This window comes from Streptomyces sp. NPDC034084, assembly GCF_055575535.1.
Map to the genome: position 1 here is coordinate 617,229 of NZ_JBVISK010000005.1, position 48,725 is coordinate 665,953.

45 protein-coding genes and 1 pseudogene (1 of these 46 only partly in view) are annotated in these 48,725 nt (G+C 72.9%); 28 read left to right on the forward strand and 18 right to left on the reverse strand.

The genetic code is table 11. The features are described 5' to 3' along the window. Positions 1-532, reverse strand: the beginning of a protein-coding gene (locus ACZ51I_RS21400) for an NADH-quinone oxidoreductase subunit D (protein WP_189803293.1). 611 nt of this gene lie to the left of the window's left edge; only the first 532 of its 1,143 coding nucleotides appear in the window; its start codon is at positions 530-532; the stop codon falls past the left edge of the window. A gap of 63 nt (positions 533-595) precedes the next feature. Then, positions 596-1,591: an SAM-dependent methyltransferase gene (locus tag ACZ51I_RS21405; RefSeq protein WP_468878076.1), complete on the reverse strand. Its 996-nt coding sequence runs from the start codon at positions 1,589-1,591 to the stop codon at positions 596-598. Between the two features lie 97 nt (positions 1,592-1,688). Between ACZ51I_RS21405 and ACZ51I_RS21410 the strand changes: the two genes are divergently transcribed. Together ACZ51I_RS21410 and ACZ51I_RS21415 are read left to right on the forward strand one after the other, a co-directional pair. Beyond that, entirely contained in the window at positions 1,689-2,891 is a 1,203-nt protein-coding gene (locus tag ACZ51I_RS21410; RefSeq protein ID WP_468878078.1) for a sensor histidine kinase, read from the forward strand. A gap of 32 nt (positions 2,892-2,923) precedes the next feature. Next, positions 2,924-3,598 (forward strand): response regulator, encoded by a 675-nt coding sequence (locus ACZ51I_RS21415; protein WP_468878080.1) that lies wholly within the window; start codon positions 2,924-2,926, stop codon positions 3,596-3,598. Positions 3,599-3,737: 139 nt separating this feature from the next. Here the strand turns inward: ACZ51I_RS21415 and ACZ51I_RS21420 are convergent, their stop codons facing one another. Continuing rightward, a complete protein-coding gene (locus ACZ51I_RS21420; protein ID WP_468878083.1) occupies positions 3,738-4,826 on the reverse strand; it encodes a DUF5937 family protein in 1,089 nt (362 codons plus the stop codon). 132 nt (positions 4,827-4,958) lie between these two features. On the opposite strand from ACZ51I_RS21420, the gene ACZ51I_RS21425 reads away from it, so the two are divergent. Continuing rightward, the gene (locus tag ACZ51I_RS21425) at positions 4,959-5,177 is read left to right on the forward strand and encodes a hypothetical protein (protein ID WP_468878085.1); all 219 of its coding nucleotides are present in this window, start codon (positions 4,959-4,961) and stop codon (positions 5,175-5,177) included. A 142-nt stretch (positions 5,178-5,319) separates the two neighbouring features. On the opposite strand, the gene ACZ51I_RS21430 is transcribed toward ACZ51I_RS21425, so the two are convergent. After that, entirely contained in the window at positions 5,320-6,480 is a 1,161-nt protein-coding gene (locus tag ACZ51I_RS21430; protein ID WP_468878088.1) for a threonine aldolase family protein, read from the reverse strand. Between the two features lie 126 nt (positions 6,481-6,606). Between ACZ51I_RS21430 and ACZ51I_RS21435 the strand changes: the two genes are divergently transcribed. The 10 genes from ACZ51I_RS21435 to ACZ51I_RS21480 all read left to right on the forward strand — a co-directional run bounded on the left by ACZ51I_RS21435 (position 6,607) and on the right by ACZ51I_RS21480 (position 14,622). Further along, on the forward strand, positions 6,607-7,539 hold the full coding sequence (locus tag ACZ51I_RS21435) for a Rossmann-like and DUF2520 domain-containing protein (RefSeq protein ID WP_468878090.1): 933 nt from the start codon (positions 6,607-6,609) through the stop codon (positions 7,537-7,539). After that, complete coding sequence (gene panC / locus ACZ51I_RS21440; RefSeq protein WP_468878093.1) at positions 7,536-8,588, forward strand: pantoate--beta-alanine ligase; 1,053 nt, start codon at positions 7,536-7,538, stop codon at positions 8,586-8,588. The genes ACZ51I_RS21435 and panC overlap by 4 nt, the downstream gene beginning before the upstream one ends. Continuing rightward, positions 8,585-10,315 (forward strand): L-aspartate oxidase, encoded by a 1,731-nt coding sequence (locus ACZ51I_RS21445; protein ID WP_468878096.1) that lies wholly within the window; start codon positions 8,585-8,587, stop codon positions 10,313-10,315. The genes panC and ACZ51I_RS21445 overlap by 4 nt, the downstream gene beginning before the upstream one ends. Further along, a complete protein-coding gene (gene nadC, locus ACZ51I_RS21450; protein ID WP_468878099.1) occupies positions 10,316-11,335 on the forward strand; it encodes a carboxylating nicotinate-nucleotide diphosphorylase in 1,020 nt (339 codons plus the stop codon). Then, the gene (locus ACZ51I_RS21455; RefSeq protein WP_468878102.1) at positions 11,335-12,141 is read left to right on the forward strand and encodes a type III pantothenate kinase; all 807 of its coding nucleotides are present in this window, start codon (positions 11,335-11,337) and stop codon (positions 12,139-12,141) included. The genes nadC and ACZ51I_RS21455 overlap by 1 nt, the downstream gene beginning before the upstream one ends. A 132-nt stretch (positions 12,142-12,273) precedes the next feature. Beyond that, a complete protein-coding gene (locus tag ACZ51I_RS21460; RefSeq protein ID WP_468878234.1) occupies positions 12,274-12,846 on the forward strand; it encodes a hypothetical protein in 573 nt (190 codons plus the stop codon). A gap of 14 nt (positions 12,847-12,860) precedes the next feature. Continuing rightward, entirely contained in the window at positions 12,861-13,031 is a 171-nt protein-coding gene (locus ACZ51I_RS21465) for a hypothetical protein (RefSeq protein WP_352018457.1), read from the forward strand. Positions 13,032-13,179: 148 nt separating this feature from the next. Further along, positions 13,180-13,599: a BlaI/MecI/CopY family transcriptional regulator gene (locus tag ACZ51I_RS21470; protein WP_468878104.1), complete on the forward strand. Its 420-nt coding sequence runs from the start codon at positions 13,180-13,182 to the stop codon at positions 13,597-13,599. A gap of 15 nt (positions 13,600-13,614) precedes the next feature. Continuing rightward, positions 13,615-14,133 carry an amino-acid N-acetyltransferase gene (locus ACZ51I_RS21475; RefSeq protein ID WP_468878106.1) on the forward strand — a complete coding sequence of 173 codons (519 nt, stop codon included), beginning with the start codon at positions 13,615-13,617 and terminating at the stop codon, positions 14,131-14,133. 153 nt (positions 14,134-14,286) lie between these two features. Next, positions 14,287-14,622, forward strand: coding sequence for a histone-like nucleoid-structuring protein Lsr2 (locus ACZ51I_RS21480; protein ID WP_468878108.1), 336 nt, complete (start codon positions 14,287-14,289; stop codon positions 14,620-14,622). On the opposite strand, the gene ACZ51I_RS21485 is transcribed toward ACZ51I_RS21480, so the two are convergent. Continuing rightward, the gene (locus ACZ51I_RS21485; RefSeq protein ID WP_468878110.1) at positions 14,601-15,188 is read right to left on the reverse strand and encodes an SCO3374 family protein; all 588 of its coding nucleotides are present in this window, start codon (positions 15,186-15,188) and stop codon (positions 14,601-14,603) included. The genes ACZ51I_RS21480 and ACZ51I_RS21485 overlap by 22 nt on opposite strands. A gap of 461 nt (positions 15,189-15,649) precedes the next feature. Between ACZ51I_RS21485 and ACZ51I_RS21490 the strand changes: the two genes are divergently transcribed. Then, positions 15,650-18,172, forward strand: coding sequence for an ATP-dependent Clp protease ATP-binding subunit (locus ACZ51I_RS21490; protein ID WP_468878112.1), 2,523 nt, complete (start codon positions 15,650-15,652; stop codon positions 18,170-18,172). 68 nt (positions 18,173-18,240) lie between these two features. Here the strand turns inward: ACZ51I_RS21490 and ACZ51I_RS21495 are convergent, their stop codons facing one another. Then, on the reverse strand, positions 18,241-21,003 hold the full coding sequence (locus tag ACZ51I_RS21495; RefSeq protein WP_468878114.1) for an NACHT domain-containing protein: 2,763 nt from the start codon (positions 21,001-21,003) through the stop codon (positions 18,241-18,243). 474 nt (positions 21,004-21,477) lie between these two features. Here ACZ51I_RS21495 and ACZ51I_RS21500 point away from each other — a divergent pair, with 474 nt between their 5' ends. Continuing rightward, positions 21,478-22,176: a M23 family metallopeptidase gene (locus tag ACZ51I_RS21500; protein ID WP_468878116.1), complete on the forward strand. Its 699-nt coding sequence runs from the start codon at positions 21,478-21,480 to the stop codon at positions 22,174-22,176. Positions 22,177-22,182: 6 nt separating this feature from the next. Here ACZ51I_RS21500 and ACZ51I_RS21505 read toward each other — a convergent pair whose 3' ends face one another. Beyond that, positions 22,183-22,746, reverse strand: a complete 564-nt coding sequence (locus ACZ51I_RS21505; protein WP_468878118.1) for a TetR/AcrR family transcriptional regulator — start codon at positions 22,744-22,746, stop codon at positions 22,183-22,185. Between the two features lie 108 nt (positions 22,747-22,854). Between ACZ51I_RS21505 and ACZ51I_RS21510 the strand changes: the two genes are divergently transcribed. After that, entirely contained in the window at positions 22,855-24,438 is a 1,584-nt protein-coding gene (locus tag ACZ51I_RS21510; protein WP_468878120.1) for an MDR family MFS transporter, read from the forward strand. 56 nt (positions 24,439-24,494) lie between these two features. Here ACZ51I_RS21510 and cseC read toward each other — a convergent pair whose 3' ends face one another. The 6 genes from cseC to ACZ51I_RS21540 form a co-directional block, all read right to left on the reverse strand. Next, complete coding sequence (cseC, locus tag ACZ51I_RS21515) at positions 24,495-25,811, reverse strand: two-component system sensor histidine kinase CseC (RefSeq protein WP_468878123.1); 1,317 nt, start codon at positions 25,809-25,811, stop codon at positions 24,495-24,497. Positions 25,812-25,849: 38 nt separating this feature from the next. Next, positions 25,850-26,551: a two-component system response regulator CseB gene (gene cseB, locus ACZ51I_RS21520; protein WP_468878126.1), complete on the reverse strand. Its 702-nt coding sequence runs from the start codon at positions 26,549-26,551 to the stop codon at positions 25,850-25,852. 43 nt (positions 26,552-26,594) lie between these two features. Continuing rightward, positions 26,595-27,281: a hypothetical protein gene (locus ACZ51I_RS21525; RefSeq protein WP_468878129.1), complete on the reverse strand. Its 687-nt coding sequence runs from the start codon at positions 27,279-27,281 to the stop codon at positions 26,595-26,597. Between the two features lie 41 nt (positions 27,282-27,322). Continuing rightward, positions 27,323-27,895, reverse strand: coding sequence for a SigE family RNA polymerase sigma factor (locus ACZ51I_RS21530; RefSeq protein WP_366036813.1), 573 nt, complete (start codon positions 27,893-27,895; stop codon positions 27,323-27,325). A gap of 248 nt (positions 27,896-28,143) precedes the next feature. Continuing rightward, positions 28,144-29,070 carry an HhH-GPD family protein gene (locus ACZ51I_RS21535; RefSeq protein ID WP_468878132.1) on the reverse strand — a complete coding sequence of 309 codons (927 nt, stop codon included), beginning with the start codon at positions 29,068-29,070 and terminating at the stop codon, positions 28,144-28,146. 33 nt (positions 29,071-29,103) lie between these two features. Then, entirely contained in the window at positions 29,104-29,787 is a 684-nt protein-coding gene (locus tag ACZ51I_RS21540) for a phosphatase PAP2 family protein (protein ID WP_468878134.1), read from the reverse strand. A 223-nt stretch (positions 29,788-30,010) separates the two neighbouring features. Here ACZ51I_RS21540 and ACZ51I_RS21545 point away from each other — a divergent pair, with 223 nt between their 5' ends. Continuing rightward, the gene (locus tag ACZ51I_RS21545; RefSeq protein WP_468878137.1) at positions 30,011-30,874 is read left to right on the forward strand and encodes a hypothetical protein; all 864 of its coding nucleotides are present in this window, start codon (positions 30,011-30,013) and stop codon (positions 30,872-30,874) included. Positions 30,875-30,922: 48 nt separating this feature from the next. Here ACZ51I_RS21545 and disA read toward each other — a convergent pair whose 3' ends face one another. Beyond that, positions 30,923-32,047: a DNA integrity scanning diadenylate cyclase DisA gene (disA, locus tag ACZ51I_RS21550; RefSeq protein WP_468878140.1), complete on the reverse strand. Its 1,125-nt coding sequence runs from the start codon at positions 32,045-32,047 to the stop codon at positions 30,923-30,925. Between the two features lie 107 nt (positions 32,048-32,154). Beyond that, positions 32,155-33,561, reverse strand: coding sequence for a DNA repair protein RadA (gene radA / locus ACZ51I_RS21555; protein ID WP_468878143.1), 1,407 nt, complete (start codon positions 33,559-33,561; stop codon positions 32,155-32,157). 196 nt (positions 33,562-33,757) lie between these two features. On the opposite strand from radA, the gene ACZ51I_RS21560 reads away from it, so the two are divergent. Further along, positions 33,758-35,533 (forward strand): BACON domain-containing protein, encoded by a 1,776-nt coding sequence (locus tag ACZ51I_RS21560; RefSeq protein ID WP_468878145.1) that lies wholly within the window; start codon positions 33,758-33,760, stop codon positions 35,531-35,533. On the opposite strand, the gene ACZ51I_RS21565 is transcribed toward ACZ51I_RS21560, so the two are convergent. Further along, positions 35,530-36,417 carry a DUF3109 family protein gene (locus ACZ51I_RS21565; RefSeq protein ID WP_468878148.1) on the reverse strand — a complete coding sequence of 296 codons (888 nt, stop codon included), beginning with the start codon at positions 36,415-36,417 and terminating at the stop codon, positions 35,530-35,532. The genes ACZ51I_RS21560 and ACZ51I_RS21565 overlap by 4 nt on opposite strands. A gap of 41 nt (positions 36,418-36,458) precedes the next feature. Between ACZ51I_RS21565 and ACZ51I_RS21570 the strand changes: the two genes are divergently transcribed. The 4 genes from ACZ51I_RS21570 (at position 36,459) to ilvD (ending at position 40,936) form a co-directional block, all read left to right on the forward strand. Next, positions 36,459-37,391: a Ppx/GppA family phosphatase gene (locus tag ACZ51I_RS21570; protein WP_468878151.1), complete on the forward strand. Its 933-nt coding sequence runs from the start codon at positions 36,459-36,461 to the stop codon at positions 37,389-37,391. Positions 37,392-37,497: 106 nt separating this feature from the next. Further along, positions 37,498-38,337: a sugar phosphate isomerase/epimerase family protein gene (locus ACZ51I_RS21575; RefSeq protein ID WP_468878154.1), complete on the forward strand. Its 840-nt coding sequence runs from the start codon at positions 37,498-37,500 to the stop codon at positions 38,335-38,337. After that, positions 38,334-38,945: a TetR/AcrR family transcriptional regulator gene (locus ACZ51I_RS21580; protein ID WP_468878157.1), complete on the forward strand. Its 612-nt coding sequence runs from the start codon at positions 38,334-38,336 to the stop codon at positions 38,943-38,945. Before ACZ51I_RS21575 ends, ACZ51I_RS21580 begins: the two co-directional genes overlap by 4 nt. A gap of 137 nt (positions 38,946-39,082) precedes the next feature. Then, positions 39,083-40,936, forward strand: coding sequence for a dihydroxy-acid dehydratase (gene ilvD, locus ACZ51I_RS21585; protein WP_468878159.1), 1,854 nt, complete (start codon positions 39,083-39,085; stop codon positions 40,934-40,936). A gap of 62 nt (positions 40,937-40,998) precedes the next feature. Here the strand turns inward: ilvD and ACZ51I_RS21590 are convergent, their stop codons facing one another. Then, complete coding sequence (locus ACZ51I_RS21590; protein ID WP_468878161.1) at positions 40,999-43,167, reverse strand: protein kinase domain-containing protein; 2,169 nt, start codon at positions 43,165-43,167, stop codon at positions 40,999-41,001. A 163-nt stretch (positions 43,168-43,330) separates the two neighbouring features. On the opposite strand from ACZ51I_RS21590, the pseudogene ACZ51I_RS21595 reads away from it, so the two are divergent. The 5 genes and pseudogenes from ACZ51I_RS21595 to proC all read left to right on the forward strand — a co-directional run. Further along, positions 43,331-43,576, forward strand: a pseudogene (locus ACZ51I_RS21595) (SH3 domain-containing protein); the annotation flags it as partial. A 35-nt stretch (positions 43,577-43,611) separates the two neighbouring features. Continuing rightward, positions 43,612-44,094, forward strand: a complete 483-nt coding sequence (locus ACZ51I_RS21600; protein ID WP_468878164.1) for a hypothetical protein — start codon at positions 43,612-43,614, stop codon at positions 44,092-44,094. 81 nt (positions 44,095-44,175) lie between these two features. After that, positions 44,176-45,033, forward strand: a complete 858-nt coding sequence (locus tag ACZ51I_RS21605) for an ABC transporter ATP-binding protein (protein ID WP_468878237.1) — start codon at positions 44,176-44,178, stop codon at positions 45,031-45,033. After that, positions 45,030-45,767 carry an ABC transporter permease gene (locus tag ACZ51I_RS21610; protein ID WP_468878167.1) on the forward strand — a complete coding sequence of 246 codons (738 nt, stop codon included), beginning with the start codon at positions 45,030-45,032 and terminating at the stop codon, positions 45,765-45,767. The genes ACZ51I_RS21605 and ACZ51I_RS21610 overlap by 4 nt, the downstream gene beginning before the upstream one ends. Before the next feature lie 84 nt (positions 45,768-45,851). Continuing rightward, complete coding sequence (proC, locus tag ACZ51I_RS21615) at positions 45,852-46,661, forward strand: pyrroline-5-carboxylate reductase (RefSeq protein WP_468878169.1); 810 nt, start codon at positions 45,852-45,854, stop codon at positions 46,659-46,661. A 4-nt stretch (positions 46,662-46,665) separates the two neighbouring features. Here proC and ACZ51I_RS21620 read toward each other — a convergent pair whose 3' ends face one another. Further along, complete coding sequence (locus ACZ51I_RS21620; RefSeq protein ID WP_468878172.1) at positions 46,666-47,253, reverse strand: cysteine hydrolase family protein; 588 nt, start codon at positions 47,251-47,253, stop codon at positions 46,666-46,668. 45 nt (positions 47,254-47,298) lie between these two features. On the opposite strand from ACZ51I_RS21620, the gene ACZ51I_RS21625 reads away from it, so the two are divergent. After that, positions 47,299-48,345 (forward strand): GlxA family transcriptional regulator, encoded by a 1,047-nt coding sequence (locus ACZ51I_RS21625; RefSeq protein WP_468878174.1) that lies wholly within the window; start codon positions 47,299-47,301, stop codon positions 48,343-48,345. The last annotated feature ends 380 nt before the right edge of the window (positions 48,346-48,725 follow it).

Here is a 48,725-nt window from a genome sequence, read left to right on the forward strand (position 1 = left end):
GCCAGCCGGCGGGCAGGTCCTCCTTGAGGCCGCCGACCCGGTTGAACATGTAGTGCATCCGGCCGCCGGAGACCTCCTCCATCACCGCCTGGAGCTCCTCGCGCTCCCGGAAGGCGTGGAAGACGGGGGTGATCCCGCCCAGTTCGAGCGGGTACGAGCCGAGGAACATCAGGTGGTTGAGGACCCGGTTCAGCTCGGCGAGGAGCGTCCGCGTCCACACGGCCCGCTCGGGGACCTCCATGCCGAGCATCCGCTCGACGGCCATGACCACGCCGAGCTCGTTGGAGAAGGCGGACAGCCAGTCGTGACGGTTGGCCAGCATGATGATCTGCCGGTAGTCCCGCGCCTCGAAGAGTTTCTCGGCGCCCCGGTGCATGTAGCCGATCACCGGCTCGGCGTGCCGGACGACCTCGCCGTCGAGCACGAGCCGGAGCCGGAGCACGCCGTGGGTCGAGGGATGCTGCGGCCCGATGTTCAGCACCATGTCGGTGCTCTCCGCCGCGCCGCCGATTCCGACCGTCGTCTCCGTCATGCCGCCAGTATCCCCTGCCGCTCCTGGGCCCCGGGCCCCCGCCCGAGGAGCGGACCCGGCGGGTCAGCGGGCCGCGCCCGGGACCCGCTGGGTCAGCCAGAGGAAGTCGCCGAGACCGCCGCGCGCGGTGAGCTCGGCCGCCTCGCCGGCCGAGGCGAGCGCGCGGAGGTATCCGGGGGGGTCGGTCGAGGCGAGGGCGAGCGGCGGACGCTCCCCGGACACCCCGAGCCGCCCCAGCGCCTCCCGCTGCGTGACCAGCTCGGCGGCGGGAAGGCCTCGCGGCAGGCGCGCCGGAAGGTCCGCGCACGCGTCCAAGGCCACGTGCGACGTCACGTCGCAACTGCCGTCCGGGACCGGGGGGACCTCGCGGCCCGCGCGGAAGCCGGTCAGGGAGCCGAAGGGCGGCCGGGAGGCCCGTACGTGCGCGTAGTCCACGGCCACCGCGCGGCCCGCCGCCAGGGAGCCGACCGCCGCCGCCCAGGCCTCGTCGCGGGGCCGCCCGATCTCGGCCCGCGCGCCGGGTTCCCGCAACGGCCACCAGCGGGCCAGCCACTCGGCGTCCGGGCCGGCGACGGGGGCGCCGAGGCGTTCGGTGCCGTCCGGCGCGACCTCCACGTACCGGGGGACGCCCGCCGCGTCCGCCTCGGCGACGTCCACCGGCACGTTGTCGAGCCACTCGTTCGCGAAGAGCAGCCCCCGCACTCCGCGCGGCACCCGGTCCGTCCACTCCACCCGCGGGTCGAGCCCGGCCGGGCGGGCGGCGCGCTCGACCGCGTACGCCCGTACCGAGAGCGAGGACCCGACGGCCGCGAGGACCGACGTCAGCAGCTCACCGCGCCCCGCGCCCACGTCCACCAGGCCGACCTCCGCCGTCCCCAGCTCCTCCGCGACCTCGCCGAGCAGCCGGGCCACGGCCGCCGCGAAGAGCGGCGAGGCGTGCACCGAGGTGCGGAAGTGCCCCGCCGGGCCCTCGGGGCGCAGATAGAAGCCCCCGGGGCCGTACAGCGCCCGCTCCGTGGCCTCCCGCCACCCCTGCCACTGACACGTCTCATCCGTCACGTGCCCCAGTCTCCACCTCGGGGAGTACGGGTCCCGCTCCGAGGATCGACCCCACGGTTGATCCGCGCACCTCCCACTCTTCCCTACTCTGGGTGACGTGCAGCGCCTCTACGACTTCATCCGCAGACACCCGACGGGCGTCGACACCTTCTGGGCGCTCGTGCTCTTCGGGGTCTCCCTGCTGTGGGTGGTGAGCGCCTTTCCGGCGATGGCCGACCCCGCGGGGTACGGAGTCGTCGCCGCGCTGCTCTCCCTGGTCGTGGCCCTGCGGCGGCGCGCCCCGGAGAAGATGCTGGTGCTCGCGCTCGTCCTCGGGCTCGCCCAGGTCGGCTTCGGCCTGGAGCCGTTCGTGGCCGACTTCGCCATGCTCGTGATCATCTTCACCGTCGCGGCGCACGACGGCCCCCGCTGGGGCTCCCGCCTCGCCCTCGTGGGCGGACTCTGCGCCTCTCCGCTCGCCGCCCTGAGATGGCCGGTCGAGGACCCCTCCTCGGCGCCCGCCAAGGCCTTCTTCGTCGTCATCATGATCGTGCCGTTCGTGCTCGCCTGGGTGCTCGGAGACTCGCTCCGCACCCGCCGCGCGTACTTCGCGCAGCTGGAGGAGCGGGCCACCCGGCTCGAGCAGGAGCGCGAGGCCCAGGCCAAGGTCGCGGTCGCCGCCGAGCGGGCCCGGATCGCCCGCGAGCTGCACGACGTCGTCGCGCACAACGTGTCGGTGATGGTGGTCCAGGCCGACGGCGCCGCCTACGTCATGGACTCCTCCCCGGAGACCGCCAAGCAGGCCCTGGAGACGATCTCCACCACCGGGCGGCAGGCGCTCGCCGAGATGCGCAGGCTCCTCGGGATCCTGCGCACCGGCGAGCACCAGGAGGCCGGGGAGTACGTGCCCCAGCCCGACGTGCGCCAGATCGAGGACCTCGTGGAGCAGGTCCGGGGCGCCGGTCTCACCGTCGACTTCGCGGTCGAGGGGAGTCCGCGCCCGCTCCCCAGCGGCGTCGAGCTCACCGCGTACCGGATCGTGCAGGAAGCCCTCACCAACACGCGCAAGCACGGCGGCCCGGACGTCGGCGCCAGCGTCCGGCTCGTCTACTTCGACGACGGTCTCGGCCTGCTCGTCGAGGACGACGGCCGGGGCGCTCCGCAGGAGATGTACGAGGACGGGGGCGCCGACGGGCGGGGCCACGGTCTGATCGGCATGCGGGAGCGGGTCGGCATGGTCGGCGGCACCCTGGACGCGGGCCCGCGTCCGGGCGGCGGTTTCCGGATCAGCGCCCTGCTCCCCCTCAAGCCCGCCCACTGACGACCAGTGACGACCCCTAAGGAACTGACCTGATGTCCATCCGCGTGATGCTCGTCGACGACCAGGTGCTGCTGCGGACCGGTTTCCGCATGGTGCTCGCCGCCCAGCCGGACATGGAGGTCGTGGCGGAGGCGGGCGACGGGGTGGAGGCGCTCGAGGTGCTGCGGTCGACGGAGGTCGACGTCGTCCTGATGGACGTGCGCATGCCGAAGCTGGACGGCGTGGAGACGACCCGGCGGATCTGCTCGGAGCCGGACGCGCCGAAGGTGCTGATCCTGACCACGTTCGACCTCGACGAGTACGCGTTCTCGGGTCTGAAGGCGGGTGCGAGCGGCTTCATGCTCAAGGACGTGCCGCCGGCCGAGCTGCTCGGCGCGATCCGCTCGGTGCACAGCGGCGACGCGGTGGTGGCGCCCTCGACCACGCGCCGGCTCCTCGACCGCTTCTCGCCGATGCTGCCGTCTTCGGGGAAGGAGCCCCGGCACAAGGAGCTGGAGCGGCTGACGGAGCGGGAGCGCGAGGTGATGATGCTGGTCGCGCAGGGACTGTCGAACGGCGAGATCGCGGCCCGGCTCGTCCTCTCCGAGGCGACGGTGAAGACGCACGTGGGCCGCATCCTGACCAAGCTGGGCCTGCGCGACCGGGTCCAGGTCGTGGTCCTCGCGTACGAGACGGGCCTGGTCCGCGCGGGTGGCGGCGCCGTCTAGGGCGAAAGTAGCGTCGTCCGCCCGGAGGGCGTGCGTGCCAGGCGCCGCCGCGCAGACGGGACTTTCGAAACAGGCCCTAGGGTGCGTGCCGGGCGCCGCCGGGCGGGCGGGACTTCAGATGCCCGCCGTAGCACGGTCCTTACCGGAGCACGCTCTCCAGGAAGTCGCTGCCCAGCCGGGCGACGACGGAGACGTCGAGCTGGTGGAGCACGTACCGGCCGCGGCGCTGGGTGGTGATCAGTCCGGCCTTCTTCATGACCGCGAGGTGGCGGGAGACCTCGGGGGCGGTGATGTTGTACGCGTCGGCCAGCTCGCTCGTCGTGCTGGTGCCGCGCGCCAGACTGCGGCAGAGCCGCATCCGCATCGGATGCGCGACGGCCTCCAGGCGCAGCTTGACCGCTTCGACGGAGGCCGCGCCGCCGAGGTCGCGGGCGGGGATCGGGTACTGGACGACGGGCTGCCAGCCGGGGGTGTGCAGCGCGAAGAGGTGCGGCCAGCCGAAGGCCGTCGGCAGGAACGTCACGGCGGAGCCCTCGGCGGTCGTCCGGCCCTGGACCAGTTTGTCGACGACGATCCGGGAGCCGGCCGCGTCCTCCTCCAGTCTCATCGCCGGGGAGGCGTCGGCGACGGCCTCGGCGAGGCCCTTGCGGCGCAGCAGCTCCGTCTTGTGGCGGGCGTCGGCGGCGAGCTGGATCCGGACGCGGCGCCAGGTGTCCGCGAAGAACGCCTCGTCGCAGTCCTCCAGGAGCCGCCTGATCCACGCGCGCGTGCCGGGCGGATCGGCCAGCATCCGCTCCACGAACGCGGCCTGGCGCGGGCCGCGCGCGGTGGCCAGGTCGAGGGCGCGGCGGCGCATCCGCTCGTCGACGAGCGGGGAGGGCGCGCCGAGCGCGTACTTGTTGTTGCAGGAGATCTCCAGGGCGGCGCCCACGAACCTCTCGTCGTCCAGGCGGTCGAGGTCGTCCAGCTCCTCCGCGAGGGTCTCCCGGGGCTGCGACGGCAGCAGGATGTCCGAGCGGGTGGAGTTCCACATGAAGTCGGCCTCGTGGAGCCGGTCCGCGAGCTCCGGCTTCAGGGCCGCCGTCGTGGTGGTCGTCCAGGCGTGCAGCCTGGGGTGGTGCGCGGGCTCGGCGAGGGCGTGCAGGGCGGCGCCCAGCTCGGCCAGCGGCGAGGGGCAGAAGACGATCCGCTCGTGCGGCAGTCCGGTGATGTCGATGGTCACGCTCACCCGCCCATGGTGGGGGGTGGGACGGGGGTGCTGTCGTCCCGTTTGACGGCCCCCGTCAATCGACGGGCCGCGGATTGACGGGGGCCGTCAATCCGGGGACCGGACCGTGGCGGCGCGGCGCACGGTGACGACATGAACGCGATGCACCAGTACCTCTTCGACACGTACCGCGCCGCCCGTCTCGGGGAGCCGATGCCGCCGGAGCCCGGCACCCAGGACGTCGCCGTGCTGCGGGCCGCCCGCGACCACCGCCGCTCCGAACGGCTGGTGGCGGGCCGCCGGGCGGGCGGAGGGCTGCGCCTCCGGCTCCGCACGGCTCTGCGAGGGAGGCGCCGGCCAGCGTCGGGCTGATGCGGCGGGCGGGTCACCCGGCGTCGGGCTGATGGGGCGGGCGGGTCACCCGGCGTCGGGCTGATGCGGCGGGCGGGTCACCCGGCGTCGGGCTGAGCGCGCGGGCGGGACCTCCCGGCGTCCGGCCGACGGCCCGGCCGCCTCACCCCTCGACGCCCGTCAGGAAGTCCCGTACCGCCTGCTTCACGTCCTCCGCCGTCCACTCCAGGCCGGGCCCGGACACCGTCAGCTCCGTGACCGCCACCCCCGGCGGGCCGCCCGCGACCGGAGAGAACCAGCGGCGGAAGAAGGCGGTGCCGGTCTCCTCGGTCTGGGCGAGGGCCGCCGCCGTCAGGACCTCGGGGTCATACGGCAGCCAGACCTGGAACTGGTGGGTGTGCGGGGTCTCCGGGTGCACCCGGGACCAGCCGGTGCCCGCCTCCGCGAGCGCCTCGCGGACCGCGTCGGCCACCACGCGCGCGTGCGCCACGTACGAGGGCAGCCGGGGCAGCTCGACGTCCAGGCCGCGGAGCGCGGAGAGCGCCGCCGGGTAGTTCTGGAAGACCAGGCCGCCGTACCGGTGCCGCCAGACCCTGGCCTCCTCCATGACGTCCTCGGGGCCGGCGAGCGCGGCCCCGGACATGCCGCCGAGGGACTTGTAGAACGAGACGTACACACTGTCGGCGAGCCCCGCGATCTCCGCGAGCCCGCGGCCGAGACGCGTCGTGCACTCCCACAGCCTGGCCCCGTCGAAGTGGACCACGGCGTCCCGCTCCCGGGCCGCCTCCACCACCTCGGTCAGCTCCTCCCAGGACGGCAGCACGAAGCCGGCGTCCCGCAGCGGCAGCTCCAGCATCAGGGTCCCGAAGGGCTCCGGATGGTCCCGTACCTCCTCGGCGGTGGGCAGCCGGGGCGCGTCGGTCGGGTGGACGGTGCGGAGCCCGGAGACCACCCCGAGCGCCCCGCCCTCGTGGACCTCGGGGTGGGCGAGCGGGTGGAGGGCGACGACGGGGCTGCCCGTGCGGCCGGCCCAGCAGCGCAGCGCCACCTGCTGGGCCATGGTGCCGGTCGGGAAGAAGACGGCGGCGGGGAGGCCGAGCTCCGCGGCGACGCGCCGCTCCAGCTCCTCCACGAGCCCGTTGCCGTACGTGTCGAGTGCCGCCCCGTCGTGACCCGCGGCCTCCGCCCAGGCGGCCAGTTCGCGCAGCCGCCCGCCGACGGTGCCGTCCACCGAGGTGTCCCACAGCGTGCGGGCGGCGCCGCTCCAGACCTTCGCCCGGTGGAGCCGGGCCGCTTCCTCGTCCACAGGAGTCGCAGGGTTCATGGGCCGATCATCACACCACCGCCCACACCCTGTGGACAGCCACGGAGGCAGAACGAACCGCTGGCGTAGCATGACCAGAAATCGTCCGGTACCCGCCGAGGACTGGAACGGAAGGCCGTCCCCACCGTGAACGCACCAGCAGCGCCAGAGCCCAGGCCGTCGGAGCCCCGGGCCGAGGACCGACCCGCCCGGCTCACCGTCGGAGTCGTCGGCGCCGGCCGCGTGGGCCCCGCCCTCGCCGCCTCGCTGCGGCTCGCCGGGCACCGCCCCGTCGCCGTCTCGGCGGTCTCCGAGACCTCCCGGCGGCGCGCCGCCGAACTCCTGCCCGACGTCCCGGTCGTCGAGCCGGCCCGGGTCCTCGCCCTCGCCGACCTGGTCCTGCTGACCGTCCCGGACGACGCGCTGCCGGGCCTGGTCGAGGGCCTCGCCGACACCGGAGCCGTACGGCCCGGGCAGCTGCTCGTGCACACCTCGGGGCGATACGGGGCGCGGGTCCTGGACCCCGCCCGCCGGGCCGGCGCCCTGCCGCTCGCCCTGCACCCCGCCATGACCTTCACCGGCACCGCCGTCGACGTCCAGCGGCTCGCCGGCTGTTGCTTCGGGGTGACCGCGCCCGAGGAGCTGCGGCTCGCCGCCGAGGCACTGGTGATCGAGATGGGCGGCGAGCCCGAGTGGATCGCGGAGGAGGCCCGCCCGCTCTACCACGCGGCCCTGGCCCTCGGCGCGAACCACCTGGTCACGCTGGTGGCCCAGTCGATGGAGCTGCTCCACAAGGCCGGGGTCGCCGCCCCCGACCGGATGCTGGGCCCGCTCCTGGGCGCCGCCCTGGACAACGCCCTGCGGTCCGGGGACGCGGCCCTCACCGGGCCCGTCGCGCGCGGTGACGCCGGCACGGTCGCCGCCCACGTCGCCGAGCTGCGCAAGCACGCGCCCGGCACCGTCGCCGGGTATCTGGCGATGGCCCGCACGACCGCCGACCGGGCGCTCGCGCACGGCCTGCTCAAGCCCGAGCTGGCCGAGGACCTGCTGGGCGTACTCGCCGAGGGGGAGCCCCGATGAACGCCACACCCGCGAGCCCCACACCCGCACCCGCCACCCCCTTCGCGCCCGTCCGGACCGCGCGCGAGCTGCGCGGCCTGGCCGGCGGGGGCGACGGCCGGCGGGCCGTGGTCATGACGATGGGCGCCCTCCACGAGGGCCACGCCACCCTGATCCGTACCGCCCGCGCCGAGGTCGGCCCGGCCGGCACCGTGATCGTCACCGTCTTCGTCAACCCGCTGCAGTTCGGCGCCGGCGAGGACCTCGACCGCTACCCCCGCACCCTCGACGCCGACCTGGCGCTGGCCTTCGAGGCGGGCGCGAGCGCCGTCTTCGCGCCCTCCGTCGACGAGGTCTACCCCGGCGGGGAGCCCCAGGTCCGGATCACCGCGGGCCCCATGGGCGAGCGGCTCGAAGGCGCCTCCCGCCCCGGCCACTTCGACGGCATGCTGACCGTCGTCGCCAAGCTTCTCCACCTCACCGCGCCCGACCTGGCCTTCTTCGGCCAGAAGGACGCCCAGCAGCTGGCCCTGATCCGCCGCATGGCCCGCGATCTGAACTTTCCCGTCGAGATCGTCGGCGTGGAGACCGTCCGCGAGACCGACGGCCTCGCCCTCTCCAGCCGCAACCGCTACCTCTCGGCCGGGGAGCGCCGGACGGCCCTGGCGCTGTCCCGCGCGCTGTTCGCGGCCCGCGAGCGGCTGGCCGCCCAGGAGGCGCTGCGCGCGCGTGCGGCCTCGCTGCCCGGTGCCCAGGGCCGGGCGGAGAACCGCGCCGAGGCGCTGTCGCGGCTCGGCGAGGCACGGGCCGCCGCCGACGCCCACGCGGTCGCGCAGGCCGCCGAGAGCGGCTGCGCCGAGGCCGTACGGGCCGCGGCCCGTGCCGTCCTCGACGAGGCGGCCAAAGCGGAGCCGCCGCTCGCCCTGGACTATCTGGCCCTCGTGGACCCGGCCGACTTCACCGAGGTCACCGACGGCCACGGCGGGGAGGCGATCCTCGCCGTCGCCGCGCGCGTGGGGACCACGCGGCTCATCGACAACATCCCCCTGACCCTCGGAGCCACCAAGTGACCGGAATACGGCTGCACGCGCCCGCGCCGGGCTGGGCCATCGACGCCGACGTCGTCGTGGTCGGCTCCGGGGTCGCCGGCCTCACCGCCGCCCTGCGGTGCACCGCCGCCGGACTCCGTACGGTCGTCGTCACCAAGGCCCGGCTGGACGACGGCTCCACCCGCTGGGCCCAGGGCGGCATCGCGGCCGCGCTCGGCGAGGGCGACACCCCCGAGCAGCACCTCGACGACACCCTCGTCGCCGGGGCCGGGCTCTGCGACGAGCGGGCCGTGCGGGCCCTGGTCACGGAGGGCCCGGACGCCGTCCGCCGCCTGATCGCGACCGGCGCCGACTTCGACAAGACCTCCGACGGCGAGATCGCGCTGACCCGGGAGGGCGGCCACCACCGCCGCCGGATCGCCCACGCGGGCGGGGACGCGACCGGCGCCGAGATCTCCCGCGCCCTGGTCGAGGCGATACGGGACCGGGGCGTGCGCACCATCGAGCACGCCCTCGTCCTGGACCTCCTGACGGACGCCGGGGGCCGCACGGCGGGCGTGACCCTGCACGTCATGGGCGAGGGGCAGCACGACGGCGTCGGCGCCGTCCACGCGCCCGCGGTGGTCCTCGCCACCGGCGGCATGGGCCAGGTCTTCTCGGCCACCACCAACCCGGGCGTCTCCACCGGCGACGGCGTGGCGCTCGCCCTGCGCGCCGGGGCCGAGGTCTCCGACCTGGAGTTCGTCCAGTTCCACCCCACGGTGCTCTTCCTCGGGGCCGGCTCCGAGGGCCAGCAGCCGCTGGTCTCCGAGGCGGTACGGGGCGAGGGCGCCCACCTGGTCGACGCCGACGGGGTCCGCTTCATGCTCGGGCAGCACGAGCTGGCCGAGCTCGCGCCCCGGGACATCGTCGCCAAGGCGATCACGCGCCGGATGCAGGAGCAGGGCGCCGAGCACATGTACCTCGACGCCCGCCACTTCGGCGCCGAGATGTGGGCGGAGCGCTTCCCGACGATCCTCGCGGCGTGCCGCGCCCACGGCATCGACCCGGTGACGGAGCCGATCCCGGTCGCGCCCGCCGCGCACTACGCCTCCGGCGGCGTCCGGACGGACCTGCGCGGCCGGACCACCGTGCCGGGTCTGTACGCGTGCGGGGAGGTCGCCTGCACGGGCGTCCACGGCGCCAACCGGCTGGCCTCGAACTCGCTCCTGGAGGGCCTGGTCTTCGCCGAGCGGATCGTCGAGGACGTCGTGGCCCGCGCCGCAGGCCGCGGCCCGGCGGTCCCGGTGGAGCACCCGGCCCCGGTGGTCCTGCCGCTGCTCGAACCGGCCGCCCGGCGCCGCATCCAGCGCACCATGACCCTGGGCGCGGGAGTGCTCCGGTCCGCCGAGAGCCTGCGCACGGCCTCCCGGGAACTGGAGGCCCTCCACCTCCCGCCGGTCCCCGGCGAGGCGGCCGGGAGGACCCCGGACCGGTCCGCCGAGGCCGGCGACCGGAAGTCCGCCGAGCCGGGCGTCGAGTCCTGGGAGACCACCAACCTGCTCGCCGTCGCCCGCCTGCTGGTCGCGGCGGCGTCCCGCCGCGAGGAGACCCGTGGCTGCCACTGGCGCGAGGACCACCCGGACCGGGACGACACGGACTGGCGCAGGCACCTCGTCGTCCACCTCACCCCGGAGCGGACCCTCGACGTCCGCACCACCGACACCCCCGACTTCCCCCCCACCCTCGACGCCCCCAGGGAGCCGTAAGTGAGCACGCCCGAGGAAGCCCGTCCCGAGCCCGTGGACGTCCCTCTCATCCAGATCAACACGGTCTCCTCCGACGAGACCGGTGGCTGCGGCGACGGCTGTGGCTGCGGCGGCGGCGAGGAGTTCGAGTGCGGGCTCGACCCCGCCCTCGCGCAGCTGCTCGCCGACGCCGGTCTCGACCCCGTCCAGGTCGAGGACATCGCCCACCTGGCGATCGCCGAGGACCTCGACGGCGGGGTCGACGTCACGACCGTGGCGACCGTCCCCGAGGACGCCGTCGCCACCGCCGACTTCACCGCCCGCGAGGCCGGTGTCGTGGCCGGTCTGCGGGTCGCCGAGGCCGTCCTGTCGATCGTCTGCACGGACGAGTTCGAGGTCGAGCGGCACGTCGAGGACGGCGAGCGCGTCGAGGCCGGGCAGGTGCTGCTCAGCGCCACCGCCCGCACCCGCGACCTGCTGACCGGCGAGCGCAGCGCGCTCAACATCCTGTGCCGCCTCTCCGGCATCGCCACCGCCACGCGCGCGTGGGCGGACGCCCTGGAGGGCACGAACGCGAAGGTCCGCGACACCCGCAAGACGACGCCGGGCCTGCGCGCCCTGGAGAAGTACGCGGTCCGCTGCGGCGGCGGCGTCAACCACCGCATGTCGCTCTCCGACGCCGCCCTGGTGAAGGACAACCACGTGGTGGCGGCCGGCGGCGTCGCCCAGGCCTTCAAGGCCGTCCGCGAGCTGTTCCCGGAGGTGCCGATCGAGGTCGAGGTCGACACGCTGCACCAGGTCCGCGAGGTCCTGGACGCGGGCGCCGACCTCATCCTGCTCGACAACTTCACCCCGGGCGAGACCGAGGAGGCCGTCGCCCTGGTCGCGGGCCGCGCCGTCCTGGAGTCCTCGGGCCGGCTGACCCTGGAGAACGCGGCGGCGTACGCGGCGACGGGCGTCGACTACCTGGCGGTCGGCGGCCTCACCCACTCCTCCCCGATCCTCGACATCGGCCTCGACCTGCGCGAGGTGCGGGCCTGATGCTGCTCACCATCGACGTCGGCAACACGCACACGGTGCTCGGTCTCTTCGACGGCGAGGAGATCGTCGAGCACTGGCGGATCTCCACGGACCCGCGCAGGACCGCCGACGAGATGGCGGTCCTGCTCCAGGGCCTCATGGGCATGCATCCGCTGCTCGGCGTCGAGCTGAGCGACGGCATCGAGGGGATCGCCATCTGCGCGACGGTCCCCTCGGTGCTGCACGAGCTGCGCGAGGTGACCCGCCGGTACTACGGGGACGTGCCGGCGGTCCTGGTGGAGCCCGGCGTCAAGACGGGGGTGCCGATCCTCACGGACAACCCCAAGGAGGTCGGCGCCGACCGCATCGTCAACGCCGTCGCGGCCGTCGAGCTGTACGGCGGCCCGGCGATCGTCGTGGACTTCGGCACGGCGACGACGTACGACGCGGTCAGCACGCGCGGCGAGTACGCGGGCGGCGCGATCGCGCCGGGCATCGAGATCTCGGTCGAGGCGCTCGGTGTGAAGGGCGCCATGCTCCGCAAGATCGAGCTGGCCCGGCCGCGGAGCGTGATCGGCAAGAACACGGTCGAGGCCATGCAGTCGGGCATCGTCTTCGGGTACGTGGGCCAGGTCGACGGCGTGGTGGCCCGCATGAAGCGGGAACTGGTCGGACCGAAGGGCGACCCCTCCGACGTCACCGTGATCGCGACCGGCGGCCTGGCGCCGATGGTCCTCGCCGACTCGAAGGAGATCGACGAGCACGAGCCCTGGCTGACCCTGATCGGCCTGCGTCTCGTGTACGAGCGGAACGTCTCCCGCATGTAGACGCCCGCGCGCGGAGACGCGTCCCCGACGCGGACGCGGAGGCCCGGCGCGCCGGAATGATCGCTAAGAGAAAATTGTCCGATTAGCGCGTATCGTCGGCCCATGCCCACGCCATACGGATCCCGCGGCGGCATGGCGTTCAGCGCGGACGAGCTGCGTGTGCTCCGCCGCGCCCTTGCCATCGCCCTCCACCCTGCCCCCCTCCAGGACGAGGACGTCCAGGACTGTCTGCGCCTGGCCGAGTCCGTGGACGAGGCGGTACGCGAGGCCGGCCGGCTGCGCGCCTTCCTCCTCGACGACCTGGCCCGCTACCGCGAGGCGCTGCCCGGATCCCTCAGCGGCTACCTGGAGCTCCTCGGGGACGCCCTGGCCGCTGGCCACGACCCCGCGGTCGACGACCTCGCCGCCCTGCGCGCGCTGCGCCGCAACCCGGCCGCCGCCGCGCTGCTCGCCCGCTGCCAGGTCCTCGCCGAGCGCTCCGTACGCGCGCGCCTGGCCCGTGTCTCCCAGGCCACCGCCTCGACCGCGCCCGGCGCCTCCCGGGCCCGGCTGACGGCCCTGCCCGGCGGGCGCAAGACGGGTGACGAGCCCAAGCCGAACCCGCCCGCCCCGGGCGAGCGCCCGGTGCCCAAGCCCTCCGAGGTCTTCCCGCCGCGCCGCCGCCCGGTTCCGCCGCCCCCGCCCGAGGAGCGGGTCGCCGGATAGCTACTCTGGTCGCCATGGACTACGTATCCGCGCTTTTGCCCCCCATCGTGATGGCCGCGTTCTTCATCGCCCTCGTCACCGTGATCGTCAAGAGCCAGGGCGGCCCGAACAAGGCCAAGGAGGACGCGGTCGTGGACGCCGCCCTCGCCCGCGCCGAGGCCGCCCGCCAGGCGGACGGCTCCTAGCGAGCGGCTCCCCGCGGGCCTCTCTCCGTACTCCCGGCTCCGCCCGTACGCGCCAAGGGTGTGCGACCGCTTCCGGTCGTGCACCCTTTTCGTCGTTCTTGAGCGGGAAATAGCCGCTTGTCACGGTTTCTCGCACTATGGTGGCGGTGTGCCCCGCCCCTTGGGAGAACTCGAAGACGCCGTCATGACGCGCGTCTGGCAATGGAACCGCCCGGTCACCGTCCGGGAAGTCCTGGAGGACCTCCAGCAGGAACGGTCCATCGCCTACACCACCGTCATGACCGTCATGGACAATCTCCACCAGAAGGGCTGGGTGCGCAGGGAGGTCGAAGGCCGCGCCTATCGATATACGGCGGTCTCCACCCGCGCCGCGTACTCGGCCGCGCTCATGAACGAGGCCTGGTCGCAGAGCGACAACCCCGCCGCCGCGCTCGTCGCCTTCTTCGGCATGATGTCGCCGGAACAGCGGGAGTCGCTGACCGACGCCATCCGGATCGTCCAGCGCGACAACCCGGTCCCCGCCGCCCCGCGAGAGGCCGAGGGCGGCGAAGGGGCACCCCGCCCGTAGCGATAGCGTCCCCCCATGTCGACCTCCGCCAAAGCCGTCACCGTACGCCGGGCCCGCACCAGCGATGTGGCCGCGGTCCGCCGTCTCGTCGATCCTTTCGTGCGGCGCGGCATCCTCCTCGACAAGGCGACCGTGACCCTTTACGAGTCCATCCAGGAGTTCTGGGTAGCGGAACGCGACGAGGACGCCACCGTCGTCGGCTGCGGCGCACTCCACGTCATGTGGGAAGACCTCGCCGAAGTCCGCACTCTCGCCGTCGACCCCGAGTTCAAGGGCGCCGGCGTCGGACATCAGGTGCTGGGCAAGTTGTTGCAGACCGCCCGATGGCTCGGGGTGCGGCGGGTATTCTGCCTGACCTTCGAAGTCGACTTCTTCGCGAAGCACGGCTTCGTCGAGATCGGGGAGACCCCGGTCGACGGAGATGTCTACAGCGAGCTCCTGCGTTCCTATGACGAGGGTGTCGCCGAGTTCCTCGGTCTCGAACGAGTGAAGCCGAACACCTTGGGCAACAGCCGGATGCTTCTGCACCTGTGACGCGGAAGCCGGGGATCCTGTCACGGAGCCCTATGTCCGAATCGCGCACGTTTCCCGCGCTGCCGGGGTTCTGAACCTCTCCCAGGGGTTTGTGTTTTTCCGGGAAAAGCGGTTTCCTTTCCGCGTACTGCATTTTCGATGAAAGGAAATCCGGTGGCACAGAAGGTTCAGGTCCTTCTTGTCGACGACCTCGACGGCGTCGAGGCGGACGAGACCGTGACGTTCGCGCTGGACGGCAAGACCTACGAGATCGACCTCACCACCGCCAACGCGGAAAAGCTCCGTGGCCTGCTCGAGCCGTACACCACGAGCGGCCGCCGCACCGGTGGCCGCACCACCGGCGGACGCGGCAAGGGCCGTGCCGCGGCGACGGGCAGCCAGGACACCGCGAAGATCCGCGCGTGGGCCAAGGAGAACGGCATGAACGTCAACGACCGCGGTCGCGTTCCCGCCGACATCAAGGCCGCCTACGAGGACGCGAACCGCTGAGGCGACAGCTGCTGAGCCGCCCCACGGGTGCGGGCACTCAGCAGCCGCCCCCGGTGGCACTCCGCCGCGGCGGCGGCCACGAGACGCACCAGACAGGGGGCGCCCGCAACGCCCCAGGGTGCGGACCGCAGCGCCGGCAGCGAGGACTCGACCTCGCGGCCCGGCGCGGGGGCCCGCAGCCACACCGCGGCGCCCGGCGCGCCGGAGCCGCCCCGCCCCGGGGGAAGGGGCGCGGTCATCCGGCCGTCGGCACCGAGGATCGCGAGATCGAGCGAGATCCCGCCCCACTCCAGCCAGTCGAGCAGCCCCGGTAGCTCCTCCGCGCTCCCCGGGGCCACGAGCAGCCCCATCCGGCGCCCCATCAGGGCCACCGGCCCCGTCGCCGCACCCACCCGGTGCAGCACGGAACGACCGGCCGCGGCGGGCAGTTCCAGGACGTCGAACCGCAGCCCCGTCACCAGCCCCACCGGCGGGCCCGCCACCGTGGCCCAGCCGAGCTCGTCCTCGTACCATCGCGCGATGTCGCCGTCGATCGGCGAGCGGGGGAGAGGGACGGTGAAGGCCATACCCGGGGAACTCCCTCGGGGGCCCGGGGGTTACGCCCGCGGTGACACAGCGTCCTCATCGCGTCGCACAAGGTGGTCGCCGGGGGGCGTACGAGTGCGTTCGGGCGCGCAAGGGTGTTCGCTGGTAGCGGAGGGAACCGGGGTGCGCCGCATGGAGTGTCGGTGCTTACGGGTAAGACATTCCTAGTGGAGAGGGGCGACTCGCGGGCTTCGGCGTCTCACGTTCGCCATCGGCGTACTGATGGCGCGGGTAACTACTTGGCCTGCGGGAACATCGTCTCGCACCATCGGGTTGGAGCATTTGTCGGCTGTTCGGCAGCAGGTCTCCCCGCTGAAGAGGGGGTGATCCGGACGGATGTCGGCAGTTGGAATGAGCGGTCCCCGCTTGCGGGACTAAGCTGCGGAAGGACAGGGAGGGGATCGACCCCTAACTGACTGACCGCTCTGAGGAGCGATTAACGATGTTCGAGAGGTTCACCGACCGCGCGCGGCGGGTTGTCGTCCTGGCTCAGGAAGAAGCCCGGATGCTCAACCACAACTACATCGGCACCGAGCACATCCTTCTGGGCCTTATCCACGAGGGTGAGGGTGTCGCCGCTAAGGCCCTGGAGAGCCTCGGGATTTCGCTCGAGGCGGTCCGCCAGCAGGTTGAGGAGATCATCGGGCAGGGGCAGCAGGCCCCGTCCGGCCACATCCCCTTCACCCCGCGTGCCAAGAAGGTCCTGGAGCTCTCGCTCCGTGAGGCCCTCCAGCTCGGCCACAACTACATCGGCACCGAGCACATCCTGCTCGGCCTGATCCGCGAGGGCGAGGGCGTCGCCGCCCAGGTCCTCGTGAAGCTGGGCGCCGACCTCAACCGGGTGCGGCAGCAGGTCATCCAGCTGCTCTCCGGCTACCAGGGCAAGGAAGCCGCCACGGCCGGCGGTCCTGCCGAGGGCACCCCCTCGACGTCCCTGGTCCTCGACCAGTTCGGCCGGAACCTCACCCAGGCGGCCCGCGAATCCAAGCTCGACCCGGTCATCGGGCGCGAGAAGGAGATCGAGCGGGTCATGCAGGTGCTGTCCCGCCGCACCAAGAACAACCCGGTCCTCATCGGCGAGCCCGGCGTCGGCAAGACCGCCGTCGTCGAGGGCCTGGCGCAGGCCATCGTCAAGGGCGAGGTGCCCGAGACCCTCAAGGACAAGCACCTCTACACCCTGGACCTCGGCGCGCTGGTCGCCGGCTCCCGCTACCGCGGTGACTTCGAGGAGCGCCTGAAGAAGGTCCTCAAGGAGATCCGCACCCGCGGCGACATCATCCTGTTCATCGACGAGCTCCACACCCTCGTGGGTGCGGGCGCCGCCGAGGGCGCGATCGACGCCGCCAGCATCCTCAAGCCGATGCTGGCCCGCGGTGAGCTGCAGACCATCGGTGCCACCACCCTCGACGAGTACCGGAAGTACCTGGAGAAGGACGCGGCCCTCGAGCGCCGCTTCCAGCCCATCCAGGTCGCCGAGCCGTCGCTGCCGCACACGATCGAGATCCTCAAGGGCCTGCGCGACCGGTACGAGGCCCACCACCGGGTCTCCATCACCGACGAGGCCCTCGTCCAGGCCGCGACCCTGGCCGACCGGTACATCTCGGACCGCTTCCTCCCGGACAAGGCGATCGACCTGATCGACGAGGCCGGTTCCCGGATGCGCATCCGCCGGATGACCGCGCCGCCGGACCTCCGCGAGTTCGACGAGAAGATCGCCGGCGTCCGCCGCGACAAGGAGTCCGCGATCGACTCGCAGGACTTCGAGAAGGCCGCCTCGCTCCGCGACAAGGAGAAGCAGCTCCTCGCCGCGAAGGCCAAGCGGGAGAAGGAGTGGAAGGCCGGCGACATGGACGTCGTCGCCGAGGTCGACGGCGAGCTGATCGCCGAGGTCCTCGCGACCGCCACCGGCATCCCGGTCTTCAAGCTGACCGAGGAGGAGTCCTCGCGTCTGCTCCGCATGGAGGACGAGCTCCACAAGCGCGTCATCGGCCAGAAGGACGCCGTCATCGGCCTCTCGCGGGCGATCCGTCGTACGCGAGCCGGTCTGAAGGACCCGAAGCGCCCCGGTGGCTCGTTCATCTTCGCCGGCCCGTCCGGCGTCGGTAAGACCGAGCTTTCGAAGGCCCTCGCCGAATTCCTCTTCGGCGACGAGGACGCGATGATCTCCCTCGACATGTCGGAGTTCAGCGAGAAGCACACGGTTTCCCGGCTCTTCGGCTCGCCGCCCGGATACGTGGGCTACGAAGAGGGCGGCCAGCTCACCGAGAAGGTGCGCCGCAAGCCGTTCTCCGTCGTCCTCTTCGACGAGGTCGAGAAGGCCCACCCCGATATCTTCAATTCCCTTCTCCAGATCCTGGAGGACGGTCGCCTGACCGACTCCCAGGGCCGGGTCGTGGACTTCAAGAACACGGTCATCATCATGACGACCAACCTCGGGACCAGGGACATCTCGAAGGGCTTCAACCTGGGCTTCGCCGCCCAGGGCGACACGAAGTCCAACTACGAGCGGATGAAGGCGAAGGTCAGCGACGAGCTGAAGCAGCACTTCCGCCCGGAGTTCCTCAACCGTGTGGACGACATCATCGTCTTCCCGCAGCTGACGCAGGACGACATCCTCCAGATCGTCGACCTGATGGTCAGCCGTGTCGACGAGCGCCTCAAGGACCGGGACATGGGCCTCGAGCTCTCCCAGTCCGCGAAGGAGCTGCTCGCCAAGAAGGGCTACGACCCCGTGATGGGCGCCCGGCCGCTGCGCCGGACGATCCAGCGCGAGATCGAGGACACGCTCTCGGAGAAGATCCTCTTCGGCGAGCTCCGCCCCGGTCACATCGTGGTCGTGGACACGGAGGGCGAGGGCGAGGAGCGCAAGTTCACCTTCCGCGGCGAGGAGAAGACGGCTCTGCCGGACGCCCCGCCGGTCGAGGCGACGGGCGGCACGGGCCCGAACCTCTCGAAGGACGCGTGACGCAGGCGCTGAGCGCTGAGCGATAAGGGGCGGCCCCGGAACCTGATGGTTCCGGGGCCGCCCCTTCGTCACGGTGTGAAGGGGTCGAACGCGCTGCGCGTGACGCGGTAGGCGTGGACGGCGGTCAACTCTCGAAGAGCCTCGAGGGGCGCCGTGTCGTCCGCGGTGGGAAGGTACTGGTCCGGGCCGTACACGTGAAGCTCTCGCAGGTGCGGGAACACTTGGGAGATGGTTTCGAACGGCAGTGGGTCGGAGGCGGCCCACAGGTGGAGTTCCGTCAGCCGTGGCAGACGGAGGTCGGTCAGACGGCGGATCAGCGAGCCGCCGTCGACGCCGTGGGGCAGTTTGAGCGTCCGCACGTGCGGGAGCAGCTCCCGTAGCGCCGCGAGAGCGGTCACACCGAGCGGTACGCGGATGTCCAGGGAACCGGGCCGCAGACCGAGCCGTACCAGTGCGGCGACATGCTCCTCGTTCTCGACGGTGTAGTCCAGCCGGTCGGGCCGGAGCCGCGCGACGATCTCCTCCGCGTACCGCTCCGTGTCGAAGCGGAACCACGACCAGATGAGCTGAGACCTGACCCCGAGCGCAGGGTGGTCCGCGAACCGGGCGAGATAGGGGATCGCGGCGTCGAGCGTGACATGGGTCGCTGCCGTCACCACCAGACGGGCCTCCTCGTCGCTCAGCCCCTCCGGGCCGGGCAGCAGGTCGAGGGCCAGTCGGCCCACGGCCGCCAGCTCGCGGGCCTCGTCAGGGGTTCGTGGCGGGATCACCTCCGCCGCGCGGGCCAGGACCCGTTCCCGTACCTCGGGGGACACCTCCGTGGCGTGGTCGAGGGCCGTCGCCGCCAGCATGAGGAGGCGGAGGCGGATGCGGCGCTCCTCGGCGGAGTCCGCCGCTGCCAACAGTTCGCGCAGGATCTCCGCGCACTCGCGCGGCCGTGCGTGCCCCACCGCCATGCGGATGACGTCCTCCCACTGGTCGTCGGCCGCGTGGCGGACCAGGACGCCGATGTCCCAGCGGTCCACCAGGGCCTTCGCGGCGAGGTGGTCCTGGAAGGTGCGGTGGACGAACTCGACCGTGTCGGTCGTCGGCTCGCGCAGGAGGCCGCTGCGGTGGAGGAGGTGGGTGAAGACCCTCTCCGGCGGATACTGCGCGGCCTCCTGGACCGCCGGGACCGCCTCCCGTACGAGCGATTCCGCGTGAGCCCGGTCCAGCTGGGTGCGGCCGTTCAGCGTCAACCAGTACGCGAGGCGCTGGATCAACTGGATCTGGGGCGCCTCGTCGAGGGCGATGCCGGACGGGGCTCCCATGTCCCGCTCGCGGTCGCGGCGTACGAGGAGCATCGACAGGGCGGCCTCGTAGAGGGCTTTGCGGCCCCGGGGCAGGAAGCCGCGCCGGTCGCGGTGGAGGGCGCAGATGAGCCCGCACATCAGGGGGTTGGTGGCGAGCTGGGCGACGTGCTCGGCGGTGCGCAGGGCGTCGAGGAGGGGTTGCTCGTACGGCTCCGCCTCCGGCCCGGCGGCCCGGTGCCAGCGGCGTACGAAGGTGGCGACCTCGGCGCGGGTCATGGGGGAGAGGGCCAGCTCCGTGAAGCCGTCGCCGGCCAGCCAGCCGTCGCTCACGGCGGTGGGGCGTGAGGTGACGAGCCAGCGGTTGCCCTCGTACGAGTCGAGGAGGGTCCGGAGCCACTCGCGGGCCCGGCCGCGCTCGGTCTCGGGGATCTCGTCGATGCCGTCGACGAGGAGCAGCCCCCGCCCGGCGGCGAGGACCCGGTCGGTCCAGCCCTCGGGCGGGGTGAGCGGGCAGCCGGCGGCGGCCAGGAAGAGGTCGGGGGCGGGGAGCCGCTCACCATGGCGCGTCAGGGCGCGCAGGGGGAGGACGAAGGGGACGCGGCCCCGGAGGTACGCCATGCCGTCCGCGGGACCTCCGGGTGCCGCGCCGCCCGTGGGGGCCCCGGTCGCGGCCGAGACCGTCAGCCACTGGACGAGGGTCGTCTTGCCGGAGCCGGCGAGGCCGCGCAGCAGGACCTTGTCGTGCCGGGCGAGGGCGAGGTCGGCGCGGACGGCCTGTTCCCGCTGGTGCGGGACCGCCTCGTCGGGCAGGCCGGGAACGGGGTCCCCTCCCGTCGCCTCCAGGGACAGATAGGCGAGGTCGAGCGGCCACCGGTCCGGTGAGTGGTGCAGGTCGATGCCGTAGATCGTGAGGCGGCCGTGCTTCTTGGCGAGGTGGGCGAGGTAGCGGGCCTCGAAGTCCGCGTCCCGGGAGTCCGTCCGTGGGGTCCGCCGGATGACCTCGTCGACCTTCGTGAGGAGCTCGGCCTGGGCGCGGGTCTGTTCCACCAGGCCGCGGGCCACGAACGTGGAGCGCTGGGTGAAGAACTCCAGGATGTGCAGGCAGGCCCACTCCGTCAGGGATTCCAGGTAGAGGGCCGAGTCCGCCGAGAGGCCGTCGGGGGGCGTGGCGGCCGCGCGGAGGCGGCGGGCGAGCTCGCGGTGGCCGAGGCGGACGGCCTGGACGTCGTCCATGTCGAGGTCGCCGAGGGCGAGGAGGGTCCTCGCGAGGGTGTCGGTGACGGCCTCGGTCTCGTCGGCGGGGAAGGGCCGCTCGCCGTCCGCGCGGAGGGACCGGTCGACCAGGGTCGTGGCCAGTTTCCGGACGTCCCGTTCGCCGAGGGTGCGCTTCTCGCCGCGGAAGGAGACCAGGGAGGAGAGCCGGACGGTACCCGACGAGCCGGTGAGGCCGGCGCCCGGACCATCGCTGACCAGCAGTTTCCTCAGCAGCGGGCCGATCGCGGCCGAGGCGAGGCGGGTGCCGATGAGTGCCGGTTCCATGTGTGTCCCCCTGTGGATTCCCGAAGCGGTCAGCGTAGTGCGGGACGACGTTCCGGGCGGCTCGGTCGCGTGACCCAGGTCGCATCGGGGGGCGCCGGCTGGTGACAAGGCGCACAGGCGTTTTGAGGGGTACTAGCCGGAATAGTGGCGACCTTTGGTGTGGATTCGGGACGTTCCGGTGCAAACCGTCGGGACTTTGGTCCCGGAGGGTCCCGAACCGGGCGTGGGCCGCTTTTTGGGCGGTTCCGGGCGGCCGTGACGTGGGCTTAAACCGATTCCCTTGTGGCGGTATGTCCGTTTTCGCGACCCCTGACCGGGGTCGTCAAGAGGTGAACTTTCCTGGAGATCGCTACGACGCTATGTCGTAGATGGGGTGTTTTGGCCGGGTCGGGGGTCCGGGTTACCAAGGATGAGCAAGCCCGGCGCAGCAACGTCCCGCGTCGGGTCCCGTACTTCCCGGAGGTTTTCCCCCGTATGTCGAAGCGCGTCATGAACCCCGCCGCCCGTATCACCGCCGTTGCTCTCGCCACCGCGGGTCTGGGAGCGTCGCTGGTGGCCGGAGCAGGGTCCGCCTTCGCCGCCGAGGGCAAGGCCGCCGCCCCGGTCGCGCTGACCGCGTCCGCCGCCGTCGCCGCCCAGGCCGACGCCCAGGCCCACGTCGCCGCCCAGGTGAAGGCCGCCGTCGCGAAGGCCGCCGCCGCGAAGACCACCGCCGTGAAGGCCGTCCCCGTGAAGGCCGTCAAGAAGGCGACTCCGGCCTGGGTCAAGCCGGTCACCTCGTACACCCTCAGCGCCAGCTTCAACCAGGGCGGCGCCATGTGGGCCCACAAGCACTCCGGCCAGGACTTCGCCGTCCCGGTCGGCACCCCGGTCAAGGCCGCGGCCTCGGGCACCGTCGTGAAGGCCGGCCCGAACGGCGGCGGCGACGGCCCCGCGTACGGCAACGCGATCGTCGTCAAGCACGCCAACGGCACGTACTCGCAGTACGCCCACCTGTCGAAGATCAAGGTCTACATAGGCCAGAAGGTCGGCGCCGGCCAGCAGATCGCCCTCTCGGGCAACACCGGCAACTCCTCCGGCCCCCACCTGCACTTCGAGATCCGTACGACCCCGAACTACGGCTCCGCCGTCAACCCGATGGCCTTCCTCCGGTCGCACGGCGTCGGCGTCTGACGCTTCTCAGCGGGCCCCGTGGGCCCGGTTCAGCAGATCGAGGGCGACCTCGAGGGTGGCCGCGTGCTTCTCCTCGGGGTCGCCCTCGATGTTCTGCATGAAGAACGCGCCCGCGTGCAGCGTGAAGATCGCGGAGACGCAGCGGACCTGGTCCACCATCGCGAAGCCGGGATCCTGGAGCAGGCCGGTCAGCTCGATCATGCGCTCCTTGAAGGTGAGCCCCACGCTGAGCTCGCGCACCGTGGCCTGGTTCTCCTGCATGAAGCGGAAGAGCGGGGCCGCCGCCCGCAGCGCCACCTGGTAGCGCCGCAGGATCTCCCGCTTGGTCTCCACGGTGGAGGGCTGCTCCCGGCCCCAGGCGATCAGCTCGTCCATCGGCCGGGTCAGGTCCTCGAAGATCCCGATGAGGATGTCTTCCTTGGTCTTGAAGTGGTAGTAGAGCGCGGCCTTGGTGACGTCGAGGCGTTCCGCGATCTCGCGCAGCGAGGTCTTCTCGTAGCCCTGCTCGGCGAAGAGGTCGAGGGCCACGTCCTGGATGCGCTGACGGGTGTTGCCTCGGGCCTGGGCCATGGTCTCTCGCTTCCACAGATACTTACTTGACGACCGGCAAGTTACGGGTCTACCGTCCCCAGTGTAGTAACTAGCCGGGCGGCAAGTAAGGAAGCGACGGGGATCGGAATGGCGACGAAACAGAACGTTCAGGCAGCAGAGGGGAAGGCCGCGGAACCGCGGCAGCGCAGCGTACGCGTCGTCCTCCTCGCCCTCATGATCGCGATGCTGCTCGCGATGCTGGACAACATGATCATCGGCACGGCGATGCCGACGATCGTCGGTGAGCTCGGCGGCCTGGAGCACCTCTCCTGGGTCGTCACCGCCTACACCCTGGCCACCGCCGCCTCCACCCCCCTCTGGGGCAAGGTCGGCGACATGTTCGGCCGCAAGGGCGTCTTCCTCACCTCGATCGTGATCTTCCTGATCGGCTCGGCACTCAGCGGCATGGCCCAGGACATGGGCCAGCTCATCGGCTTCCGCACGATCCAGGGCCTCGGCGCCGGCGGCCTGATGGTCGGCGTCATGGCGATCATCGGCGACCTCATCCCGCCCCGCGAGCGCGGCAAGTACCAGGGCATGATGGCCGGCGTGATGGCCCTCGCCATGATCGGCGGCCCCCTCGTCGGCGGCACCATCACCGACCACTGGGGCTGGCGCTGGTCCTTCTACATCAACCTGCCGCTCGGCGCCGTCGCCCTCGCCATGGTCACCACCGTCCTGCACCTGCCGAAGAAGCAGCGCGCCACGGGCACCCGGATCGACTTCCTCGGCGCCGCGCTGCTCACCGCCGGCATCACCGCGATCGTCCTCGTCACCACCTGGGGCGGCACGGAGTACGCCTGGGGTTCGGCCACCATCGTCGGCCTCGCGGTCGGCGGCGCCGCCGCCCTCGCCGCCTTCCTCTTCGTGGAGACCCGGGCGAGCGACCCGATCATGCCGCTGCACATCTTCCGCAGCCGCAACTTCACCCTGATGTCCCTGATCGGCTTCATCACCGGCTTCGTGATGTTCGGCGCGGTCCTCTACCTGCCGATCTTCCAGCAGGCCGTGCAGGGCGCCTCGGCCACCAACTCCGGCCTGCTGCTCCTGCCGATGCTGCTGTCGATGATGGTCGTCTCGCTGCTCGTCGGCCGCTTCACGACCAGCACCGGCAAGTACAAGGTCTTTCCGATCGTGGGCGGCGCGCTCATGGTGGCCGGCCTGTTCCTGCTCTCCACGATGGACACCGGCACCTCGCGCCTCGTCTCCGGGATCTGGATGGCCGTCCTCGGCGCCGGCATGGGCTTCCTCATGCAGATCACCATGCTGGTCGCCCAGAACAGCGTGGAGATGAAGGACATGGGCGTCGCCTCGTCCTCCACCACCCTCTTCCGGACGCTCGGCTCCTCCTTCGGCGTCGCGATCATGGGCGCGCTCTTCACCAGCCGCGTCCAGGACGAGATGGCCTCCCGCGGCGGGGCCGGGCTCACGGAGCGCACCGCCCAGCTCGACGCGGCGAGCCTCGCCAAGCTGCCGGCCGCGCTCCGCGAGGCCTACCAGCACGCGGTCGCCTCCGGCACCCACGGCGCCTTCCTGGTCGCCTCCGCCGTCGCCGTCCTCGGCTTCGTCCTCGCCTTCTTCGTCAAGGAGGTGGCGCTCCGCGGCGCCGGACCGGCCGCGGCCCCGCAGGCGGACGCCGACGACACCGCGAAGGTCGCCGAGACGGTCTGACCGCCGGTACGACAGTGGGGCCGGTCCTGGAAAGGACCGGCCCCACCGTCATGCGCTCACTCCGGCAGCCGCAGCATCGGGAAGCTTCCCGTGTTCGTCGGCGCGTGGTCCGGCAGCCACAGCACCGCGATCGCGCCGCCCACCCCGCCCGGAGCCCCCTCCGCGGCCACGTTCCGGAAGGTCAGCCGGGCGCCGAGCACCCGGGCCTGGCCCGCCGCGATCGTCAGACCCAGGCCGTGGCCCTGGCCCGCCCGGTCGCTCGTCCCCGTGCGGAAACGACTCGGGCCCTCCTTGAGGAGCGCCTCGGGAAACCCCGGACCATGGTCGCGGACGCGCACCACCCGGCCCTCGACGGTGACCTCGACCGGCGGCCTGCCGTGCTTGGCGGCGTTGGCGAGCAGATTGCCGAGGACCCGCTCCAGACGGCGCGGATCGGTGTTCACCCAGGACTCGTGCACGACCCGGACGACGACCTCCGGGTCCAGGGCCCGCACCCGCCGCTCCACGAACTCGCCGAGCGCGACCTCCTGGAGCTCCGCCCGCTCCGACGCGCTGTCGAGCCGGGCCACCTCCAGGACGTCCTCGACCAGCGTCCGCATGGCCTGCGCCCGGTCCCGTACGAGCTCGGTCGGACGCCCCGGCGGCAGCAGCTCGGCCGCCGTGAGCAGCCCGGTGACGGGGGTGCGCAGCTCGTGCGCGATATCGGCGGTGACCCGCCGCTCGGCCTCGATCCGCTCGTTCAGGGCATCGGTCAGCGCGTCCACCGCCCACGCCAGGTCGTCCGTCTCGTCCCGTACGACCCCGCCGACTGCCTCCCGCACCCGGACGTCCGTGTTGCCCTGGGCCACCCGGCCCGCCGCGACGGCGGCCTTCCGCAGCCGCCGCGAGAGCTGCCCGCCAATGAGCACGCCGAGCGCGCAGCCGCCGAAGACCACCGACACCGAGCCGATGACGAGGGCCCGGTCCAGATCGCTCATGATCGTCGCGCTGCGGTCGGCGAACGGGATGTGCAGCGAGAGGACGTCACCGTTGGCGAGCGGCACGGCCGCCCACACGTCCGGCGGCCCGCCGTGCCGGTGCTCCTGCACATACGTCCCGCGCCGCTTGTCCCGCATCAGCTGGTCCAGCTGGGCCGGCAGCGCCGGATCGTTGATCTTCGTGCCGAAGCGGGGCTCCTTCGGCTTCGACGTCTCGTACATGCGCTGCGCGAAGAGCAGCCGCTCCATCTGCACCTCGCGCGCGTTGTCGAGCATCGAGATGCGGGCGGCGTTGTGCACGACGACGCTCAGGGTGATCGCGATGAGGGCGCCGACCGCCGCGATGGCGACGGCGATCTTCCAGCGGACCCCGGTCCGCAGGGGGAGCAGCTTCACCGGCCCACCTCGGTGGGTGTCTTGAGGATCATGCCGGGCTAGCTCTTGAGCTTGTAACCGAAACCGCGCACGGTCTCGATCCGGTCCTGGCCGATCTTGGCGCGCAGCCGCTGCACATGGACGTCCACGACCCGGGTGTCCCCGCCCCAGCCGTACTCCCAGACCCGCTCCAGGAGCTTGTCCCGGGACAGCACGGTGCCCGGCGCCGACGAGAACTCCAGGAGCAGCCGCATCTCGGTCGGGGTCAGCGCCACCGGCACCCCGCCCTTGTGGACCTCCATGCCCTCGGTGTCGACCTCCAGGTCGCCGAAGACGAGCAGCCCGCCGTCCGCCGGCTCGTCGCCGCGCTCGCCCGCTCCGGCGCCGCCCGCGTGCCCGAAGCGGCGCAGCACGGCCCGGATGCGGGCCATCAGGACCGAGCCGTCGAAGGGCTTGGTGACGTAGTCGTCGGCCCCGGCCTCCAGGCCGAGCACGACGTCGATCGAGTCGGCGCGCGCCGAGAGCATGATGACGGGCACGGTCGACTCGTCCCGGATGCGGCGGCAGAGGCTGACCCCGTCCATCCCCGGCAGCATCACGTCGAGCAGGGCGATGTCGGGCCGCTGCGCCCGGAAGGCGTCCAGGCCGGAGAGCCCGTCGGGCATGGCGGTCACCCGGAAGCCGTCCCGCTCCAGGGCGAGCTGGGTGGCCTCACGGATGACATCGTCGTCCTCGACGAACAGGACATGGGTTTCGGCCATCGTGCGTGCCCTTCGGGGTCGGTGCGTTCTCTCGGTCCACGGCTCAGCCGGCGGGGGGTTCGCTCGGCGCGGGCGTCGCGCCGTCGCCCCCGTCGTCGCCGACGGCCCGGCTGTAGTCGTTGTGCACCCAGTCGTGCTGGGTGAACCTGCTCCCCGACCAGCGGTAGGTGATCACGTCCTCGCCCGAGGGGTACGCGACCGGGTCGCCCTTCGCGTACACCTGCTTGGTGACGACGAGATCGCCCCGGTCGATCGTGGCGTAGACGGCGGCGTCCTCGGCCATGAACACGTTCTCGTACCGGTCGCTCTGCTTCCGGTAGACGTACGTGCCGATGCCGACGGCGTCACCGCAGGTCATCACGTTGACGACGACGTCGGGGGCGGAGGTGTTCGTCAGATTGCCGTAGGAGGCGTCCACCGGGTACGCGTCCGCGACGCAGGGCTTCAGATCGCTCTTGAGCCGCTCGCCGATCTTCGGGTCGGCCTTCAGGAGCGCGACCGGATCCACCCGCTCGGCCGACTGCGGGCCGGCGGTGGAGGAGGCGGAGGGGGTGGGCGCGGCGGCGGCGATCTCGTCCGTGCGGGCGGCGCCCTCGTCGCGGGAGCCGGTACCGCCGGTGGAGCAGGCGGCCAGGGACAGCCCGACGGCGACGAGCCCGGCCGTCGCCGTGACGCTCGCCGCCTTGACGGTACGGCGGCGGCGCCGGATCGCGTCCCGGTCGTCGCTCACACCGTGGTGCTCTTCGTGTGGTCTGCCGTCGGGCTCGCCGTCTAGGCCGCGCACCGCTCCCGCCCCCCTTCGTCACCTCGTACGGTCGCCCGCTCCCCGGTCCGCCCCAGGGCGCGGGCGTCGAGGTCACGGCTCTCCAGCTCCTGGCGGAGCCGGGCGAGCGCGCGGTGGAGCGTCGACTTCACCGTACCCGTCGACATGCCGAGCGCCGCCGCGGTCTCCTCGGTGCTCATCTGCTCCCAGTGCCGCAGGACGACGACGCTGCGCTGCTTCGGTGCGAGCACCTTCAGGACGTCCATGAGGAGGGCGCGGTCGGCGTGCTGCTCGGTCGGGTCATCGACGCTCGCGTCGGGCAGCTGCTCGGTCGGCACCTCTTCGAGCTTGCGGGAGCGCCACCACTCGGTCCGGGTGTTGATCATGACCCGGCGCAGGTAGGCGTCGGCGAGGGACTTGTCGGCGATGCCGTCCCAGCGGCCGTACGTCCGGGCGAGCGCGGTCTGCAGGAGGTCCTGGGCGTCGACGGGGTCGGCGACGAGACGGCGGGCGCTGCGCAGCAGCGCGTCCTGCCGTGTGCGTACGTACTCCTCGAAGTCGAGCACCTCGCCGTGCCTCATCCGAACCGCCTCCGCTCCCCGTGACCTGCTTCGTACCTCGTGTCGTCGCCGACGCTACGGAGCGGTTGTCACGGGGCTGTGCGGGGCAGCCGTCGGTGGACGCACGGCTACCCATCGGTTGTGTAACAGCGGGGGCGGAAGAGGTTTCGGGGGGCCGGTCGGAGGACAGCGGGAGGCCGGTGCGAGGGCGAGGGCCTCAGGATGGCGCGAGCCGGTCAGCAGTGGGATGCCGTGCGAGGGCGACGCCCTCAGGACAGCGGGAGCCGGTACCGGTCGCCGTCCAGCGGCTCCACCAGACCGTCCGCGACCAGCCCGTCCAGGGCCCTGGCCCGCTGCACCGGCTCGTCCCAGACCGCGTCCAGGGCCGCCTGCGGCACGGGGTCCGCCGACTCCCGCAGCACGGCGAGGAGCCGGCCCCGCACCTGCCGGTCGGTCCCGGCGTACGTCTGGCCCCGTCGCGCCGGACCGTCGTGCGCCGGCTTCCCCGCGAGCCGCCAGGCGCACCGGTCGGCGATCGGGCAGCGCCCGCAGTCCTCGTTCTTGGCCGTGCACACCAGCGCGCCCAGCTCCATGGAGGCGGCCGCCCAGCGGGACGCCGTCGTCTCGTCCTCCGGCAGCAGCGCGCGGGCGAGCCGCCGCTCGGCGGCCGTGGTCGCGTTCGGCGGGTACTGGACGCCGGTCGCCGCCCGCGCGAGGACCCGGCGCACGTTGGTGTCCAGGACCGCGTGCCGCTGTCCGTACGCGAAGGAGGCCACCGCCGCCGCCGTGTACTCGCCGATCCCGGGCAGCGCGAGCAGCTGCGCGTGGTCGCTGGGTACGTCGCCGTGGTGCCGTTCCTTTATGGCGACGGCCGCCGCGTGCAGCCGCAGCGCGCGGCGCGGGTAACCGAGCCGGCCCCAGGCGCGGACCGCCTCGCCGGGGGCCTCGGCGGCCAGGTCGGCCGGGCGCGGCCAGCGCGCCAGCCACTGCTCGTACACCGGCAGGACCCGGACCACCGGGGTCTGCTGGAGCATGAACTCGCTGACCATGACGCCCCAGGCGCCGGCCTCGGGGCGGCGCCAGGGCAGGTCACGGGCGTGCCGGTCGAACCAGGCGAGGACGGGCCCGTGCAGCTCGGCGGGGAGCACCGGGGTGGCGGGGGCCTCGGAAGCGGGGGGAGTGTCGATGGAAGTCATGGCACCCCCGATCCTGGCACGTCCCCGGCGCGATCAGTACGCGCCGTGGCGCGCGCGGGAGCGCCGCTCGGAGGGCGCGGGAGCGTGCGCGGAGGCGTGCGCGCTCGGCCCGCGCCCCGCGCACCAGGCCACGGCCGAGCTCCGGCTCGACCGGGCCGTCTCCACGAGCGACCGTACGGGCCGCTCCGCCGCCCGCATCACGACGAAGGCGATCAGGGCGCCGAGCAGCAGGCCGGCGGTCACGTCGTGCGGGTAGTGGACCCCGGCGAAGACCCGGGAGAAGGCCATGAGCAGCGCCATCGGGACGGTCAGCCACACGAGCCCGCGCCAGGACAGGGCGAGCGCGATCGCGGCGGCTCCCGCGATGGCCGAGTGGTTGCTGGGGAAGGACCAGTCGCCGTGCGGCGGGCAGGTGACGAGCGAGACGGGCGCGCCGGCGACCGCGCGGCACGGCCGTTCCTCGTCGATCAGGGACTTCAGTGCCTCGCTGGCCACGTAACCGAAGGCGGTGGCGACCGGGGCGAGCAGCGCCAGTGCCATCGCCCGGCTCGACCCCTCCCGGGAGCGCCACCAGCCGGCGAGGAACAGCACCCCGAAGAGCAGCAGCCCGAGCTCCGTCCACATCTCGGCGAGCCACTGGAACCAGTGGGGCGTGGAGTGGGCGAAGTCGGCGACGTCGAGATACAGACGGTCGGAGAGGTCGAGAAGGGTGTTCATGGTGCATGACGCTAACCGGAATCCGGAGTCCACCGCCCCGGGCCGACGGCCAGAGGGACCCCTGACGAAAGTGGGGGGCCCGGGATTCACACCGGTTCCGCACGTTTCCGGCCGGGTTCCGTGAGGGTTCCCGGAACCCATGGATGTGATCATCGGCAAAACTTGAGGTCTTGGGCGGCGGGTGGGGCGGGAGTTGGGCCGGATCTCTCGTAAGGTTCGGGTCGTGGGATCTTTGCGCAATCCGGTCGGGCCGCTTCCCTCCACCATCTACTGGCGACGGAGGGCGGTGGCGGCGTGCCTGGTGGCGCTCCTCGCGCTGCTCGCCGTCTGGGCGGTCACCTCCGGTGACGGCGGCGGGAAGAAGGGGAACGACGCCTCCAACGGCTCGTCGCCGACCCCGCCCTCGATCACCCCCGGACCCTCCGGCACCGGCCCGGCGATCAGCCAACAGCCCGGCGGACGCGACGAGTCGGACGACTCCGGCGGCACCGCGGGCGACGACGGCGGTGCGGGAGACTCCGGTACGGACGCGGGCGCCGACGCCGGCACGGACGCGGGTACGGATTCCGGCGCCACGGGCGCGGCGGACACCGCGGGCACCGGCAAGAACGGCGACACCGACGGCGCAGGCGGCGACGGAGGCGCGAGCACCGGCGCGGGCCAGCAGGTCCCGGCCGACTCCCCGCTCCCCAACTGCCCCGCCGGAGCCCTCCAGTTGACGCTGCGCTCCACCAAGGTCACCTACGAGGCAGGGGAGAAGCCCCGCTTCCACCTCGTCGCCAAGAACACGTCGAACACCACCTGCAAGGCCGACTTCGGGCCCCGTAGCGCGGTTCTGACGATCAGTGACGCCCGGGACGACGAGGTCTGGTCCACGGCCGACTGCCCCCGCCCCGGCAACCCGGTCCTGCTGCGCGTCCCCGCCCACGCCACCGTCACCCACACCGTGGAGTGGGACCGCGGCCGCAGCGCCCCGCAGTGCGCCACCGCCCCGGCGGGCCAGGCCGGCCCCGGCACCTACCTCGTGGAAGCCACGATGCCGGGAGCGAAGGTGCTCCCGGCATCGTTCAGGCTCGCGAAGGACTGAGCGGCCTCCCGGGCCTCGGAGGTCCCCCTCCGGGCCCCGGACCCGGTCTCAGACGTACCGCTCCAGGATCGAGGACTCCGCCAGCCGCGACAGGCCCTCGCGGACGCTGCGGGCGCGTGCCTCGCCGACACCGTCGACGGTCTGGAGATCGTCGACGCTGGCCGCGAGCAGCTTCTGCAGCCCGCCGAAGTGCTCCACCAGACGCTCGATGATCGCCCCGGGCAGCCGCGGCACCTTCGCCAGGAGCCGGTAGCCGCGCGGCGAGACCGCCGAGTCGAGGGTCTCGGGCGAGCCGCTGTAGCCGAGGGCCCGCGCCACGACCGGAAGCTCCAGGAGCTCGGTGTGGGTGAGCGCGTCCAGCTCGGTCAGCGCCTCGGCGACCGTCCGCGAACGCTTCGCCGTCGGCTCCGGAACGTAGTCCCGGATCACCAGCTCCCGCTCCGGCTCCACGCCCGCGATCAGCTCGTCGAGCTGGAGCGAGAGCAGCCGTCCGTCGGTGCCGAGCTCGACGACGTACTCGGCGATCTCGGTGGCGATCCGGCGGACCATCTCCAGACGCTGCGCGACCGCGGTGACGTCCCGGACCGTGACCAGGTCCTCGATCTCCAGGGCGGAGAGCGTGCCCGCCACCTCGTCGAGCCGGAGCTTGTACCGCTCCAGGGTCGCCAGCGCCTGGTTGGCGCGGGAGAGGATCGCGGCCGACTCCTCCAGGACCCGGCGCTCACCGTTCACGTACAGCGCGATCAGGCGCATGGACTGGGAGACGGAGACGACCGGGAAGTTGCACTGCTTGGAGACCCGGTCCGCGGTGCGGTGGCGGGTTCCGGTCTCCTCCGTGTGGATGGAGGCGTCCGGGACCAGCTGCACACCCGCGCGGTGGATCTTGGTGATGTCCTTGTCGAGGACGAGCGCGCCGTCGAGCTTGCACAGCTCGCGCAGGCGCGTGGCGGTGAACTCGACGTCCAGCACGAAACCGCCGGTGCACATCGAGTCGACCGTCTTGTCCAGGCCGAGAACGAGGAGACCGCCCGTGTTTCCCCGGAGGATCCGCTCCAGGCCGTCGCGCAGCGCGGTGCCCGGCGCGACCGCGCTCAGGGCGGCGCGCATCAGCGCTTCGTTGCCGGAGCCCGCGCCGGACTTTCCAGGAGCTGCTGCCCCGTCCTTGGCTGCCACTGCACTCCTCCGGCTCGTACGGATGGGCGAGACCAGGGCAAAGTCTAGCGACACCGCCCCGCGGGGGTGGCGGGCATGCGCTCCGAGGGGCCGCGGCGGGCCCCTCGTCAGCGGGCCGGCGCGTCCTCGGCCGCCTTCGTTCTGCGGCTCCGTGGCAGCACCCGCAGCGCCTCTCCCATGTCCGCGACCTCCGTCACCGTCATCCCGGCCGGCACCTTCCCGGGGTCCGAGGGGACCAGCGCGTGCGTGAAGCCGAGCCGGTGCGCCTCGGCGAGCCGCCGCTGCACGCCCGTCACCCGCCGCACCTCGCCCGCGAGCCCGACCTCGCCGATCGCGACCAGGTTCTTCGGCAGCGGGGTGTCGCTCGCCGCGGAGGCCAGCGCGAGCGCGATGGCCAGGTCGGCGGCGGGCTCGGTGAGCTTCACGCCGCCGACGGTCGCGCTGTAGATGTCCCGCTTGCCCAGCGCGCTGATCCGCCCGCGCTGCTCCAGGACCGCGAGCATCATCGACACCCGGGAGGTCTCCAGACCCGAGGTCGTCCGCCGCGGTGACGGGATCTGCGAGTCGACGGTCAGCGCCTGCACCTCGGCGACGAGCGGCCGGCGGCCCTCCAGGGTCACCGTCAGGCAGGTGCCGGGCACGGCCACGTCCCGCCGGGTCAGGAAGAGCCCCGAGGGGTCGGCGAGCCCCGTGATCCCCTCGTCGTGCAGCTCGAAGCAGCCGACCTCGTCGGTCGCCCCGTACCGGTTCTTCACACCCCGGACCAGGCGCAGCCGCGCGTGCCGGTCGCCCTCGAAGCTCAGGACGACGTCGACCAGGTGCTCCAGGAGACGCGGCCCAGCGATGGCCCCGTCCTTCGTGACGTGACCCACGAGGAGCGTCGACATGCCGCGCTCCTTCGAGGCCCGGATGAGCGCACCGGCGACCTCGCGGACCTGGGCCATGCCGCCGGGCGCGCCGTCGATCTCGGGGGAGGCGACGGTCTGCACCGAGTCCATGATCAGCAGCGAGGGCTTCACCGCGTCGAGGTGCCCGAGGACGGCCGAGAGATCGGTCTCGGCCGCCAGGTACAGGTGGTCGCTGAGCGCGTTGATCCGGTCGGCGCGCAGCCGGACCTGGCTCGCGGACTCCTCGCCCGTGACGTACAGCGTGCGGTGCTCGTCGCTCGCCGCCTTGGCCGCCACGTCGAGCAGGAGCGTGGACTTGCCGACGCCGGGCTCGCCCGCGAGGAGCACGACGGCGCCGGGCACCAGCCCCCCGCCCAGGACCCGGTCCAGCTCGTCGACGCCGGTCGAGCGGGCGGTCGCCTGCCGGCCGTCTACCTCCCCGATGGGGACGGCGGCGGTGGAGACGCGACCGGCGGCGGTCGTCCGGACGGCGGGCGCGCCGTACTCCTCGACCGTCCCCCAGGCCTGGCACTCGGGGCAGCGGCCGAGCCACTTGGCCGTCTGCCAGCCGCACTCGGTGCAGCGGTAGGACGGCCGGTCCTTGGCGGTTTTCGTACGGGCAGCCATGAGCGACACCGTATCCGCCGCCACTGACAACCGTCCGCGGTCGTCCACAGGAGACGGCCGCGCTGCTCCACGGAGACACCGTCACGTCACCGGAACCCCGGGTTCCTGTCCTCTTTCGAGCGATACCTTCACCCGTAAGAATGAGAATGGAGCATCCGGTACGAAGAGTGCCCCGGGTCCTGCCTACGGTCGCCCAGTGACGAGCAGCAGGCTGGAAACCCCCGGACGCACCACCGGCGCACATCGGGCGCACCGCACCACCGACCAGGGACCGCGCACGCTCGGCCGGCGTCCCCCCGCCCGTTACGAGGCCGCCCTCGACGGCCTCTTCACGTACTGCCTCTCCGTGCTCTGCGACCACGACACGGCCACCGCCGTCCTCGGCGACGTCCTCGCCGTCGCCGAGCGCCACCACGGCCGCTGTCCCTCCGACGAGGACGGGCGCACGGCCTGGCTGTACGCCCTCGCCCGCTGGGCCTGCCTGCGCAGTCTCGGCGAGCAGCGCCGCAAGCGCCAGGGCGCCCACACCGGCCGCCCGGCCGTCACCGCCCCGGAGCCGCCCCGGGTCTCCGAGGAGACCGCCGAGCGGCGCCGCTCCGAGCTCGCCCTGCTCGCCTGGCCCGAGGCGGCCGGCACCACGCCCGAGCAGCGCGAGGCCCTGGAGCTCGCCGTGCGGCACGGCCTCAGCCACCGCCAGGTCGCCGCCGTGCTCTCCCTCGACCCGCTCGCCGCCCGCGAACTCCTCGCCACCGCGGGCTGCGAGGTCGAGCGCACCCGCGCCGCCCTCGCCGTCGTGGAGACCGGCAGCTGCCCCACCGTCGCCCGGCTCACCGGCGACCACCAGGTGCTCCTCTCGGCCGCCCTGCGCGCCGAGCTCGTCCGGCACGTCGACGACTGCCCCCGCTGCCGCCGCGCGGCCGAGCGGGTGGGCGCCGCCGGTCCCTGGCCCGGCGCCTCGGCCCTCCCGGCGGACCGGCTGCCGCTCGTCGAGGCGCCCCGGGCCGCCGCGTACATGGCGATGCTGCACGTCCCGCGCGCGCGTGCCGGCGCCCCGCGCTTCGCGCCGACCGGCTTCCCCGTGGACCCCAAGGATCACGTCGCCCGCCGCGACCGGCTGCGGGCCCGCGCGGTGACCACCACCGTCGTCGCCGCCGTGGTCGCCGCCCCCGTCCTCGCCCTGTGGACCTCCTACCGCGGCGCCCCGGCCACGGACACCGCGGGCCACGACGGGTCCAGGATCAGCGCGCGCGAGGCGGACGAACCGGTGGGCCCGGACGGCGCCCCCTACGACCGCTACGAGAACGCCGGCAACGCGAGCACCACCCCCGAGCCGGGCTTCACCCAGGGCAGCCGCGCCCCCGACGTCTCCGTCGAGGTCGTCAGCCCCGGCGCCCCCACACCGTCCCGGCCCGGCGAACCCGCCACCGGCTGGATCACCGTCGCCGCCGCCGGCCACGGCGACGTCACCCTGCTCACGCTGACCGCCTCCGGCGGCTCTCCCGTCGACTGGTCGCTGTGGACGGACGCCCCCTGGCTGTACGTGAGCCGGGCCTCCGGCACCCTCCGCCCCGGCGAGAAGATCACCGTCACCGTCCGCGTCGACCACGGCCGGGAACCCGCCGGCGCCTGGAGCGCGCGGATCGGCGTGAACCCCTCGGGCGCGGTCGTACGGATCGACGGCTACGCCCCGGCCAAGCCGCCGACCGGCCGGGTCGTCACACCCCCGCCGATCACGACGACGGAACCGACGACCCCGCCCACGTCTCCGCCGACCTCTCCGCCGACCTCTCCGCCGACGACGGAGCCCACCACCCCGCCCCCGTCGACGACGGACCCGACGACGCCGCCCACGAACTCGCCGACGACGGACCCGACCACCCCGCCCCCGTCGACCGAGGAACCCCCGCCGGGGACCTCGGACCCGGGCACACCCCCACCGTCGACGGAGGGACCGTCCCCCTCGTCTTCCTAGGCCACGGGATCAGCCGGATGCGGGGCCACCAGCGGCAGCTGCGAGGCGAGCCGGGCCTCGCACAGCCCGGCCAGGACCCCGTATGCCTCCTCGCCCATCATCTCCACGAGCTCCGGCCGGTACGAGACGTAGACCGGCTCACCGCCCACGTGCGCCGACGACGCCGTCGTGCAGTACCAGTGCAGATCGTGACCGCCCGGGCCCCAGCCGCGCCGGTCGTACTCGCCGATCGACACCTGGAGCACCTTGGTGTCGTCGGGCCGGTCGATCCAGTCGTAGGTCCGCCGCACCGGCAGCTGCCAGCACACGTCCGGCTTCGTCTCCAGCGGCTCCCGGCCCTCCTTCATCGCCAGGATGTGCAGCGAGCAGCCCGCACCGCCCGCGAAACCCGGGCGGTTCTGGAAGATGCAGGACCCCTCCCAGCGGCGGGTCTGCCGGTCGCCGTCCTCGTCGACCTGCACCCAGCCCGACTCCGTACCGACGTCGTGGAACTGCCACAGCTCCGGGCCGAGCCGGGCCACGTGCTCCGCGACCCGCTTCTCGTCGTCCTCGTCGGAGAAGTGCGCGCCCAGCGTGCAGCACCCGTCGTCGGCGCGGCCCTCCTGGATGCCCTGGCAGCCGTTGCCGAAGATGCACGTCCAGCGCGAGGTCAGCCAGGTCAGGTCGCAGCGGAAGACCTGCTCCTCGTCGGCCGGATCCGGAAACTCCACCCACGCGCGCGCGAAGTCGAGGCCCTTCTCGTCCGGCTCCCCGGCTTCGTCCCGCTTCTGCTTCCCGACCTTGACCGCCTTCACGGCCTTCGCCGCGTGCGCGGTCCTGGCCGCCGTCACGCCGCCGTCGCCGCCACGGTCTTTGTCCTGCTTCGCCTTCTTCGTCTTTGGCACACCACCAAGCGTATGCGGGGAGGCGCAGTACCGTTCCGCCCATGAGACTCGGAGTCCTCGACGTCGGTTCGAACACAGTGCACCTCCTGGTGGTGGACGCCCACCCCGGCGCCCGGCCGCTGCCCGCCCATTCGCACAAGGCGGAGCTGCGGCTCGCCGAACTGCTCGACGAGCGGGGCGCGATCGCCCCCGGCGGCGTCGAGCGGCTCATCGCGACCGTGCGGGACGCGCTCCTGGCCGCCGAGGACAAGGGCTGCGAGGAGGTGCTCCCCTTCGCGACCTCCGCGGTGCGCGAGGCCAGCAACGCCGACGCGGTCCTCGCGCGCGTGAAGGACGAGACCGGGGTCGACCTCCAGGTCCTCACCGGCGAGGAGGAGGCCCGGCTCACCTTCCTCGCCGCCCGCCGCTGGTTCGGCTGGTCCGCCGGCAAGCTGCTCCTCCTCGACATCGGCGGCGGCTCCCTCGAAGTCGCGTTCGGCATCGACGAGGACCCGGACACGGCGGTCTCCCTGCCCCTCGGCGCCGGCCGCCTGACGGCGGGCTGGCTTCCGGGCGACCCGGCCGACGCCGCCGACGTGAAGGCGCTGCGCCGCCACGTGCGCGCGCAGATCGCCCGTACGGTCGGGGAGTTCAGCCGCTTCGGCCGCCCCGACCACGTCGTGGCCACCTCCAAGACCTTCAAGCAGCTCGCCAGGATCGGAGGGGCGCCCGGCTCGGGGGAGGGCCTCCACGTGCAGCGGATCCTGTCCCGCGCGTCCCTGGAGGAGTGGGTCCCGCGCCTCGCCGGCATGACCGCTCCCGAGCGCGCCGCCCTCCCGGGCGTCTCGGAGGGCCGCGCGGGACAGCTCCTCGCGGGCGCGCTCGTCGCGGAGGGCGCGATGGACCTGCTGGGCGTGGAGGAGCTGGAGATCTGCCCCTGGGCCCTGCGCGAGGGCGTCATCCTGCGCCGCCTGGACCACCTGCCCGGACACTAGGGCGAGCGTCGGGCACGACAGGACCGCGCGCCGTACGGGGCCGCACGCGTCCCGCCGTGACCGGAACCACGCCCCGGCCCCCCGGCCCGCCCCGTACCCTGTCTCCGTGGCAGAACCAGTGGTGCGCATCCCGGATGCGAAGGTCGCCCTGTCGACGGCCTCGGTCTATCCGGAGTCGACGGCGACGGCCTTCGAGATCGCCGCGCGCCTCGGGTACGACGGTGTCGAGATCATGGTGTGGACCGACCCGGTCAGCCAGGACGTCGAGGCGCTGCGCCGCCTCTCCGACTACCACCAGGTCCCGATCCTGGCCGTGCACGCCCCCTGCCTCCTCATCACGCAGCGCGTCTGGTCCACCGATCCCTGGGTCAAGCTCCAGCGCGCCCGGTCGGCCGCCGAGCGGCTCGGCGCGTCGACGGTCGTCGTGCACCCGCCGTTCCGCTGGCAGCGCCAGTACGCCAAGGACTTCGTGACCGGCATCTGGCGGATGGCGGACGAGACGGACGTCCGCTTCGCCGTCGAGAACATGTACCCCTGGCGGTACAAGGACCGCGAGATGCTCGCGTACGCCCCCGAGTGGGACGTCACCAAGGACGACTACCGGCACTACACGATCGACCTCTCGCACACCGCGACCGCCCGCACCGACGCCCTCGCGATGATCGACCGCATGGGCGACCGGCTCGGCCACGTCCACCTCGCCGACGGCAAGGGCTCCGCCAAGGACGAGCACCTCGTCCCCGGGCGCGGCACCCAGCCCTGTGCCGAGCTCCTGGAGCGGCTCGCGCTCTCCGGCTTCGACGGGCACGTCGTCATCGAGGTCAACACCCGCCGCGCGATGTCAGCCGCCGAACGCGAGGCCGACCTCGCGGAGGCCCTCGCCTTCACCCGCCTCCACCTGGCCTCCGCCACCCACCGCCCGGCCGAACGGGCCCCCCGCCCATGACCGATCCGGCCCCGCGCCGGCGCGGCCGCCCGTCCCGTACCGAGGAGGAGAGCGGACCGGGCGCGCGCGAACGCATCCTGGAGGCGGCCCGCGCCCAGTTCGCCGAGCGCGGCTACGACAAGGCCTCGGTGCGCGGCATCGCCAAGGCCGCCGGCGTGGACCCGGCGCTCGTGCACCACTACTTCGGTACGAAGGACGAGGTCTTCGCCGCCGCGATCGAGGTCTCCTTCGAGCCCACGGCCATGCTCCCGGCGATCCTCGGCGGCCCGCGCGAGTCCATCGGCGAACGGCTCGCGCGGTTCTTCATCGGCGTCTGGGAGAACCCCGCCTCCCGCGCCCCGCTCCTCGCGATCGTCCGCTCCGCGCTGACCCACGAGGCGGCGGCCAAGGTGCTGCGGACCTTCGTGCTGCGCCGGCTCCTGGAGCGGATCGCGGCCGATCTCGACGTGCCGGACCCGGGCTTCCGCGCGGAACTGGCCGCCTCTCACATGATCGGGATCGTGATCATGCGGTACGTGATCCAGGTCGAGCCGCTGGCCTCGGCGGACCCGGAACGGATCGTGGAACAGGTGGCGCCGACCCTCCAGCGGTACCTGACGGAAGCCTGAACAGGCCGCACACGACGCGACCTCTCCGACCGTCCGGGACGTGAACACCCGTCCCGCATGCCGGACACCTTGTCCGGATCTTGGAGCGTGGGCGTACGCTCGAAAGCAAGCACACCCATCACGAGGAGCGAGCGACGATGCCCCAGCTGAGGTCCCGCACTGTCACCCACGGCCGCAACATGGCGGGCGCACGCGCCCTTATGCGCGCCTCCGGTGTACCCGGCGCGGACATCGGCCGGAAGCCGATCATCGCCGTGGCGAACTCCTTCACGGAGTTCGTCCCCGGCCACACCCACCTCCAGCCGGTCGGCCGGATCGTGTCCGAGGCCATCACCGCCGCCGGCGGCATCGCCCGCGAGTTCAACACGATCGCCGTCGACGACGGCATCGCCATGGGCCACGGCGGCATGCTCTACAGCCTGCCCTCCCGCGACCTGATCGCGGACAGCGTGGAGTACATGGTCGAGGCGCACTGCGCCGACGCCCTGATCTGCATCTCCAACTGCGACAAGATCACCCCCGGCATGCTGATGGCGGCCCTCCGCCTCAACATCCCGACGGTCTTCGTCTCCGGTGGTCCGATGGAGTCCGGCCGCGCCACGCTCGTCGACGGCTCGGTCCGCACGCTCGACCTGGTCGACGCGATCTCCGATGCGGTGAACCCGAAGATCTCGGACGAGGACATCGCCCGGATCGAGGAGAACGCCTGCCCGACCTGCGGCTCCTGTTCCGGCATGTTCACGGCCAACTCGATGAACTGCCTGACCGAGGCGATCGGTCTCTCCCTCCCCGGCAACGGCACGGTGCTCGCCACCCACACCGCCCGCAAGGCGCTCTACGAGAACGCGGCCCGCACGGTCGTCGACCTCACCCGTCGCTACTACGACGAGGACGACGCCTCCGTCCTGCCGCGCTCGATCGCGACCCGCGGGGCCTTCGAGAACGCCATGGCCCTCGACATCGCCATGGGCGGCTCCACCAACACGATCCTGCACCTGCTCGCCGCCGCCCAGGAGGCCGAGCTCGACTACGGCCTGCCGGAGATGGACGAGGTCTCGCGCCGGGTGCCCTGCCTGGCCAAGGTCGCCCCGAACGTCGCCAAGGACCGCACGTACTACATGGAGGACGTGCACCGGGCCGGTGGCATCCCGGCCATCCTCGGCGAGCTCTACCGCGCGGGCCTGCTGAACGAGGACGTCCACGCCGTCCACGCGCCCTCCGTCAAGGAGTGGCTGGAGACCTGGGACGTGCGCGGCGGCTCCCCCTCGGAGGAGGCCGTCGAGCTGTGGCACGCGGCCCCCGGCTGCGTCCGCTCGGCGACCGCGTTCTCCCAGTCGGAGCGCTGGGACACCCTCGACACGGACGCGGCGAACGGCTGCATCCGTGACGCGGCCCACGCGTACTCGAAGGACGGCGGCCTCGCCGTCCTGCACGGCAACCTCGCCGCCGACGGCTGCGTCGTGAAGACCGCCGGCGTCGACGAGTCCATCTGGACCTTCGAGGGCCCGGCCGTCGTCTGCGAGTCGCAGGAGGAGGCCGTCGAGAAGATCCTGAACAAGCGGGTCAAGGACGGCGACGTGGTCGTCATCCGCTACGAGGGCCCGAAGGGCGGCCCCGGCATGCAGGAGATGCTCTACCCGACCTCCTTCCTGAAGGGCCGTGGCCTGGGCAAGACCTGCGCCCTCGTCACGGACGGCCGCTTCTCGGGCGGCACCTCGGGCCTCTCCATCGGCCACGCCTCGCCGGAGGCGGCCTCGGGCGGCACGATCGCGCTCGTCGAGGACGGCGACCGCATCCGTATCGACATCCCGAACCGCTCGATCGAGCTCCTCGTCGACGACACCACCCTCGCGGCCCGCCGCGAGGCCCTCGGCGGCGTGTACGCGCCGAAGAACCGGGAGCGCAAGGTGTCGGCGGCGCTGCGGGCCTACGCCGCGATGGCGACGAGCGCCGACAAGGGCGCGGTCAGGGACGTGACCAAGCTGGGCTGAGCCCGGCGGACGTACGGGTGAGGGGAGCGGGTCCCGGACCCGCTCCCCTCACTCGTACGTGCTCACCAGGACGCCGGATCGCGCGCGTCCACCGCGAACACCGAGCCGTCCGGCGCCGTACCGAACACCCGGTCGCCGGCGACCAGAGGCGCGGGCACCCGGGGCGCGTACCCGAGGCGGCCGTTCCGCAGCCGCGGCCGGGTCTGGCCGACGAGCGCCCCGCGCGCTGTGTCGACGGCGAGCAGCCGGCCGTCCTGGACCGAGAAGTAGAGCCGGTCGCCGGGGCCGAGGACCGGCGTGGACACGTTCCCGGCGGCCGTCTCCAGATCCCACAGCATCCGGCCCTTCGGGGCGGCGGTGTCGAAGGCGGTGAGTCGCCCGTCGGCGTCGAGCAGATGGACGACGGCGCCGCGCACGGCGATGCCCCGCAGGTCGATCCGGTAGGGCAGGGCCAGCGTGCGGACGGCCCCGGGCCCGCCGTCGCGGCCAGGCCCCAGGAGCACGAGGGCGTCGACGAGGGAGGCGTCGCGGAGGGACGCGAGGACCAGCGTTCCGTCGCCGGTGCGGCCCAGCGGGTCCAGGTTGCCTTCCAGGTTCCGCTGCCACACCACCTCGCCGGTGGCCGGGCGGATCGCGCCGACCCGGGTGTGCGTCCCGTAGTCCGAGGTCTCCGACACGGTGAGGAGCCCCGAGGGCGCGTCGTACGGCCCGGGGCGCGGCACCCCGAAGCCGGTCAGGCCGTGCCGCCACAATTCCTTGCCGCCACGGGCGTCGACCGCCCGGATGCCCCCGACGCCGTCGGCCAGGACGACGGCGCCACCGGCCGGCCGGTGCACCTCCGGGTGCTCCGCGCGCGCGGTCCATCCGGGGGCGCCGTCCCCCGCCGCGTACGCCCGCAGGGGAGCCGTCGGAGCGGCGGCGCCCACCAGACCGTCCGCGAGGAGCACGGGGGCGTCCGGCGCCTCCTGCTCGACGGGCGCTTTCCGTGACCAGAGGATCCGCCCGGTCACCGGGTCGAGCCGGGCGAGGCCGACGCCCCGGGCCGCGCAGTACAGCGCGGCCCCGCCGTGGACGCAGGCGGGCGCGGCCGAAGGGCCGTGCTCCTGGAGCCCGGTGTGCCAGCCCGCGAAGGAGGTGGCCACCTCGGCCGGGCTCGTCGGGGTCTCGGGCCCGCCGTCCGCCGGCCGGCTGAGCGCCGCGTACAGACCGGCCGCGGTCAGCGCGAGCGCGGCGGCGACGGCGATCGTCGGCCGCGGCCGGACCCGCACCCTCGGGCCGCGCGGGGGCGGGACCGGCGCGGGAGCCCGTACGGGCGTGTCCGCGTCCCACGCGGGCGCGTGGCCGCCGTCGCCCTCGGGCAGGGCGGGTCGCCGCCGCTGTGCCGGTATGAAGGCTTCCGCCGCGTACGAGGGAGGCAGCAGCGCCTGCATGATCTGCGCCGGGGTCGGCCGCTCGACGGGGTCCTTGGCGAGACAGCGGGCGACGAGCGGCGCCAGGTCCGCGGGCACCCCCGTCAGATCGGGCTCGTCGTGGACGACCTGGTACGCCACGATGTAGGGGCTCTCGGAGTCGAACGGGCCGTGCCCGGTCGCCGCGTGCACGAGGACGGAGCCCAGCGCGAACACGTCCGCCGCCGGCCCGACCTCCCTCGGCCGCTGGAACTGCTCGGGCGCCATGAACGGCGGGGAGCCGATGAGCTTGCCCGTCTCCGTGTGCAGATCGCTGTCGACCGGCCGGGAGATCCCGAAGTCGATCACCTTCGGGCCGGTGTCGGTGAGCAGGACGTTGCTGGGCTTGAGGTCCCGGTGGACGACCCCGGCGCGGTGGATGTCGCGCAGGGCCTCCGCGAGCCCCGCGGTGAGCCGGCGCAGCTCGGCGGGGGACAGCGGGCCGTTCCGCTTCACCTGGTCGGCGAGGGTGGGGCCGGGCACGTAGAGGGTCGCCATCCAGGGGCGTACGGCATCGGGGTCGGCGTCGACGACCGGCGCGGTGAAGGCCCCGCTGACCCGGCGGGCGGCCGCGACCTCCTGGCGGAAACGCGCCCTGAACTCGGGGTCCTCCGCATACCGTGCGTGCACGACCTTGACCGCGAGCCGCAGCCCGGAGGCCGAGCTCGCGAGGTGCACGACGCCCATGCCGCCGGACCCCAGAGGTGCCTGGAGGCGGTAGTCGCCCGCGTACTCGGGCCCCTCCGCTTCCCGGTCGGCACCGGTACCGCGCAACGGTGGCATCGCCCACCCCCGTGTGAGTCCCCGTCACATCGCGCGCGTGCGCGACCCGACGGAGCCTAGTCCATGGTGCCCGCGATGTCGGTGGGGCTTGCTAGCCTGCGCGCGTCGCGGAGAGTGAAACTCGGCGCAGCGCTTTTGCGCCACAGGGGGAGGCATCATGACCACGCGCTACGAGGTCGCGCCCGGCTACCGGGTCAACGTGCGCTCGGGCCCGAGCACCGGGTACCCGATCGTCCGGGTCCTGCCGCTGGGCGCCACGGTGGCGATCCACTGCCAGAAGTACGGCGAGTGGGTGAGCGGCCCGTACGGCACCACCAACGTCTGGGACAACATAGCGCCGGGCGAGTACGTCTCCGACGCCTATGTGCACACAGGCAGCGACGGCCTGGTCGCCCCGCGCTGCGCCTGAGCCCTTCACCGTCGGCCCCGGGGATAATCGACCCCGTGAGCGACGAAGAGCAGACCCCCCGCACGACCGCTGAGCCCTCCGGGCCGCAGCCGGAGGAGATCCGCTTCTTCGGCACGACCTGGGTCGACCACAGCGGTCACTACGCGCTGCGCCGCGCCGGCCTGGCCGCCGGCGCGCTCGCCGCCGCCGTCGCGGGCTGCTTCGTCCTGCGCTTCGCCTACGAGGGCCTGCAGATCGCCGATGTCGGCGGCATCGCCAACGCCCTCGTCGTCGTCATGTTCGCGGTCTGCAGCGCCATCGCCTTCCGGAAGACCTGGGAGGGCTTCGTCCGCCGCCCGGCCGACCCGGCCCGCGAGGAGTCCCTGCGCAGCCTGAAGGCGATCGGCTTCATCGGCTCCCTGCTCGCCTACGCGGCCCGCTGCTTCGTCGAGGCCCCGGGCGAGCAGCTGCACCGCACGGAACACGAGACGGCCGTGGCCCAGTACCAGAAGCGCCGGGCCCGCAAGAAGCGGAAGTAGACCCGCCCACCACCGCCCCGTGTCAGGACCCCTACCGGGTCCTTGACGGCGGGCACCCCCAGGCCCATTATTCATCACGTGATGAATAAACCGGCGGGCAGCCCCACAGACGCGGCCCTCACCGCGCCGACGGGCGCGCCCGCAGAAGCAGCCGTCCCCACGCCGGCCGGCGACCTCGCACACCCAGCCGTCACCGCGCGGAACCTCACCGCCACCCGAGGCGACCGCCCCGTCCTCCGCGGCCTCGACTTCACCGTCCAGGCAGGCCGCATCACCGGCCTCCTCGGCCCCTCCGGCTGCGGCAAGACCACCCTCATGCGCGCGATCGTCGGCACCCAGGCCAAGGTCCGAGGCACCCTCCAGGTCCTCGGCCACCCCGCCGGAGACCCCGCCCTCCGCTCCCGCATCGGATACGTCACCCAGGCCCCGTCCGTCTACGACGACCTCACCGTCCGCCAGAACCTCGACTACTTCGCCGCCGTCCTGCTCCCCGGCCGCGCCCACCGCCACGACCGCCGCACCGCCGTCGACCGGGCCGTCGAGGACGTCGACCTCACCGACCACGCCGACTCCCTCGCCGGCCGGCTCTCCGGCGGCCAGCGCAGCAGGGTCTCCCTCGCCGTCGCCCTCCTCGGCACCCCGGAACTCCTCGTCCTCGACGAACCCACCGTCGGCCTCGACCCCGTCCTCCGCCGCGACCTGTGGGACCTCTTCCACCGGATCGCCGCCGACCGGGGCACCACCCTCCTCGTCTCCTCCCACGTCATGGACGAGGCCGAGCGCTGCCACCGGCTCCTCCTCATGCGCGAGGGCGAGATCCTCGCCGACGACACCCCCGAGGCCCTCCGCCACCGCAACGACACGGCCACCGTCGAAGAGGCCTTCCTGCACCTCGTCGACGCGGCGAACACCCGAGCCGCCCACCAGGAGCGACCGTGAACGCGAACCGCACCCTCGCCACCTCCGCCCGCGTCCTGCGCCAACTGCGTCACGACCCGCGCTCGATCGCCCTGATGATCCTCGTCCCCTGCCTGATGCTCTTCCTGCTCCGCTACGTCTTCGACGGCAGCCCGCGGACCTTCGACAGCATCGGCGCCTCACTCCTCGGCATCTTCCCGCTCATCACGATGTTCCTGGTGACCTCCATCGCCACCCTCAGGGAGCGCACCTCCGGCACCCTGGAACGCCTCCTCGCCATGCCCCTCGGCAAAGCCGACCTCATCGCCGGCTACGCCCTCGCCTTCGGGCTCGTCGCCGTCCTCCAGTCCGTCCTGGCCACCGGCCTCGCCGTCCTGGCCCTCGGCCTCGACGTCGTCGGCTCCCCCTGGCTCCTCCTCCTGGTGGCCCTCCTCGACGCCCTCCTCGGCACCGCCCTCGGCCTCTTCGTCTCCGCCTTCGCCGCGTCCGAGTTCCAGGCCGTCCAGTTCATGCCGGCCGTGATCTTCCCCCAGCTCCTGCTCTGCGGCCTCTTCACCCCGCGCGACCGCATGGCCCCCGCCCTGGAGGCGATCTCGAACGTCCTCCCCATGTCGTACGCCGTCGACGGCATGAACCAGGTCCTCCGCCACCCCGACGTCACCGGCGACTTCGTCCGCGACACCCTCGTCGTCGCCGGCTGCGCCGTCCTGGTCCTCGGCCTCGGCGCCGCCACCCTCCGCCGCCGCACCGCCTGACCGCCCCTCGGACACCCCACGCGCCCCGGGCCCCACCGGTGAAAGGATGTCCAAAAGGCCCCCTCCGGCGAGGTGAACAGACCCATGACCCAGACCGTCGCAGTCCTCGGCACCGGCAAGATCGGTGAAGCGCTCCTCAGCGGCATGATCCGCGCAGGCTGGCGCCCCGCGAACCTCCTGGTCACCACCCGCCGCGCAGAACGCGCCGAAGAGCTCCGCACCCGCTACGGCGTCGAGACCGTCACCAACGCCGAAGCCGCCAAGCGCGCCGACACCCTCATCCTCGCCGTCAAGCCGCAGGACATGGGCCGCCTCCTCGACGAGCTCGCCCCCCACGTCGCCGCCGACCGCCTGGTCATCAGCGCGGCGGCCGGCATCCCCACGTCCTTCATCGAGGACCGCCTCACCGCCGGCACCCCCGTCGTCCGCGTCATGCCGAACACCCCCGTCCTCGTCGACGAGGGCATGTCCGTCATCTCGGCCGGCAGCCACGCCACCCCCGAGCACCTTGCCCACACCGAGGAGATCTTCGGCGGCGTCGGCAAGACCCTCCGCGTCCCCGAGTCCCAGCAGGACGCCGCCACCGCCCTCTCCGGCTCCGGACCCGCGTACTTCTACTTCCTCGTCGAGGCCATGACCGACGCCGGCATCCTCCTGGGCCTGCCCCGCGCCCAGGCCCACGACCTCATCGTCCAGGCCGCCATCGGCGCCGCCGTGATGCTCCGCGACAGCGGCGAGCACCCGGTCAAGCTCCGCGAGGCCGTCACCTCACCGGCCGGAACCACCATCAGCGCCATCCGCGAGCTGGAGAACCACGGCGTACGGGCCGCCCTGATCGCCGCCCTGGAAGCGGCCCGCGACCGCAGCCGCGAGCTCGCCTCCGGCAACAGCTGACCCCCTACTCCGCCGAGGCCCCCTTCACCACGTCCTCCGTGGTCACGACCCGGGCGAACCGCCCACCGTGCAGCGACACCGCCGTCGCCCGGGTCAGCTCCTCCGCCGTCTGCGTCCAGCCGAACGGCCCGGCCAGATCGAAGGTGTGCATCGCGTCCAGCGCGAACAGCACGTCGTACCCGAGGTTCCCGCCCATCCGGGCAGTCGTCTCGTTGCACATGTTCGTCTGGATCCCCGCCACCACGAACTGCCCGACCCCGGCCCCCTTCAGCCACGCGTCCAGGTCCGGCTCCCCGTAGAAGGCGGAGTTCACGGACTTCGTGACGAGCAGCTCAGGACCCGACGTCTTCCCCCGCCGCTCCTCGACGAAGTCCTTGAACCCGTTCCCCTCCGTCCCCGACTCCAGCGGCGAACCCGCCTGTGACGAGTCGTGCCGCACGAAGACGACCGGCCGCCCCGTCTCCTGCCACACGTCGATCAGGGCCGCGATGTTCCGCTCGGCCTCCGGATTGTTCCGACGCCCCCAGAACTCCGACTCGAAGCCCTTCTGCACGTCGACGACCACCAGCGCTGCGTTCTCGTTGATCTCCATGACCACGATCCTCCCGCCGGCCGCCCCCACCACCCAGAGGGACGAATGCCAGCGATCGATGCTTTACTGCCAACCGTGCCACGGACCCCCGCACCCCGCCCCCAGCGCATCGCCCTCGTCGCCTTCCCCGGCATCCGCGCCTTCGACCTCTCCGTCATCACCGAGGTCTGGGACAGCGACCGCACGCTCCGAGGCGTCCCGCCCTTCGAACTCCGCAGGACCGCCACCGACCCGCACACCCCCATCCCCCTGCGCGGCGGCCTCACCCTCACCCCCGACCGCCCCCTCACCTGGCTCGACGACCTCACCCCCACCGACCTGGTCGTCGTCCCCGGCATCGAGGACCCCGACGCCGACCTCCCCGCACCCGTCCTCGACGCCCTCCGCCGCGCCCACACCGCCGGCGTCCCGGTCGCCTCGCTCTGCGCCGGCGCCTTCGTCCTCGCCCGCGCGGGTCTCCTGGACGGCCGCCGAGCCGTCACCCACTGGCACCTGGCAAGCACCCTGGCCATCCGCCACCCGGCCGTCCAGGTCGAACCCGACGCCCTCTTCGTCGAGGACACCGGCATCTGGACGTCGGCCGGAACCGCCGCGGGCATCGACCTCTGCCTCCACCTCGTCCGCACCGCCCACGGAGCCGAAGCCGCCGCCGCGATCGCCCGCTCCATGGTCACCGCCCCGTTCCGTACGGGGACCCAGGCGCAGTTCATCGAGCACCCCACGCCCCGCGCCGATCGCGACGCCGACGCCCTCGCCGCCGTACGCGCCCACGCCCTGGCTCACCTCGCCGAACCCCACACCGTCGCGAGCCTGGCCGCCCTCGCCGGCATGTCCCCCCGCTCCTTCGCCCGCCACTTCCAGGCCACGACGGGAACGACCCCCCTCCACTGGCTCATCACCCAGCGCGTGGCGGCAGCCCAGAAGCTCCTCGAACGCACCGACCACCCCCTCCCCGAGGTCGCCCGCCGCGCGGGTTTCGGCAGCGAGGTCACGATGCGCCAGCACTTCGCCGCCCACCTGGCCACCAGCCCCCGCGACTACCGCCAGGCCTTCCGTCACCCGGGCAGCGCGAGGCGCACGGACCAGGGTTGACACGCCCCCTCCCCCTGCGTAGTGTTCTCCGAGTTGTCCGACGTGAGCACCGACCCCGGTCGGCCCCGGACAGCCATTCCGCAAGATCCACAGAAGCCGACGCGGCTTTGCCGCGCCGTCTCGTTTTCCGTGCGTTTTTGCGAAATGAGGAATTCGCGTTCGAAGGTCTGAGCGCAAGCCGCCCGATTAGCGTCGGGGGTAGGGAATCCGCTAAAGTCTCACTCGTCGGAACGGCCCAACAGCCGGAAAGACAAACCCCCCTGACTGGGAATCAGACGCCGAAAGGATCTGATAGAGTCGGAAACGAAGGAAGCGCCCGGAGGGCCTGGAAACAGGAACGAAGGAAGCGTCCGCACCTTGAGAACTCAACAGCGTGCCAA

Excerpts from the sequence above, each read along its gene's own strand:
- ACZ51I_RS21455 (WP_468878102.1), top strand. The coding sequence starts at position 11,335 with ATGCTGCTCACCATCGACGTCGGCAACACGCACACGGTGCTCGGTCTC.
- cseB (WP_468878126.1), bottom strand. The coding sequence starts at position 26,551 with ATGGCCGAAACCCATGTCCTGTTCGTCGAGGACGACGATGTCATCCGT.
- ilvD (WP_468878159.1), top strand. The coding sequence starts at position 39,083 with ATGCCCCAGCTGAGGTCCCGCACTGTCACCCACGGCCGCAACATGGCG.
- ACZ51I_RS21415 (WP_468878080.1), top strand. The coding sequence starts at position 2,924 with ATGTCCATCCGCGTGATGCTCGTCGACGACCAGGTGCTGCTGCGGACC.
- ACZ51I_RS21495 (WP_468878114.1), bottom strand. The coding sequence starts at position 21,003 with ATGGAACCGGCACTCATCGGCACCCGCCTCGCCTCGGCCGCGATCGGC.
- ACZ51I_RS21460 (WP_468878234.1), top strand. The coding sequence starts at position 12,274 with ATGGCGTTCAGCGCGGACGAGCTGCGTGTGCTCCGCCGCGCCCTTGCC.
- ACZ51I_RS21580 (WP_468878157.1), top strand. The coding sequence starts at position 38,334 with ATGACCGATCCGGCCCCGCGCCGGCGCGGCCGCCCGTCCCGTACCGAG.
- ACZ51I_RS21620 (WP_468878172.1), bottom strand. The coding sequence starts at position 47,253 with ATGGAGATCAACGAGAACGCAGCGCTGGTGGTCGTCGACGTGCAGAAG.
- ACZ51I_RS21465 (WP_352018457.1), top strand. The coding sequence starts at position 12,861 with ATGGACTACGTATCCGCGCTTTTGCCCCCCATCGTGATGGCCGCGTTC.
- ACZ51I_RS21490 (WP_468878112.1), top strand. The coding sequence starts at position 15,650 with ATGTTCGAGAGGTTCACCGACCGCGCGCGGCGGGTTGTCGTCCTGGCT.
- ACZ51I_RS21505 (WP_468878118.1), bottom strand. The coding sequence starts at position 22,746 with ATGGCCCAGGCCCGAGGCAACACCCGTCAGCGCATCCAGGACGTGGCC.
- ACZ51I_RS21570 (WP_468878151.1), top strand. The coding sequence starts at position 36,459 with ATGAGACTCGGAGTCCTCGACGTCGGTTCGAACACAGTGCACCTCCTG.
- ACZ51I_RS21535 (WP_468878132.1), bottom strand. The coding sequence starts at position 29,070 with ATGACTTCCATCGACACTCCCCCCGCTTCCGAGGCCCCCGCCACCCCG.
- ACZ51I_RS21590 (WP_468878161.1), bottom strand. The coding sequence starts at position 43,167 with ATGCCACCGTTGCGCGGTACCGGTGCCGACCGGGAAGCGGAGGGGCCC.
- radA (WP_468878143.1), bottom strand. The coding sequence starts at position 33,561 with ATGGCTGCCCGTACGAAAACCGCCAAGGACCGGCCGTCCTACCGCTGC.
- ACZ51I_RS21475 (WP_468878106.1), top strand. The coding sequence starts at position 13,615 with ATGTCGACCTCCGCCAAAGCCGTCACCGTACGCCGGGCCCGCACCAGC.
- ACZ51I_RS21485 (WP_468878110.1), bottom strand. The coding sequence starts at position 15,188 with ATGGCCTTCACCGTCCCTCTCCCCCGCTCGCCGATCGACGGCGACATC.
- ACZ51I_RS21530 (WP_366036813.1), bottom strand. The coding sequence starts at position 27,895 with ATGAGGCACGGCGAGGTGCTCGACTTCGAGGAGTACGTACGCACACGG.
- ACZ51I_RS21625 (WP_468878174.1), top strand. The coding sequence starts at position 47,299 with ATGCCAGCGATCGATGCTTTACTGCCAACCGTGCCACGGACCCCCGCA.
- panC (WP_468878093.1), top strand. The coding sequence starts at position 7,536 with ATGAACGCCACACCCGCGAGCCCCACACCCGCACCCGCCACCCCCTTC.
- ACZ51I_RS21430 (WP_468878088.1), bottom strand. The coding sequence starts at position 6,480 with ATGAACCCTGCGACTCCTGTGGACGAGGAAGCGGCCCGGCTCCACCGG.
- ACZ51I_RS21605 (WP_468878237.1), top strand. The coding sequence starts at position 44,176 with ATGAATAAACCGGCGGGCAGCCCCACAGACGCGGCCCTCACCGCGCCG.
- ACZ51I_RS21540 (WP_468878134.1), bottom strand. The coding sequence starts at position 29,787 with ATGAACACCCTTCTCGACCTCTCCGACCGTCTGTATCTCGACGTCGCC.
- proC (WP_468878169.1), top strand. The coding sequence starts at position 45,852 with ATGACCCAGACCGTCGCAGTCCTCGGCACCGGCAAGATCGGTGAAGCG.
- ACZ51I_RS21500 (WP_468878116.1), top strand. The coding sequence starts at position 21,478 with ATGTCGAAGCGCGTCATGAACCCCGCCGCCCGTATCACCGCCGTTGCT.
- ACZ51I_RS21510 (WP_468878120.1), top strand. The coding sequence starts at position 22,855 with ATGGCGACGAAACAGAACGTTCAGGCAGCAGAGGGGAAGGCCGCGGAA.
- ACZ51I_RS21425 (WP_468878085.1), top strand. The coding sequence starts at position 4,959 with ATGAACGCGATGCACCAGTACCTCTTCGACACGTACCGCGCCGCCCGT.